Origin of the sequence: Kribbella sp. NPDC004536 (assembly GCF_042873835.1) — a bacterium.
In the GTDB taxonomy this organism is placed as follows: Bacteria; Actinomycetota; Actinomycetes; order Propionibacteriales; family Kribbellaceae; genus Kribbella.
In genome coordinates this window covers 2,512,143-2,566,079 of sequence record NZ_JBIALY010000001.1, presented here as the reverse complement: position 1 = coordinate 2,566,079, position 53,937 = coordinate 2,512,143, and the positions used below count along the sequence as shown (strand labels likewise).

At 69.0% G+C, this 53,937-nt stretch carries 59 protein-coding genes, 1 tRNA gene and 1 riboswitch (2 of these 61 running past the window's edge); of the genes, 20 read left to right on the top strand and 40 right to left on the bottom strand.

The features are described from left to right. Window positions 1-2,469, top strand: the 3' portion of a protein-coding gene (locus tag ACFYRU_RS12855; protein WP_387656927.1) for a Tex family protein. The gene continues 42 nt to the left of window position 1, outside the view; 2,469 of the gene's 2,511 nt are visible here — the last part of the coding sequence; the start codon falls outside the window, past its left edge; its stop codon occupies window positions 2,467-2,469. Between the two features lie 148 nt (window positions 2,470-2,617). Here the strand turns inward: ACFYRU_RS12855 and ACFYRU_RS12850 are convergent, their stop codons facing one another. Next, window positions 2,618-2,998: a nuclear transport factor 2 family protein gene (locus ACFYRU_RS12850; protein ID WP_387656925.1), complete on the bottom strand. Its 381-nt coding sequence runs from the start codon at window positions 2,996-2,998 to the stop codon at window positions 2,618-2,620. A 37-nt stretch (window positions 2,999-3,035) separates the two neighbouring features. Between ACFYRU_RS12850 and ACFYRU_RS12845 the strand changes: the two genes are divergently transcribed. After that, the gene (locus ACFYRU_RS12845; protein ID WP_387656923.1) at window positions 3,036-3,605 is read left to right on the top strand and encodes a TetR/AcrR family transcriptional regulator; all 570 of its coding nucleotides are present in this window, start codon (window positions 3,036-3,038) and stop codon (window positions 3,603-3,605) included. A 102-nt stretch (window positions 3,606-3,707) separates the two neighbouring features. Here the strand turns inward: ACFYRU_RS12845 and ACFYRU_RS12840 are convergent, their stop codons facing one another. Further along, a complete protein-coding gene (locus tag ACFYRU_RS12840) occupies window positions 3,708-4,484 on the bottom strand; it encodes a GNAT family N-acetyltransferase (protein ID WP_387656922.1) in 777 nt (258 codons plus the stop codon). A gap of 33 nt (window positions 4,485-4,517) precedes the next feature. Then, entirely contained in the window at window positions 4,518-4,922 is a 405-nt protein-coding gene (locus ACFYRU_RS12835; RefSeq protein WP_387656920.1) for a helix-turn-helix domain-containing protein, read from the bottom strand. A 62-nt stretch (window positions 4,923-4,984) separates the two neighbouring features. Between ACFYRU_RS12835 and ACFYRU_RS12830 the strand changes: the two genes are divergently transcribed. After that, window positions 4,985-6,223: an MFS transporter gene (locus ACFYRU_RS12830; protein ID WP_387656917.1), complete on the top strand. Its 1,239-nt coding sequence runs from the start codon at window positions 4,985-4,987 to the stop codon at window positions 6,221-6,223. Here ACFYRU_RS12830 and ACFYRU_RS12825 read toward each other — a convergent pair. Continuing rightward, window positions 6,177-6,596 carry a winged helix-turn-helix transcriptional regulator gene (locus tag ACFYRU_RS12825; RefSeq protein ID WP_387656914.1) on the bottom strand — a complete coding sequence of 140 codons (420 nt, stop codon included), beginning with the start codon at window positions 6,594-6,596 and terminating at the stop codon, window positions 6,177-6,179. The two genes, ACFYRU_RS12830 and ACFYRU_RS12825, sit on opposite strands and share 47 nt — an antisense overlap. A 64-nt stretch (window positions 6,597-6,660) precedes the next feature. On the opposite strand from ACFYRU_RS12825, the gene ACFYRU_RS12820 reads away from it, so the two are divergent. From ACFYRU_RS12820 to ACFYRU_RS12810, 3 genes are all read left to right on the top strand, one after another. Continuing rightward, window positions 6,661-8,031 (top strand): MFS transporter, encoded by a 1,371-nt coding sequence (locus ACFYRU_RS12820; protein ID WP_387656911.1) that lies wholly within the window; start codon window positions 6,661-6,663, stop codon window positions 8,029-8,031. Window positions 8,032-8,309: 278 nt separating this feature from the next. Then, entirely contained in the window at window positions 8,310-8,492 is a 183-nt protein-coding gene (locus ACFYRU_RS12815; RefSeq protein WP_387656908.1) for a hypothetical protein, read from the top strand. Beyond that, a complete protein-coding gene (locus tag ACFYRU_RS12810) occupies window positions 8,489-8,821 on the top strand; it encodes a hypothetical protein (RefSeq protein ID WP_387656905.1) in 333 nt (110 codons plus the stop codon). The genes ACFYRU_RS12815 and ACFYRU_RS12810 overlap by 4 nt, the downstream gene beginning before the upstream one ends. Before the next feature lie 236 nt (window positions 8,822-9,057). Here ACFYRU_RS12810 and ACFYRU_RS12805 read toward each other — a convergent pair whose 3' ends face one another. Together ACFYRU_RS12805 and ACFYRU_RS12800 are read right to left on the bottom strand one after the other, a co-directional pair. After that, on the bottom strand, window positions 9,058-9,810 hold the full coding sequence (locus ACFYRU_RS12805; protein ID WP_387656903.1) for a hypothetical protein: 753 nt from the start codon (window positions 9,808-9,810) through the stop codon (window positions 9,058-9,060). 411 nt (window positions 9,811-10,221) lie between these two features. Beyond that, entirely contained in the window at window positions 10,222-11,022 is an 801-nt protein-coding gene (locus ACFYRU_RS12800; RefSeq protein ID WP_387656900.1) for a class I SAM-dependent methyltransferase, read from the bottom strand. 88 nt (window positions 11,023-11,110) lie between these two features. Here ACFYRU_RS12800 and ACFYRU_RS12795 point away from each other — a divergent pair, with 88 nt between their 5' ends. Further along, the gene (locus tag ACFYRU_RS12795) at window positions 11,111-11,968 is read left to right on the top strand and encodes an aminoglycoside phosphotransferase family protein (protein ID WP_387656898.1); all 858 of its coding nucleotides are present in this window, start codon (window positions 11,111-11,113) and stop codon (window positions 11,966-11,968) included. On the opposite strand, the gene ACFYRU_RS12790 is transcribed toward ACFYRU_RS12795, so the two are convergent. From ACFYRU_RS12790 to ACFYRU_RS12780, 3 genes are all read right to left on the bottom strand, one after another. Beyond that, window positions 11,949-12,686: a phytanoyl-CoA dioxygenase family protein gene (locus ACFYRU_RS12790; protein WP_387656895.1), complete on the bottom strand. Its 738-nt coding sequence runs from the start codon at window positions 12,684-12,686 to the stop codon at window positions 11,949-11,951. The two genes, ACFYRU_RS12795 and ACFYRU_RS12790, sit on opposite strands and share 20 nt — an antisense overlap. Before the next feature lie 41 nt (window positions 12,687-12,727). Continuing rightward, complete coding sequence (locus ACFYRU_RS12785; RefSeq protein ID WP_387656892.1) at window positions 12,728-14,146, bottom strand: alpha/beta hydrolase; 1,419 nt, start codon at window positions 14,144-14,146, stop codon at window positions 12,728-12,730. Between the two features lie 83 nt (window positions 14,147-14,229). Further along, complete coding sequence (locus tag ACFYRU_RS12780) at window positions 14,230-14,592, bottom strand: nuclear transport factor 2 family protein (RefSeq protein ID WP_387656890.1); 363 nt, start codon at window positions 14,590-14,592, stop codon at window positions 14,230-14,232. A gap of 124 nt (window positions 14,593-14,716) precedes the next feature. Between ACFYRU_RS12780 and ACFYRU_RS12775 the strand changes: the two genes are divergently transcribed. After that, complete coding sequence (locus tag ACFYRU_RS12775; protein ID WP_387656887.1) at window positions 14,717-15,511, top strand: helix-turn-helix domain-containing protein; 795 nt, start codon at window positions 14,717-14,719, stop codon at window positions 15,509-15,511. Next, window positions 15,508-16,011, top strand: coding sequence for a DinB family protein (locus ACFYRU_RS12770; RefSeq protein ID WP_387656884.1), 504 nt, complete (start codon window positions 15,508-15,510; stop codon window positions 16,009-16,011). Before ACFYRU_RS12775 ends, ACFYRU_RS12770 begins: the two co-directional genes overlap by 4 nt. A gap of 38 nt (window positions 16,012-16,049) precedes the next feature. On the opposite strand, the gene ACFYRU_RS12765 is transcribed toward ACFYRU_RS12770, so the two are convergent. Beyond that, entirely contained in the window at window positions 16,050-17,132 is a 1,083-nt protein-coding gene (locus tag ACFYRU_RS12765) for a hypothetical protein (protein ID WP_387656881.1), read from the bottom strand. Beyond that, entirely contained in the window at window positions 17,132-17,647 is a 516-nt protein-coding gene (locus ACFYRU_RS12760) for a SigE family RNA polymerase sigma factor (protein WP_387656878.1), read from the bottom strand. The genes ACFYRU_RS12765 and ACFYRU_RS12760 overlap by 1 nt, the downstream gene beginning before the upstream one ends. 173 nt (window positions 17,648-17,820) lie before the next feature. Between ACFYRU_RS12760 and ACFYRU_RS12755 the strand changes: the two genes are divergently transcribed. Next, complete coding sequence (locus ACFYRU_RS12755) at window positions 17,821-19,029, top strand: hypothetical protein (RefSeq protein ID WP_387656876.1); 1,209 nt, start codon at window positions 17,821-17,823, stop codon at window positions 19,027-19,029. Between the two features lie 229 nt (window positions 19,030-19,258). Here the strand turns inward: ACFYRU_RS12755 and ACFYRU_RS12750 are convergent, their stop codons facing one another. Next, window positions 19,259-19,513, bottom strand: a complete 255-nt coding sequence (locus tag ACFYRU_RS12750; protein ID WP_387656873.1) for a hypothetical protein — start codon at window positions 19,511-19,513, stop codon at window positions 19,259-19,261. Window positions 19,514-19,901: 388 nt separating this feature from the next. Between ACFYRU_RS12750 and ACFYRU_RS12745 the strand changes: the two genes are divergently transcribed. Next, on the top strand, window positions 19,902-20,255 hold the full coding sequence (locus ACFYRU_RS12745; RefSeq protein ID WP_387656870.1) for a hypothetical protein: 354 nt from the start codon (window positions 19,902-19,904) through the stop codon (window positions 20,253-20,255). Here the strand turns inward: ACFYRU_RS12745 and ACFYRU_RS12740 are convergent. The 5 genes from ACFYRU_RS12740 to ACFYRU_RS12720 form a co-directional block, all read right to left on the bottom strand. Beyond that, entirely contained in the window at window positions 20,252-20,734 is a 483-nt protein-coding gene (locus tag ACFYRU_RS12740) for a hypothetical protein (RefSeq protein WP_387656868.1), read from the bottom strand. The two genes, ACFYRU_RS12745 and ACFYRU_RS12740, sit on opposite strands and share 4 nt — an antisense overlap. Continuing rightward, on the bottom strand, window positions 20,734-21,267 hold the full coding sequence (locus tag ACFYRU_RS12735; RefSeq protein WP_387656865.1) for a SigE family RNA polymerase sigma factor: 534 nt from the start codon (window positions 21,265-21,267) through the stop codon (window positions 20,734-20,736). The genes ACFYRU_RS12740 and ACFYRU_RS12735 overlap by 1 nt, the downstream gene beginning before the upstream one ends. Before the next feature lie 21 nt (window positions 21,268-21,288). Further along, window positions 21,289-22,629, bottom strand: a complete 1,341-nt coding sequence (locus ACFYRU_RS12730) for a diguanylate cyclase (protein ID WP_387656862.1) — start codon at window positions 22,627-22,629, stop codon at window positions 21,289-21,291. A gap of 114 nt (window positions 22,630-22,743) precedes the next feature. Then, window positions 22,744-24,276 (bottom strand): helicase HerA-like domain-containing protein, encoded by a 1,533-nt coding sequence (locus ACFYRU_RS12725; protein WP_387656860.1) that lies wholly within the window; start codon window positions 24,274-24,276, stop codon window positions 22,744-22,746. A 58-nt stretch (window positions 24,277-24,334) separates the two neighbouring features. Further along, complete coding sequence (locus tag ACFYRU_RS12720) at window positions 24,335-25,039, bottom strand: peptidoglycan-binding protein (RefSeq protein WP_387656858.1); 705 nt, start codon at window positions 25,037-25,039, stop codon at window positions 24,335-24,337. Window positions 25,040-25,197: 158 nt separating this feature from the next. Here ACFYRU_RS12720 and ACFYRU_RS12715 point away from each other — a divergent pair, with 158 nt between their 5' ends. Together ACFYRU_RS12715 and ACFYRU_RS12710 are read left to right on the top strand one after the other, a co-directional pair. Next, window positions 25,198-25,491 carry a type II toxin-antitoxin system VapB family antitoxin gene (locus ACFYRU_RS12715; protein WP_141857271.1) on the top strand — a complete coding sequence of 98 codons (294 nt, stop codon included), beginning with the start codon at window positions 25,198-25,200 and terminating at the stop codon, window positions 25,489-25,491. Between the two features lie 32 nt (window positions 25,492-25,523). Next, window positions 25,524-26,087, top strand: coding sequence for a LytR C-terminal domain-containing protein (locus ACFYRU_RS12710; RefSeq protein ID WP_387656854.1), 564 nt, complete (start codon window positions 25,524-25,526; stop codon window positions 26,085-26,087). On the opposite strand, the gene ACFYRU_RS12705 is transcribed toward ACFYRU_RS12710, so the two are convergent. From ACFYRU_RS12705 to ACFYRU_RS12685, 5 genes are all read right to left on the bottom strand, one after another. Continuing rightward, window positions 26,084-27,595 (bottom strand): potassium/proton antiporter, encoded by a 1,512-nt coding sequence (locus ACFYRU_RS12705; RefSeq protein ID WP_387656851.1) that lies wholly within the window; start codon window positions 27,593-27,595, stop codon window positions 26,084-26,086. The two genes, ACFYRU_RS12710 and ACFYRU_RS12705, sit on opposite strands and share 4 nt — an antisense overlap. A 111-nt stretch (window positions 27,596-27,706) precedes the next feature. Further along, a tRNA-Ser gene (locus ACFYRU_RS12700) sits at window positions 27,707-27,797 on the bottom strand. Window positions 27,798-27,810: 13 nt separating this feature from the next. After that, a complete protein-coding gene (locus ACFYRU_RS12695; protein WP_387658101.1) occupies window positions 27,811-28,239 on the bottom strand; it encodes a nucleoside deaminase in 429 nt (142 codons plus the stop codon). A 31-nt stretch (window positions 28,240-28,270) separates the two neighbouring features. Beyond that, complete coding sequence (locus ACFYRU_RS12690) at window positions 28,271-28,753, bottom strand: tRNA adenosine deaminase-associated protein (RefSeq protein WP_387656849.1); 483 nt, start codon at window positions 28,751-28,753, stop codon at window positions 28,271-28,273. A 133-nt stretch (window positions 28,754-28,886) separates the two neighbouring features. After that, window positions 28,887-29,048: a hypothetical protein gene (locus ACFYRU_RS12685; protein ID WP_387656846.1), complete on the bottom strand. Its 162-nt coding sequence runs from the start codon at window positions 29,046-29,048 to the stop codon at window positions 28,887-28,889. Window positions 29,049-29,144: 96 nt separating this feature from the next. Here ACFYRU_RS12685 and upp point away from each other — a divergent pair, with 96 nt between their 5' ends. Continuing rightward, entirely contained in the window at window positions 29,145-29,786 is a 642-nt protein-coding gene (gene upp, locus ACFYRU_RS12680) for a uracil phosphoribosyltransferase (protein ID WP_387656843.1), read from the top strand. Between the two features lie 16 nt (window positions 29,787-29,802). On the opposite strand, the gene ACFYRU_RS12675 is transcribed toward upp, so the two are convergent. Both ACFYRU_RS12675 and ACFYRU_RS12670 read right to left on the bottom strand, forming a co-directional pair. After that, window positions 29,803-30,705: a 1,4-dihydroxy-2-naphthoyl-CoA synthase gene (locus ACFYRU_RS12675; RefSeq protein WP_387656840.1), complete on the bottom strand. Its 903-nt coding sequence runs from the start codon at window positions 30,703-30,705 to the stop codon at window positions 29,803-29,805. After that, on the bottom strand, window positions 30,702-31,721 hold the full coding sequence (locus tag ACFYRU_RS12670; protein ID WP_387656837.1) for a LacI family DNA-binding transcriptional regulator: 1,020 nt from the start codon (window positions 31,719-31,721) through the stop codon (window positions 30,702-30,704). Before ACFYRU_RS12670 ends, ACFYRU_RS12675 begins: the two co-directional genes overlap by 4 nt. A gap of 145 nt (window positions 31,722-31,866) precedes the next feature. Here ACFYRU_RS12670 and ACFYRU_RS12665 point away from each other — a divergent pair, with 145 nt between their 5' ends. After that, window positions 31,867-33,798, top strand: a complete 1,932-nt coding sequence (locus ACFYRU_RS12665; protein ID WP_387656834.1) for a Xaa-Pro dipeptidyl-peptidase — start codon at window positions 31,867-31,869, stop codon at window positions 33,796-33,798. Here the strand turns inward: ACFYRU_RS12665 and ACFYRU_RS12660 are convergent. Then, window positions 33,795-34,721: a helix-turn-helix domain-containing protein gene (locus ACFYRU_RS12660; RefSeq protein WP_387656831.1), complete on the bottom strand. Its 927-nt coding sequence runs from the start codon at window positions 34,719-34,721 to the stop codon at window positions 33,795-33,797. The two genes, ACFYRU_RS12665 and ACFYRU_RS12660, sit on opposite strands and share 4 nt — an antisense overlap. A gap of 94 nt (window positions 34,722-34,815) precedes the next feature. On the opposite strand from ACFYRU_RS12660, the gene ACFYRU_RS12655 reads away from it, so the two are divergent. Beyond that, a complete protein-coding gene (locus ACFYRU_RS12655) occupies window positions 34,816-35,145 on the top strand; it encodes a PadR family transcriptional regulator (RefSeq protein ID WP_387656828.1) in 330 nt (109 codons plus the stop codon). Beyond that, window positions 35,142-36,329, top strand: coding sequence for an HAAS signaling domain-containing protein (locus tag ACFYRU_RS12650; protein WP_387656825.1), 1,188 nt, complete (start codon window positions 35,142-35,144; stop codon window positions 36,327-36,329). The genes ACFYRU_RS12655 and ACFYRU_RS12650 overlap by 4 nt, the downstream gene beginning before the upstream one ends. Here the strand turns inward: ACFYRU_RS12650 and ACFYRU_RS12645 are convergent. From ACFYRU_RS12645 to ACFYRU_RS12610, 8 genes are all read right to left on the bottom strand, one after another. Further along, on the bottom strand, window positions 36,313-37,035 hold the full coding sequence (locus ACFYRU_RS12645) for a GNAT family N-acetyltransferase (protein WP_387656822.1): 723 nt from the start codon (window positions 37,033-37,035) through the stop codon (window positions 36,313-36,315). The two genes, ACFYRU_RS12650 and ACFYRU_RS12645, sit on opposite strands and share 17 nt — an antisense overlap. A 3-nt stretch (window positions 37,036-37,038) precedes the next feature. After that, window positions 37,039-38,013, bottom strand: coding sequence for an adenylate/guanylate cyclase domain-containing protein (locus tag ACFYRU_RS12640; RefSeq protein WP_387656820.1), 975 nt, complete (start codon window positions 38,011-38,013; stop codon window positions 37,039-37,041). Then, on the bottom strand, window positions 38,003-38,401 hold the full coding sequence (locus ACFYRU_RS12635; RefSeq protein WP_387656817.1) for a cyclic nucleotide-binding domain-containing protein: 399 nt from the start codon (window positions 38,399-38,401) through the stop codon (window positions 38,003-38,005). The genes ACFYRU_RS12640 and ACFYRU_RS12635 overlap by 11 nt, the downstream gene beginning before the upstream one ends. A 130-nt stretch (window positions 38,402-38,531) precedes the next feature. Next, window positions 38,532-39,182, bottom strand: a complete 651-nt coding sequence (locus tag ACFYRU_RS12630; protein ID WP_387656814.1) for a VC0807 family protein — start codon at window positions 39,180-39,182, stop codon at window positions 38,532-38,534. Between the two features lie 65 nt (window positions 39,183-39,247). Next, the gene (locus ACFYRU_RS12625; protein ID WP_387656811.1) at window positions 39,248-39,835 is read right to left on the bottom strand and encodes a TetR/AcrR family transcriptional regulator; all 588 of its coding nucleotides are present in this window, start codon (window positions 39,833-39,835) and stop codon (window positions 39,248-39,250) included. A 61-nt stretch (window positions 39,836-39,896) separates the two neighbouring features. Further along, window positions 39,897-41,240, bottom strand: coding sequence for a threonine/serine exporter ThrE family protein (locus ACFYRU_RS12620; RefSeq protein ID WP_387656809.1), 1,344 nt, complete (start codon window positions 41,238-41,240; stop codon window positions 39,897-39,899). Continuing rightward, window positions 41,230-42,201, bottom strand: coding sequence for a sugar-binding transcriptional regulator (locus ACFYRU_RS12615; RefSeq protein ID WP_387656806.1), 972 nt, complete (start codon window positions 42,199-42,201; stop codon window positions 41,230-41,232). Before ACFYRU_RS12615 ends, ACFYRU_RS12620 begins: the two co-directional genes overlap by 11 nt. A gap of 29 nt (window positions 42,202-42,230) precedes the next feature. Continuing rightward, entirely contained in the window at window positions 42,231-43,694 is a 1,464-nt protein-coding gene (locus ACFYRU_RS12610; protein ID WP_387656803.1) for a DUF4038 domain-containing protein, read from the bottom strand. Between the two features lie 47 nt (window positions 43,695-43,741). Beyond that, a riboswitch (FMN riboswitch) is annotated at window positions 43,742-43,875 on the top strand. A 90-nt stretch (window positions 43,876-43,965) separates the two neighbouring features. On the opposite strand from ACFYRU_RS12610, the gene ribB reads away from it, so the two are divergent. After that, complete coding sequence (gene ribB, locus ACFYRU_RS12605) at window positions 43,966-44,580, top strand: 3,4-dihydroxy-2-butanone-4-phosphate synthase (RefSeq protein WP_387656801.1); 615 nt, start codon at window positions 43,966-43,968, stop codon at window positions 44,578-44,580. Here the strand turns inward: ribB and ACFYRU_RS12600 are convergent. From ACFYRU_RS12600 to ACFYRU_RS12570, 7 genes are all read right to left on the bottom strand, one after another. Next, on the bottom strand, window positions 44,564-45,532 hold the full coding sequence (locus ACFYRU_RS12600; protein WP_387656798.1) for a transketolase family protein: 969 nt from the start codon (window positions 45,530-45,532) through the stop codon (window positions 44,564-44,566). The genes ribB and ACFYRU_RS12600 overlap by 17 nt on opposite strands. Further along, window positions 45,529-46,407 (bottom strand): transketolase, encoded by an 879-nt coding sequence (locus ACFYRU_RS12595; RefSeq protein ID WP_387656795.1) that lies wholly within the window; start codon window positions 46,405-46,407, stop codon window positions 45,529-45,531. The genes ACFYRU_RS12600 and ACFYRU_RS12595 overlap by 4 nt, the downstream gene beginning before the upstream one ends. Beyond that, the gene (locus tag ACFYRU_RS12590; protein ID WP_387656792.1) at window positions 46,404-47,399 is read right to left on the bottom strand and encodes a sugar phosphate isomerase/epimerase family protein; all 996 of its coding nucleotides are present in this window, start codon (window positions 47,397-47,399) and stop codon (window positions 46,404-46,406) included. Before ACFYRU_RS12590 ends, ACFYRU_RS12595 begins: the two co-directional genes overlap by 4 nt. An 8-nt stretch (window positions 47,400-47,407) precedes the next feature. Beyond that, on the bottom strand, window positions 47,408-48,211 hold the full coding sequence (locus tag ACFYRU_RS12585) for a carbohydrate ABC transporter permease (RefSeq protein ID WP_387656790.1): 804 nt from the start codon (window positions 48,209-48,211) through the stop codon (window positions 47,408-47,410). Between the two features lie 83 nt (window positions 48,212-48,294). Then, window positions 48,295-49,194: a carbohydrate ABC transporter permease gene (locus ACFYRU_RS12580; RefSeq protein WP_387656787.1), complete on the bottom strand. Its 900-nt coding sequence runs from the start codon at window positions 49,192-49,194 to the stop codon at window positions 48,295-48,297. Between the two features lie 3 nt (window positions 49,195-49,197). Next, window positions 49,198-50,493 (bottom strand): ABC transporter substrate-binding protein, encoded by a 1,296-nt coding sequence (locus ACFYRU_RS12575; protein WP_387656785.1) that lies wholly within the window; start codon window positions 50,491-50,493, stop codon window positions 49,198-49,200. After that, a complete protein-coding gene (locus ACFYRU_RS12570; RefSeq protein WP_387656782.1) occupies window positions 50,490-51,383 on the bottom strand; it encodes a nucleoside hydrolase in 894 nt (297 codons plus the stop codon). Before ACFYRU_RS12570 ends, ACFYRU_RS12575 begins: the two co-directional genes overlap by 4 nt. A gap of 103 nt (window positions 51,384-51,486) precedes the next feature. Between ACFYRU_RS12570 and ACFYRU_RS12565 the strand changes: the two genes are divergently transcribed. Further along, window positions 51,487-52,890, top strand: coding sequence for an FGGY family carbohydrate kinase (locus ACFYRU_RS12565; RefSeq protein WP_387656779.1), 1,404 nt, complete (start codon window positions 51,487-51,489; stop codon window positions 52,888-52,890). Window positions 52,891-53,111: 221 nt separating this feature from the next. Beyond that, window positions 53,112-53,937, top strand: partial view of a Gfo/Idh/MocA family protein gene (locus ACFYRU_RS12560; protein WP_387656776.1) — the 5' portion only. The gene runs 335 nt beyond the window's last position; only the first 826 of its 1,161 coding nucleotides appear in the window; its start codon is at window positions 53,112-53,114; its stop codon lies off the right edge, out of view.

Here is a 53,937-nt window from a genome sequence, read left to right as displayed (position 1 = left end):
GGGGAGAACCAGGTGCGGGCAGCGGTGGCGCTGCTGGACGAGGGCTCGACGGTCCCGTTCATCGCGCGGTACCGCAAAGAGGTCACCGGGATGCTGGACGATGCCCAGCTGCGGACTCTTGAGGAACGCTTGCGGTACCTCCGCGAGCTGGAGGAACGCCGGCAGACCGTCCTGGAGTCGATCGACGGCCAGGGCAAGCTGGACGACGCGCTGAAGGAGCAGATCCTCGCCGCGGACACCAAGTCCCGGCTGGAGGACATCTACCTCCCGTTCAAGCCGAAGCGCCGGACCAAGGCGATGATCGCCCGGGAGAACGGCCTCGAGCCGCTCGCCGACGGGCTGATGTCGGACCCGGACGTCGAGCCGATCGCGGCCGCGGCGGTCTTCGTGAACGCCGAGGTCCCCGACCCGCAGGCCGCCCTCGACGGCGCCCGCGCGATCCTCGTCGAGCGGTTCGCGGAGGACGCGGACCTGATCGGTGCGCTCCGCGAGCGGCTCTGGGAGCAGGGCCGGCTGGCGTCGGCCGTACGCGAAGGCAAGGAGACCGACGGCGCGAAGTTCTCCGACTACTTCGAGTTCGACGAGCCGTTCACGAAGATGCCGTCGCACCGGATCCTGGCGCTGTTCCGGGGCGAGAAGGAGGACGTACTGACGATCTCGGTCGAGCCGCTGCCGGCCGGCGTCGAGGCCGACGGGCCGACGGAGTACGAGACCACCATCGCCCGCAAGGTCGGTATCGAGAACCAGGGCCGCCCGGCCGACAAGTGGCTGGTCGAGACGGTCCGCTGGGCGTGGCGGACGAAGATCCTGGTGCACCTCGGGATCGACCTGCGGATGCGGTTGCGGCAGGTCGCCGAGGACGAGGCGATCCGGGTGTTCGCGGCCAACCTGCGCGACCTGCTGCTGGCCGCCCCGGCCGGCACCCGCGCGACGATGGGCCTGGACCCGGGCTTCCGGACCGGCGTGAAGGTCGCGGTCGTGGACGCCACCGGCAAGGTCGTGAACACCGGCGTGATCTACCCGCACGTCCCGCAGAACCAGTGGGACAAGTCGATCGCCACCCTGGCCGCGCTGGCCGCCGCGCACAACGTCGAGCTGATTGCCATCGGCAACGGTACGGCGTCACGCGAGACCGACAAGCTGGCCGCCGAGCTGATCGCGAAGCACCCCGAGCTCAAGCTCACCAAGGCGGTCGTGTCCGAGGCGGGCGCGTCGGTGTACTCGGCGTCCGCGTTCGCGTCCCAGGAACTGCCCGGGATGGACGTCTCGCTGCGTGGCGCGGTCTCGATCGCGCGCCGGCTGCAGGACCCGCTGGCCGAGCTGGTGAAGATCGACCCGAAGTCGATCGGCGTCGGTCAGTACCAGCACGACCTCCCGGAGAACTCGCTGTCTCGTTCGCTCGACGCGGTCGTCGAGGACTGTGTGAACGCGGTCGGCGTCGACCTGAACACCGCGTCCGCGCCGCTGCTCACCCGGGTCTCCGGTATCACTCCCGGCCTGGCCGACAACATCGTCCAGCACCGCGACGTCAACGGCCCGTTCACGTCGCGTACGGCGCTGCGCGAGGTGGCCCGGCTCGGCCCGAAGGCGTTCGAGCAGGCGGCCGGCTTCCTCCGGATTCCCGACGGTGACGACCCGCTCGACGCGTCCAGCGTGCACCCGGAGTCGTACCCGGTGGTCCGCCGGATCCTCGACGCGACCGGGTCGGACGTGAAGTCGCTGATCGGCTCGGCCGAGCTGAAGCGGCTGAAGGCTGCGGACTTCGTCGACGAGATGTTCGGTCTGCCGACGGTGACCGACATCCTGGCCGAGCTGGAGAAGCCCGGGCGGGACCCACGGCCGGCGTTCAAGACCGCGGTGTTCGCGGAAGGCGTGGACAAGATCGCCGACCTGAAGCCGGGGATGCGGCTGGAGGGTCAGGTCACGAACGTGGCGGCGTTCGGCGCGTTCATCGACATCGGCGTCCACCAGGACGGACTCGCGCACGTGTCGGCGCTGTCGAAGAACTTCGTGAAGGACCCGAGCGAGGTCGTCAAGGTCGGGGACATCGTCACGGTCAAGGTGCTGGAGGTCGACATCCCACGGCAGCGGATCTCGCTGACGCTCCGGCTGGACGACGAGGTCGGTTCCGGTGGGCAGGGCGGTCGCGGCGGCCAGAATCGCGGCGCCCAAGGCGGCGGTGGCGGTCAGGGCCGGGGTGGTCAAGGACGCGGTGGCCAGAGCGGTCCCGGCGGCCAGGGCGGTCCCGGCGGCCAGGGCGGTCGCGGATCAGGCGGTCAGGGCCGTGGCCCAGGTGGCGGCGGCCGTGGCCCAGGTGGCGGCGGTCAAGGCCGCGGCCCAGGCGGTGGTGGTCAGGGGCGCGGCGGCTCCGGCGGCCAGGGCAACCGTGGCGGCAAGCAGCCCGAGACCTCGATGGACGAGACCTCGCTCGCCGACGCCTTCCGCAAGGCCGGCTTCACGGTCCGCTGACCTGAGCTCGTCGAGTCGTGGGAATAGGCTGCGAAATTCAGCCCTGATCCACGATTCGGCGAACGGCCGCGGGACCAAACGCCACGACTCGGCTGAGCCAGGAGCCGGTGCGGGTGGGATCGGGCGTCGGGGAACGGGTGGGTGCTGGTCAGGACGCGCTCACGTCGCGGGTGGACTGGGTTGTGCGGCGGATGCGGCCGTCAGGGGCCAGTTCGCCGAAGAGGTAGATCTCGGTCGAGATCGTCCGCCCGCGGCGCATTTCGGCGTGGATGGTGAAGCGGGCGGCGAGGCGGTCGGCGGTACGGATCGCCTCGTGCACGTCGTACGTACAGGAGATGACGTTCTTGCGGATCGGCCGGAGATGCGCGATCAGGCGATCCCGGTCGAGCGTGACGCCGTCGGCCACCTGCTCGACGTCGGGCGTGTAGTACCGATCGACGACGCCGACGGCGTCTTCTTCCCCGAGCGCGTCCCGGGTGAACGATTCGTAGAAGTCCGCCACGAACTCGCGTGCGCTTAAGTCTGACATACCGTCAAACATAGGCACGTCCGCTAACCTTGACAAGGTGTCAGAGAAAAAACCGGTACGCCGACGCCGCGCGGACGCCGACCGCAGCCGCGCCGCGATCCTGGCCGCGGCTGTCGAACTGCTCGACGAGCACCCGGACGCGAGCCTGGAACGGATCGCCGAGGCGGCGAATGTCACCCGGCAGACGGTGTACGCGCACTTCGCGTCCCGTGACGCGCTGCTGAACGCCGTACTCGCCGAACTCACCGCGGAAACCATGAAGGCGATCGACGACCTGGACCTCGACCACGGTTCGGCGCTGGGCAACGCGCTCGGGCTGATCGACCTGGCCTGGCGGACGTTCGAGCAGCATCCGATCCTGTTGCACGCGGGCCAGACCGGTACGGCCGACGCCCGCCACGATCCCCTGACCGAACGTCTCGAGCCGTTGATCCGCCGAGGTCAGCGCAGCGGCGAGATCACCCGCGACCTCTCGGCACCCTGGCTCGTCACCACGCTGATCTCGCTCGGTCACGCCGCCGGGGAGTCGGTCGCCGCCGGTCGCCTCAACCCGCGCACCGCCTACAAGTCCCTGCACACCACCCTGACCCGCATCCTCCAGCCGTAACCGATTAGCCCTCGGCTCAGTGGGTACGACGGAACGACTGCCCGCGGCGCCGGACTCCACCCGGCGCCGCGGGCGGCTCAAGTAAGGGCTCCAACCCAGACGTCAGCGGAGGTCTGCGAGGTGGCCGCCCGGGTCACCGAGGTGGACCGCGGTGGCTTTGGGGCTGTAGCCGAGGCGGCGGTAGACGCGGTCGGCTCCGTCGTCGCCCGGGGTCAGCCAGGCCAGCGTCGCGCCGGCCAACTCGAAGGCCGTCGACGTTGCGTACGCGGTGGCGATCGCGCCGTACCCGCGGCGACGATGCGCATGGAGTGTTCCGACGCCCGCGACCTCGGTGACCGCGTCAGCCACGGCGGTCCAGGCGGCGGTTGCCACTGGCACGTCGTCCGCGTACACGAGGACCGCCCCGCCGTCGGCCGGGTCGGGCTTGAAGGCGAAGCCGGCACCGGGCATCTCGTACGCCTCGGAGGACACCGCGTCCGCGACCTTCTGCTCGTCCTCGGACTCGACGACCTCGACCGTGACGCCTGCCGGGAGCGCAGGTAGGACCAGGCCGGCCGGCTCGACGACCAGCAGCGGCAGGCGGGAGACGATCGTCATCCCGTTCGACTCGAGCACTTCGGCGAGGCCCGGGTCGGCTTCTTCGACGAGTTCGGCGCTGAGCCAGCGCCCTTCGGCGCGGAACGCCTGGCGGATGATCGCGAGCGATCCGGCGACTTCCTCGACGTCGAACGGTTCACCGGGCTCGGCAGCGACCATCCCGGACAGGTACCAGTCGTCGCGGTCGTGCAGCATGCCCGACAACGCTCCCGCGACGATCTGCCGCCGCGACCTCGACAGCCCGTCCACCTGCGCCCGCGCGATCCGCGTCCCGATCTCCATGCCGCGGACCCTACGCGACCGGGTCCTGCCGGGTCAGGCGAGTTGCAGGAGGTCGAGGAGGCGGCTCAGGTCGGCCGGTGTCGGTGGGCGGCCGAGCAGGTCGCCGAGGGAGTCCAGGGTCGCCACCAACTGGCGCCTGGTGGCAGCGCGGGAGCGGCCGCCGGCGAGCGTACGTACCACGCCATCGGCCCGATCCGAGCCGGCCAGCAGTGCCGCCCCGACGGACGGGGAGACGGGTGGCTCCTCGTCGCCGACGCGTACTTCGAGGCGCGCGCCGAGCGCGGTGGCGAGCCGGTCGAGCGCGGACAGCGTCGGGTTGCCGCGGCCGTTCTCCAGGTTGGCTATGTACGGGACCGACAGGCCGGCGTCCACGGCGACCGACGCGATCGTGCGCCCGGCCGCCTTGCGGCGGTCGCGCAGTACCTCACCCAACTCCATGACACCTATTCTCACAGAACAGCCTTGCCGATGTCTATCTTGCCGGGATAGATTCACCGGCCGTGAGGAACCGTGACTTCCGTATACTCTGGCTCAGCGGCGCTGTGTCGGGGCTCGGATCCTGGCTGCTGGTGGTGGCGATCCCGGTCTACGTCTTCACGTTGACTGGTTCGACCGTGGCCACCGGCCTGACACTCGCGCTCGAGGCGCTGCCGGCGCTGCTCATCGGCCCGTGGGCCGGCGTACTGCTGGACCGCTGGGATCTCGCCCGCGCCATGTGGATCGCCGATCTCGCCGGCGCGGCCGCCGTCGGGGTGATCCTGTTCGCGGATCGCGACCACGTCTGGCTGATCTACGTGGCGATCCTGCTCGAGAACACCGCGACGACGGTGTTCCGCCCGGCCTCGCGCGCACTGCTGCCCGCAGTCGTCGGTACGGGCGACGAACTCGCCACCGCCAACGCCCTGAACGCAGCCACCGGCAGCGTCCTGCGACTGGCCACGCCGCCGCTCGGCGCCCTCCTGCTCGCCGGACCCGGGATCGAGTTCGTACTCGCGGTCGACATCGCGAGCTACTTGTTGTCGGCAGCAACGATCGCCACGGTCCACACCCGTCGGCACGCGACCACCGCCGAACCACCGCACGCTCTCGAAGGACTCCGCGCGACCGTCGAACACCGGGCGCTCCGCGGTGTACTCATCGGCCAGACCGTCTTTCTCACGGCGAACGCCGGCCTCACCGCGCTCCTGGTCCCGTTCACCGTCGATCGCCTGCACGCCCCCGGGTACGTCGTGGGCTACCTGATCTCCGGCCTCGGCGCCGGGTATCTCGTCGGCGCCGCAGTGAGCACGTACGCCGCCCGCCGCCTGGGCATCCGCGAACTCCTCACGATCACCCAACTCGCCAGCGCCGGGGCGTACTTCGCCCTGTTCAACTCGCCGAACGTCCCACTGGCAGTCGGCGCCGCGGTCCTGATCGGCTTCCCGGGCAGCATCCTGCTGATCACGGCCGGAACCACGATCCAGCGGGCGGCACCACGGGAGGTGCTGGCGAGTGTCGGCGCGATCTTCTTCGCCGCCGACTCGCTCGCGCTGCTGCTCGGCGGCCTCGCGGCACCGGCGATCACCCTCGCGATCGGCCTGCCCGCCACGCTCAACCTGCTGGCGACGCTAGCTGTCGGCGCGGCAGGGCTCACGCTGGTCGTCGTACCAGGTCATCCAGCGAACTTCACCAGGCCGCGAGCCGCGAAGGCCTTCACCCAAGGCCAGAACCAACCGCGTCGTACCTCGCGCGAGCCGTAGCGATCTCGACCTGATGGGTCTCGGTCCAGGTGACGAGTGACTGGATCGTCGCGTGCAGCGTCACGCCGAGCGGCGTGAGCTCGTAGTCGACCCGTGGCGGCACGACCGGATGGACCGTCCGGCTGACCAGTCCGTCGCGCTCCAACTGCCGGAGCGTGACCGTCAGCATCCGCTGACTGATCCCGTCGATCGTCTTCTTCAGCTCCGTGAACCGCATGCACCGGTTGTCCAGCAACGCGATCACCAGCAGCGACCACTTGTCGCCGATCCGGTCCAGGATCTGCCGGACGTCACAGTCCTCCCGGGTGTCCCACTGGAACGCTTCCTCGGTGCAGCAGGAGTGACTCGGTTCCTTTGAAGTGCCTTCTTCCACAATTCCTGATGGTTCCTGATGATGGGGTCAGTTACAAGAGGTAACCATGAAAGGAAGCACTCCTGTGTCGTCAACCATCACCCCGGAGCGCCTGACCGGCCGCGCCTGGGCCGTGCTCTTCGTGCTCTGCGGCGCGATCTTCTTGGAAGGCATCGACGTCTCGATGATGGGCGTCGCGATGCCTTCGATCCGGGCCGAGCTCGGCCTGGCCGTCGGCGAGCTGCAGTGGGTCGTCAGCGCGTACGCGCTCAGCTACGGCGGCTTCGTGCTGCTCGGTGGCCGCGCCGCGGACCTGCTCGGCCGGCGTCGGATGTTCATCGGCTGGCTGGTCGTCTTCTTGCTGTTCAGCGGCCTCGGCGGTTTTGCCACCGAAGGCTGGATGCTGATCCTCGCCCGCTTCGTCACCGGCGTTGCGGCCGCGTTCCTGACCCCGGCCGGCCTGTCCATCATCACCACGACGTATCCCGAGGGACCGCAACGCAACAAGGCCTTACTGGTGTACGCCGGCACCGCTGCCGGTGGGTTCTCGCTCGGCATGGTCACCGGCGGGCTGCTGTCGGCCATCGACTGGCGCTGGGTGTTCTTCGCGCCGGTGATCGTCGCGGCAGCGCTCCTGGCCGGAGCGATCGCACTGATCCCCCACGACACTCCGGTACGGAGCCGCGGAGGCTTCGACCTCGGCGGCGCACTTACCCTGACCGGCGCAATGTTGTTGCTGGTGGCAACCGTCGTACGGGCGCCCGACGTACCGGTGACGCTGACGGCAGCGACCGCCGCGGCCGGTGTGGTGCTGCTGGCCGCGTTCGCAGTCATCGAGAACCGGGTGTCCGCGCCGCTGATCAGGCTCGGGCTGCTGCGGAACACCGCCCTCGTACAAGCGAACCTCGGCGCGATTCTCCTGGTCGGCTCGTTCGTAGGGTTCCAGTTCATCGCGGTGCTGTACCTGCAGGAGTCGCGCGGCTGGTCCGAGCTGCAAACCGGGCTCGCGCTGATGGTGATCGGCATCGACGCGGTACTCGCCCCGACGCTCACACCGTGGCTGGTGAACCGGTTCGGCAACCGGCGGGTGGTACTGGGCGGATTCGTTCTCGCTGCCGCTGCGTATGCGGCGTTCCTGCCGCTCGGGCGGAGCTTCACCGCGATGCTCCCGGCGTTCCTGCTCCTCGGACTCGCCTTCGCGCTGTCGTACGGACCGTTGACGATCGCCGCGACCGAACGGGTGGCCGAGGACGAGCAGGGGCTGGCGAGTGGCGTACTGACGACGTCGTTCCAGTTCGGGTCCGCGCTCGGACTGGCGGTGGTGGCGGCAGTGCTGGCCGGCGAGTTGACCGTCGACCGGTTCCGCACCGGCCTGACGGTGCCGTTGGCGGCCGCCGTACTCGGAGTTCTGGTCGCGGCCGTACCGGTGCGTGAGCGGATCGGCGCAAAGGGTTAGCAGGACGTCATAGATTTCTGCCCAGATCGAATAGCCCCGGCGTCTCCGAATCGTTATTTGCAAATAACTGCAAACATTCTTGACACCGATTCCCGAGGGCCCCGTGACGCTGCGGAGGCGGGTCTGACCTGCAGATTCGAAGGTTTCCCTACTCTGCGTCAAGGCTCTGTAAAGGTCCCTACCAAACTGTTCCGGAGGGGCCTGGGCGTTTGGTGTTCTTTATCTCAACGCCGGACAAAGCCGTCCGGGGCTATCCCGACACTGCTGAAGGAACCGCGATGACCGAGACGCTCGAAGCCCCCGCAACGCACCGTCGGGTGCGGGTCTGGTTCGGAGCGTGCCCGATCGCGGACCACACCGCTGACGCGGAGCAGGCAGTGCAGTACGAGGAAGCCATGCGGCGCCGCTTCGCCTCCCTCCGGGTGACGAGCGAGCCGGTGGCGGTGGACGCACAGCGATGACCACCCGGCCGACGCTGCTCGGGTACGTACGGGCCGACGCGCTGAGTTGCGCGGAGGAACTGGCCGCGGCGACGGATTCCCTCGCCGCCTTCGCCAGCGCGGAGGGATTCACCCTCGGCACCGTGTACACCGAGCGCGACTCGGCCGAGTCCGCAGCCTTCCACGCACTGCTCGACGAGGTGAAACGCTCGGATGTCCGGGCGGTCGTCGTACCGACGATGAACCATCTCGGGTTCGGGAACCCCGGCGGCTCTCCGGCCGCACTGCAGCAGCACCTCGAGTTCCACCACGCGCATGTGTGGGCGGTGGAACGAGGCAACACCGGATAACTCCACAGACAAGCGGAGCTGACGTCTTGACCCCTGCATCGGCGTCGGTTCCGCTCTCCACCTCCACAGCTGCACCGGGGATGCCCGGGCGGTAGTGGACCACCAAGGCCCCACCGGCTGCTACCGGTGGGGCCTTGTCGTTGGTCCGGTTGAAGGAAAGAAGAAAAGAAGAGAGATGAGCGAGCCCCACCGGCTGCTACCGGTGGGGCCTTGTCGTTTGCTCGACCCACAAGTGGTCAGGCGACGATCGTGTATCCGTAGCGCTTCATCTCGCCGGCGACTGCGGAGTTGAAGATGCCGGTGACCTCCAGCCTGAAGTGTGTCTGGATCTCCCGGATCACACGCTGGAAGTGCAGATGCCACGGCACCCCGGCCGCCGGTACCGTCTCCGCCTTCGTGATCGCACCGACCCGCGGATGCGCCGCCCACGCGATCACCCGGGCCCGGTCCGCACCCCACACCCCGGTCATCGCGTCGTGCGTCCGCGCGTACGCCATCGCCGCCAGCGAGATCGTCGAGTCCGGCACCGGCACCTTCGGCGGGTGCGCCTTCAGGTACAGCTCCCAGGTCATCCCGTAGTACCCGGCCGGCCCGTCGTCCTGGCCCCGGTTCGCCAGCCCGTTCAACTTCCGGTGGTACTCCGCGACCTGCACGGCCGCGCCGCGGGACAACTCCTTGTCGCCGACCGCGATCGCGTGCACGTGGTACGGCCAGTTGCCCTGCGCCGGCGTCCGCAACCAGGCGGCGAACCCGACCTCGCGGAGCGCTTTCACGACGGCGACCCGCTGCGCGGCGCTCTTCGTCCGTACGTCGACGTCGACCGCGCCGCCGCCGTCATGGGTACCGGCGGACGCCTCGACGCCGCCGGCGTTGTACGACCCCTGCAGGATCGCGAACTTCGAGTGGTACAGCTGCTCCGCGGCCTCGACCATCGCCACGGTGCGCTTGTTCATCGTGACGCCGCGCCAGGAAATCCTTGCCTCAGGCATCTTTCCTCCCGAGGATCAGCTCGGCGTCGTCGGCCGCGCCGAGCGCCTCCAACTGGTCCAGTTCGGCCTCGGTCAACTCGTCGTCGAACACTTCCGGCATAGCTAGTCCTCCCCCTTGGTGTCCGCACACCGACCCCTGGTGCACGAAAATCGCGAACCAGCCTAGGCCGCTGTCAGGTCAGCTACTACCGGTGAAGGTTTGAGGAACGTGAAGTTTTCCGACGACTTCGCGTGCCAGGGTGTGTGCCGGGCCCCGATCTGGGGTACCTGTAGGTGGTCCCGCGGTTCGGTCAGTGCCATTCGGGCATGGGTGGTGTTCACCGAGCCGCGAGTTCTCCCACTGAGGGGCGGGAGAACGACCGGCCCGGCGGGTGTGTCACTCCCAGGACGCACCCGCCGAGACCGGAAATCTCACAGCGCTGATGCGACGAACAGGTACCTGTTCAAGCTGAAGAAGTAGCTGTCGCCGAGACTGCGCAGATCGTCCGCCCACGCGCGCGCCTCGTCCGCCGTCAGGTCGCCGCGGCCGGGCACGAAGGCGGACACGATGTCGATCAGCCCGGCGCTGAACGTCCGCGGGTCGTACCCGGTGTTCAGGATCGGTACCACCTGTTCGTGCGTCGGCGTGAATCCGGTCTTCGCCAGTACGTCGGCCAGCCTCCGGGGCAGATGCGGATCCGCCAGGTGTTCTTCGAACGCGGTCAGTACCCGCGCCATCCGGTTGTCGTCGCTCGACCGCCACACGAGCGAACCCCAGTCGGTGTCGAGCAGTACGACGCGACCCGCGGGCCGGAGCACCCGCCGTACCTCCTGCAGTGCGCCGGCCACGTCCTCGACGTACTCGAAGACCTGGGTCGAGACGACCACGTCGAAGCTTTCCGCCGGGTACGGGAGCCGGTCGGCCGACGCCTGCTCGAGCTCGATCGGCGGCCCACCTGGTACCTCTGCCCGGGTCTGCGCGATCGCGAGCATGCTGTCGCTGATGTCGACACCACAGATCCGCCCCTCCGGCCCGACCTCCGCCGCCATCTCCGCGGCCAGCAGGCCCGGCCCGACGCCGACGTCCAGTACTCGATCCCGCGGCCGCAGCGCGAGCGCGGCCCGCACCGCCCGCCGCTGCTCGATCACGTCCGGCGTGGTGTACACCGCCTCGATCTGCCCCGACACCTGCGCGTCGAACTGCAACCCGTCCACATCCACCTCTCCGCCCATCCCCACATCATGATCCTCGATCCCGCCCCTGGGGAGGCCAGATCGAAACCGAATGAAATGCCCCGAGCTGCCCCGATAAGTTGACGTGATGATCACTTTGCCGGAGTCGTTCCTGGCGATGCCGCGGTGGTGGACGGAGGGTGCTGAGTGGTTGGAGGGGCTGCCGGCGGCGGTTGAGCGGCAGTGTGAGGTGTGGCGGCTGAGCGTGGTGGGAGCGGTTGCACACGGGTCCAACGCGATTGTCGTACCGGTCGCGCGGGACGGTGCGGAGTTCGTACTACGGATGTCGCCGCCGGGTGCCGAGGTTGCGGAGCAGGTGTGGGCGCTCCGGTGGTGGGCAGGTCGGGGCATGGCCCAGCTGTACGACGCGGACGTCGAGGCCGGCGCGATGCTGCTGGAGCGGTTGTCCACACCGTTGACGAGTAGGCCGATCGACGAAGCGGTCGCCGTACTCGGGCAGTTGATGCAACGGCTCGCCGTACCCGCGCCGGACGGCGCACGCTCGACCGCCGACATCGTCACGACCCGAACCGCTGAACTGGAGCCCCAGTGGGAACGGCTCGGCCGGCCGTTCGACGTCGCGATCCTGCGCGAGGCGCTCGACGTCGCGCCGGCCGAGACCACCTCGACGCTTGCGGTCAACGGCGACTTCCACTCGGGTCAGGTGCTCGCCGGGCAACGCGAGGAGTGGCTGACCGTCGACCCGGTGCTGTTCCGCGGGGACATCGAGTACGACCTGGGCCGGGTCCTGTGGTGGGACCTCGACAAGATGGACGACATCGTCCGGTACTTCGACATCGCGGTCCAGGAAGCGGGTCTCGATCGCGACCGGGCGCGTGACTGGGTGCTGTGGCGGACCGTCGACTACTGGTTGTGGGGGCTCTCGGCGGGCCTCACGACCGACCCGGTCCGCTGCGCACGGTTGGTCAGCGCGCTTTCCAGATGAACCGGCTGCGCATCATCCGCGGTACGTCGGCCGCATTCGGTGCGATCGAGTGCAGGATCCACGGATGGGTCAGGTACACGTCGCCCGGCTCCCCGGTCAGCTCCACGACTCGTACCGGCAGCCCGTCGACCTCCGCGGGCTCCATCGGGTCGACGGTCCGTTCCTCCGAGGTCAGATTGCGGAACCACGGATCGGACCGCAGCAGCTGATCGCGGACCGCCTTGAACTCCCGCTCGTCGGTCGTGGTCAGGAACCGCTCGAACACCCGATGCGAACCGGCGACCTGCGGCGTACCACCGCCGCCCGGTCCGACCGAGTCGTAGAACGCCCAGATCTTCACCGCACCGACCGGCTCCTCGAAACCCGCATCGGTGTGCCACTGGCGATGCGGCACCGCCCACGGAACGCCTTCGGGCATGGTCACGAGCACCTGCCCCTGATGCTTCGGCTCGATCCATTCGCCCAGCAGACCGTCCAGCGCCGAACGCACCCGTGGTCCGAGGATCGCGTGCGCCCGCCGATCCGACTTGGTCGTCTTCAGCCCGGTCGGCCGCAACACCGTCCACGTCGTACGGTCGTCGCGATCCATTCCGTGCCGCTCGGACAGCTCGCGCCACAGCACGTCACGCATCCCGGCAGCCTCGTCGGCGGAGAACGCGGACGGGAGCTTCACGATCCCGTCCCGCTCGAAGATATCCAGCTCCTCGGCAGTGAGCATGCGCTCCATCCTGCGCTCACTGCCGAGAGCGTGCGACCGAATTAACAGCTGTCGGTAGGCATCTGCCCCTTCAGGAGGTAGGCGCTGATCGCGTCGCGGGCGCACTGGGAGTTGAAGTACGCCGTGTGCCCGAAGGTGTCTGCGGTGAGCAGCCGGCTGTGGTCGATCTGGCGCGCCAGGCTGCGCGCGTTCTCCACCGGGGTCGACGGGTCGTGCAGCGTCGACGTGATCAGGATCGGCGCAGCGCCGTGCACCGGCGTCGGGTGCCACGGGTTGCTCGGCGGGATCGGCCAGCCCGCACACGCGGCCGTGATCGCCCAACCCTCGACCGCCGCGCCGACCCGCGGCGCGACCGCCTTGGCCAGTGCGAGCCGTGCCCGCGCATCGACGTACCCGTGCAGCTCACCGGGGAGGTCCATGCAGGACACCGCCGCGTACGCCGTCTCGGGATCGCCGACGTAGCTGAGGTTCGCGAAGTCGGTGCCGTCGCCCTTCGCCGCCTTGGCCAACGCGGTCGCGAGCGCCGGCCAGTTGTCCGACACCATCGACGTCAGTGGCAACAGACTCGGCAGCGCCATCCGCATCACGTCGCCGTTCACCGGGCCGTTCGGGCCGGGCAGCGGGGTCTTGTCGGCCTTCGCGACCGTCCGGTCCCAGACCGCGCCGACGTTCTGACCGTGCAGGGCGCAGGACGTCTCCTCCGAGCACCACGCGGCGAAGCGGTTGAAGCCGTCCTCCATCACCTTCGCCTCGTCGAGCATGAACTTCGTCGGGTTCTGTTTGTGGTCGACGATCCCGTCGAGCACCATCCGCCCGACCCGTTGCGGGAACTGCTGCGCGTACAACGTGCCGAGATACGACCCGTACGACAGCCCGATGTAGTTGAACTTCCGCTCGCCGAGCGCCGCGCGGATCGCGTCCATGTCGCGCGCGACCGTCGCGGTGTCCAGATTGCGCATCAGGTCGCCGTGTTGCTTCAGGCACTGCTCACCCGTCGCTCGGCTCGACGCGACCAGAGCGTCGTACGCCGCCTTGGACTTCGGGAACACAGGTACGCCGCGGCGCAGCACCGGGCCGCAGTCGAGCTGACTGCTGCTGCCGGTCCCCCGCGGATCGAAGCTGACCAGGTCGTACCTGTCCCGGAACTGCGGGAACACCGCATCCGCCAGCCCCGCGGCGAAGATCGACCCGCCGGCGCCACCGGGCCCGCCAGGATTGAAGAACAGTGCACCAAGTTTGTGTTTCTGGTTCTTCGCCGGCACCTTCGCGACGAAGACGTGCGTGGTCGGCCCGGTGGGTTTCGACCAGTCCAGCGGCACGGTCAGCGTCGCGCACTGCTCGACCGCGCCGGGCTTACATTCCTTCCAGTGCAGGGATTCCGCGGCGGCCGCCGTACCGGTTGGTACGGCGGCGAACACCACGGCTCCCGCTATCGATGCCGCCGTCAACGATCTCCACATGCCAGCCAACCTATGTGGCGGGTCGCGCGGCTCACATCAACCGTTCGGCTACTCCTGGCTCATCCCTCGGTATCAGCGCCGGATCAGTGTGCGGGCGCGAAGTCGTGGAACCCGATCAGCTTCTGGATCTTGCCGTCGGCGTCCAGTACGACGATGTCGGTACCGCCTGCCACCGGCTCCTGTCCCTCGGCCTTCAGGTGCCAGGTCCAGCGCAGGTAGTTGTGGTGCTCGTCGATGTCGCCGATCCGGACGAACGACAGCCCCGGGAACATGTGCTGCGCGGCGCCGACCAGCTTGTTCAGCTCGTCCTGGCCGTTGGTCTCGAAGCTCGGGTCCTGGAAGGTCGCGTCGGCCGTCCAGGTAGCGGCGATCAGCTCGGCCCGGCGGTCCGCGTCGGCGGCGTTCCACATCGCGAAGTACTGGTCGGCGAGAGCGTTGGCGTTCATGGTGTTTCCTCCTGGTTCGGTGTTGCTCGGTTGCGATGACCAGAACCTTGCCGCCACACCCGGCGTACGGTCGATGACGTCAGAGGTAATGGTCTTGTCTACGCAACCCGATACCGTCGGCTGCATGGCAGCGACGATCGAGGAGACCTTCCAGCGTCCGGTGGGCGAACTGCTGCGCGGCTGGCGGGAGCGCCGGCGGCTCAGCCAGCTCGAGCTCGCGAACCGGGTCGAGGTGTCCACCCGGCACGTGAGTTTCGTTGAGACCGGGCGGTCCAAGCCGAGCCGCGAGATGGTGCTGCGCCTGGCCGAGCACCTGGACGTACCGCTGCGCGACCGGAACCAGTTGCTGCTGGCCGGTGGCTTCGCGCCGATCTACAGCGAGGCGTCGCTGCATTCGCCCGCGATGCTCGCGATCCGTACGACGCTGCGCCGGCTGCTGAAGGCCCACGAACCGTACCCGGCGCTCGTCGTCGACCGCTGGTGGAACATCGTCGAGGCGAACGCCGGGATCGCCCTGTTCACCGAGGGCGTGGACGAGAAGTTGCTGCAGGCACCGATCAACGCGCTCCGGCTGACCCTGCACCCGGACGGCCTGGCCCGGCGGATCGGCAACATCGCCGAGGTTCGCGCCGCGGCGCTGGCCGGACTGCAACGCCAGGTCACCAGTACGGCCGACCCCGAGCTCCAGGACCTGTACGACGAACTCCGCGGGTACGCCGTACGCGACAAGCCGGCCGCGCCCGGGCCGACGGATGTCGTCGTACCGTTCAACCTCACCCACGACGGGCGGGAACTGTCGCTGCTGACGACAATCGCGACGTTCGGGACACCGCTCGACGTGACTGTCTCGGAGCTGATGATCGAGTCGTTCTACCCGGCCGACGACGCGACGGCCGACTATCTGCGGAGCCGCGGATGAAGCCGCCCAGGGAACTGGCCGACACGATCGAATCGCATCTGCAGAACCTCGAACGCTTCCGCGGCATCGTCGAGGACAAGCTGACCGGGCTGAGCGACGCCGACCTGCGGAGCAGCCGCCTGCCGTCGGGCTGGACACCGCTGGAACTGCTCAAACACCTGGTGTTCATGGAGCGGCGGTGGATCCGCTGGGGCTTCATGGCTGAACCGGTCGAGCATCCGTGGGGCGACTCGGCGGACGACCCGGACGGGCGCTGGACGCTCGGGCCGGACGACACACTCGAAGGTTTGCTGGCTCAGCTGCACGTCGGCGGAGAGTTCACGCGCCAGGTGGTGAGCGGGCGGGATCCGGCGGAGAGTGCGCCGACCGGGGGCCGTTTCGGGACCGACGACCGGCCGACGCTGAACTGGATCCTGTTCCACGTGCTACAGGAGTACGCGCGGCACGCGGGCCACCTGGACGTGGCCCGCGAGCTCGCGGATGGTGCCACCGGCGAGTAGGCCTGCAGGGTTGGTCTACTCGCCGGTGGCCGGGGGACCTACCGGCTGGAGGAGGGGTGGCCGGTAGGGAACGCCGTCGGGACGCTCGGGGTCGGGAAGCTGGGCTTCCCGGTCGGCGTCGGGAAGGTCGGCTTGCTCGGCAGCGTCGGCTTGCCCGCGGGCAGCGTCGGCTTGGCGGTCGGGATCGTCACCTTGCCCGGGTCGACCGTCACCTTGACCTTGCCGGTCACCGTGACCGTCGGCACGGCCGGGGCCGGTACGGACGGCTTACCGGTCGGCTTGCCCGGAACTGTCGGCAGGGTCGGCTTCGCGGTCGGTACGCCGGTCACGCAGTCCGGCAGCGCCGGCAGGCTCGGCTTGGTCGACGGCACGGTCGGCACAGTCGGCAGGGTCGGCTTGGCCGGCAGCGACGGCTTGGCGGTCGGCAGCGTGGGCTTCGCCGGCAGCGACGGCTTGCCCGACGGCAGCGACGGCTTGCCCGACGGCAGCGTCGGCAGGGTCGGCTTGCTCGGCAGCGTCGGCTTCGTCGAAGGCAGTGTCGGCTTGCCCGGGAACGTCGGCTTCGCAGTCGGGAAGGTCGGCTTGCCCGTCGGGAAGGTCGGCTTCGCGGTCGGGAGCGTCGGCTTGCTCGGCAGCGACGGCTTCGACGTCGGCAGGGTGGGCTTGGCCGGCAACGACGGCTTGCCCGACGGCAGCGTCGGCTTGCCCGACGGAAGGGTCGGGAGCGTCGGCTTGCCCGGCAGCGACGGGTGCACCGACGGCGGGGTGTTCGGGTCGATCGTCTTGTTCACCGACACGGTCACCTTCGGCAGCTGCGGCTTCCCCGGCTGCTGCGGAAGGCAGGTCGGGTCGACCGACGGCACCTTCGAGGCATCGGTCGGAATGACCGCCGGCACCGGCGGCTTGCCGCCACCCGCCAGCAGGTTCTTCACCGGTGCGGGTCCGCCGACCGCGGCGGACACCGTCGCAACGGTTCCGGCCAGCGCGGTCACACCGGCCGCGGCCAGGCCCCGGCGCAGCCAGGTCAGCCGCTTGCCACGGCGCATCAGGTCGCCGGCGTCCGGCTGGTACGGCTCCATCTCGTACGCGAGAGCGTCTCGTACGCGCTGCTCGTCACTCATCAGTTTCCTCCAACTCCGCTGTCGATCAGGTCGGGTGCCAGACGCAACTTGGCCAGCCCGCGGGAAGCCGTGCTCTTCACGGTCCCGGGCGCCATGCCGAGCAGTTCGGCGGTCTCGGCCTCGGAGAGATCCTGCGAGTAGCGCAGCGCGACCACGGCTCTCTCCCGGACGGTCAGACCGTTCAAGGCCGAGAGCACGGCCTCCCTGGTCTGCACGTCCGCGGCGAAGTCCGCCACCGCTCGCTGATCCCAATCGTTGAGCACCGGGTCGCTGGGTACCTCGTTGTTCCAGCGCCGGCGGGTCTGGGTGAGGAACCGGTTGACGAGCACCCGCCGGACGTACCGCAACGGGTCGCCGTCCAGCCGGTGCCATTTCGGGTAGGACCGCATCAACGCTTGCTGCACCAGGTCCTCGGCAGCATGCCGATCACCGCACAGCATCTCCGCGAAACGGAGCAAGGGGGTCGACTGCGCTTGCACGAAGCGCTCGAAGTCTGCGTCCGCGGACCGGGTCATCGATTCTCCTCAGCCTCAGCCTCTGTCACACCGGTCCAAACCCGGTGAGCAACCGATCGGGTTCTGTTCCGTCACCAACTCCTTGGAAGAAATTTATTGACGGTCTGGTCAGAGTCGATGTTCATGAGTCACATTGGAGGAACACACCTTCACCGCCCCGGAGGTTTCCGCCCATGCGTATCACTGGTAGAAGTACGTCCGCAGCCTGTCTCGCGGCTGCCGCGGCCATCCTTGCCGCGACCTTTACGCTCGCCCCGACGAGCACCGCCGCCCCGACCTCACCGGTCGCCGTCTCCGCCCAGCCGGCCAACTCGAGCAACGTGCAGCTCGACGGCAACCGGATCGTCCTCGGTGACGCCGCGGCCTCGATCGGAGCGGCCGAGCTCAGACAGCGCTCGGGTCTCGCCGAGCTGAAACCCGTTCGGTTCGGTACGCCGACGTCGGCCGTTGTGGTCGGGTACACCACCGGTACGCCGGACGGCTCGACGGCCGAGGTCGACGTACGCGCATGGTTGAACGACAGGTGGTCCGAATGGACTGCGGTCAGATCCGGTACGCCGACCGCGCTGCCGGGCGCTAGCGACCAGGTGCAGGTACGGGTCATCCTGCTCGCTCCGCCGACGGGCGCGAAGCCGTGGGTCGGCGATGTCACGGTGCAGCCGACCGACAAGGCCGTCGCGCCGCGGATGTCGTTGCAGGCTGCGCCGGTGACGTCGCATGTGTTCGCGACGCGCGAGGGTCTCGTCGGTGGTACGACGGCCAACGGGCACGTGATCGTCAGCCGCGACCACTTCGTCGCGCTGCCGTCACGGCGCGGGCTGTCGGGCAACGGCTCCGGTACGTACTCGGTGAAGGTCTGCACCGCGTCGCGTTGCGCGTTCGAGCCGGTGTGGGACGTCGGGCCGTGGAACACCAAGGACGACTACTGGAACCCGAGCTCGACGCGGGAGATGTGGCAGGACCTCCCGCAGGGCAAGCCGGAGGCGCAGGCCGCGTACCAGAACGGGTACAACGGCGGGAAGGACCAGTTCGGTCGTACGGTCGCCAATCCGGCCGGGATCGACTTGGCGGACGGCGTGTTCTGGGACGCGTTGAAGCTGGCGGACAACGGCTGGGTGGACGTCACGTACCTGTGGACCGGTGATGGTGGCCGCGGCACGGTTTCCATCTCGTCCGGGTATCTCAACGTGCGCAACGCACCCAACTCGTCCGGCGCCGTGGTCGGTATGGCCGGCAAGTCGGCGCAGGTGACCGTCGAATGCCAGACGACGGGTGAGTCCGTGACCGGCTCCCAGGGCACGAGCAACGTATGGCTCCGCGTCAACGCCGGCATGTACGTCGCCAAGGCGTGGGTCAACGCCGCCTCCTTCGGCGCCTGTTAGAGCTCGGGCGGCGGACGCCCAGGCCATCACAACTGTCTGAGACGTCCGCCACTCCCGCGTGCTCGCCCACCGCACCGCCGATTGCAATGGCCTGGCGGACCGCCACCACTCACTACCCCCGGCACCCAGCGCGTCCGCACGCTCGTCGATGGCTCGGCGAACGCGCGGGCGGTTGCTTGGTCAGTGGTGGCGGTCCGGGACTGCTTGGAGAGCGCTGGCCAGCCGGTGACTACTTGCCGCGTGGCGAGACCGTCGGCGGCTCGCTCGGCGTGGGGCGCCGGCCCGGGGTCCGGTTCGGGTCGACGGTCGGGGTTTGGCGCGGGCCGGGGGTGCGGGTGGGGGCGACGGTCGGGGTTGTGCGCGGGCCGGGGGTGCGGGTCGGCGGGGCCGACGGGGAGGCGGTGGGCGTCGCGCTTGCGTCGCAGGTCGGGGCGACGGTCGGCGGCAGGCTCGGGGTGGCGACCGGGCGGCGGCTCGACGGCACCGTTGGCGAAACCGTTGCTGTGGGCACCGTTCGCTGGGTTGGGCTGACGCTCGGTGGGAGCGTGGGCGTGGGGACTGCTCGCCGAGTCGGGCTCACCGTGGGCGGGAGGATCGGCGTGGGGACCGCACCGCGGGTCGGGCGGATACTCGGTGGGAGAGTCGGCGTACGAACCGCTCGCGCGGTCGGGGGGACGCTCGGTGGGAGGGTCGGGGTGGGGACTGCGCGGCGGGTCGGGCGGGTGCTCGGGGGGAGGGTTGGGGTGGGGACTGCGCGGCGGGTCGGGCGGGTGCTCGGGGGGAGGGTTGGCGTGCGGTCGGCTCGTGGGGATCGGGTTGGGGTGGTGCTTGGGATCGGGGTTGCGGGACGGGTTGGGGTGTCGGCTGTTGGGGTGGGTGCCGGGCGGCGGGTCGGTGGGTTGGTGGGTGCGGCGGTCGGTGTCCAGCAGGTGGGGGACGGGACCGGGCGGGTGGACGGGGTGTTCACCTCGATCGGGGTCACGGTCGGCCGCGCCGATGTGGCGGCCGGTCCGCCCTGGACCACCGCGCGCGTGTCGGCGTTGTTGCTGCGCGCCATCGCCGTACCGGCCACCGCGACCCCGACGACCGCCGCGGCCGCGAGTCCGCCCAGCAGAATCCGGGTAGTCCGTCGCTTCCGTCCTACCTCGTTCATTGTTGCCCTCCGCACCTATGTGATGTTCGGTCAGGCCGAAGGACGCCACCGACCGGCCAAATGGTTCTGCTAGCGCGGTGAACCGATGGTCGGAGTCGGATAGCGGCCGGGAGTACGAGGGAGGACAGGTGTGGTCGGCGTCGCGGTCGGCGGCGACTCGATTCGGGTCGCGCTCGGACGGACCGACGGCGGTTCCGTCGGCGTCGTACTCGGGGCCGAGGTCGGCGTCGGCGTCCTCGGCGGGTACGTCGGCGTTCCCGTGCTCGGCGGGTACGTCGGTGCCGGCATGCTCGGTGGGTCCGTCGGCGTCGGCGTGACTCGTCGTACGGGCGTGCTCGACGGCGGATCGGCCGGCTGCGGTACGTCGCCCCGCAGCGAGCCGCCCCCGAAAACACCTCCCGCCGCGATCACCCCGGCAACAGCAACCGAAGCCGCCACCACCGTCACCCGGCCACGGGTCCGCCGACGCCGCGCCCCCGCGATCACCCGTGCCGGGTCGAGCGGCGCGACCGAGTGGTCCGGCGCCAACGCCTCCCGAAGCTCTTCCTCCATCACATCCCCACCCCCAAACCACCTACGCCGCTCAGTTCCGGGGCAGTTCGGAGTTTGTCCAGGGCTCGGGCGTTGGCGCTCTTCACCGTTCCTACTGCCACCCCGAGAACCGCGGCCGTCTCTCGTTCGGTCAGGTCTTCCACGTAGCGGAGTACGACCACCGCTCGCTCGCGACGGCTCAGCGCGGCCAGGGCGGAACGGACGGCGACCCGCCGTTGGACCCCCGTACTCGGGTCGCCGACCGCTTCCAGGAACAGATCCAGCTCGGCGGCATCACCGGTCGGACGCTCCCGCCACGGGCGTCGGCGTACCCACGACAAGTGCTGGTTGACCACCGCCTGGCGGACGTACGCGAACGGGTCCGCCATCTCGATCCGGTCCCAGCGCAGGTACGCCTTCTCCAGCGCCGTTTGGACCAGGTCCTCGGCGAGGCCCGCGTCGCCGCAGAGCATCCGGGCGAAGTGGACCAAGCGCGCGGATCTGGCCAGCACGAAGGCCGTGAAGTCGTCGTCACGACTCCCCGCTGCCGCCATGCGTGCTCCGTCCTGCCGTTCTCACCTCACAGGACGCTGGGCAGGAGCCAAAGGTTCTGTCTGTTCGGAGAATTTCGTGGCCGGCAGCAATCGGGGCAACTCGATCACGTCCGCGGCCAGCCGGACCCGGTTGCGGCCGGCGGCCTTCGCGGCGTACATCGCCCGGTCCGCGCGGAGCAGCAGGTCGTCGACCGAGGCGCCGTCGTTCGGATAGACCGCGACCCCGATACTCACGGTGAGGTGGAACATGTCCGGGTCCAGGTCCGGGTCGTCGAGGACGCCGGCACACATCGCCGCCAGCGGGCTGTTCGCGACCGCGTTCCGGAGCCGGTCCGCGGTGACGGTCGCCTCGTCGATCCCGGTGTCCGGCAGCGCGATCACGAACTCCTCGCCGCCGAACCGCCCGATCACGTCCTTGGCCCGGATCGCGCTGCGCAGGATCGTCGCGACCGCGCGCAGCGCCTCGTCGCCGACCAGGTGGCCGTGCCGGTCGTTCACCAGCTTGAAGTGGTCGATGTCGATCAGCAGGACGGCCATCGGTTCGTGCTGGTTGCGCGCGGTGCGGAGCATCTGCTCGGTCCGGCGGCGCCACCAGTCGACCCGGGTCAGGCTGGTCTTGGGGTCGGTCTGCGCCTCGGTCTCGAACTGCGACAGCAGCAGCGCGCGTTGGGCGGTCAGCGTGATCGGGATCGCCACGAACGCGAACCACGGCGTCACCAGGCAGGCCGCCGCGAGCAGACAGCCGAGCGTGGCCGCGGTCGCGTCGGTGCACAGGTCGTCGAGGCCGCCGACCGTCTCGCGGCGGTTGCTGCCAGGGATGATCAGGGAGATCGCGAGGCCGCACAGCAAGGTGTCGGTGAGGACGTACGCGAAGGCGCCGCCGGCCATCGAGACGACCAGGCCGAGGCCGCTGTCGCCGGTCAGGTCCCGCGCAGACACGTACACGGCGTGCGCCGCGCCGACCGCGAGGACGTGGACCGCGGTGGAGAAGGCCCAGCGGTACGGGATGCACTTGCCGGCGCGGATCCGCCACCAGATGCGTAGCAGTACGGCGACGAGGATCGCCAGGGCGGGATGCAGTACGACGGCCGCGGCGATCATCCACGCCGGGGCGAGGTCCTTGTGCAGCGCGCCACCGCGGCGCCGGCGGCTCTCGACCCGGCGCGCGCCCTCGACCGAGATCAGCGCGGAGACGGTGAGCGCGAACACGACGTCGAGGCCGCGCCAGCTGGGGCGCTCGGTGAAGGCGTGTACGCCGTACGCGATGGCGGCCAGGTCTACGAGCACGACGACGAGGAACGCCGGGACCGTCAGGGTCCAGAGCGCCCAGGACCGGACCGCCTGCCTACTCTGTGCAACCATCACCTCACACGGTACGACGAGTAGGCGTCACGTCTCAATCGGTGACGGCGCGCTGCCGGATGACGGTATGAGAACGATCGAGAGCCGTCAGCAGGTCAGTCGTTTGATCAACAATCAGCGGCGGCGGGCGGCGCCGAAGAGGCCTCTTACTATTTCTCGGCCGGCGGAGCGGGCGAACTGTTTGAAGGCGGAGGAGCCGATGACCTGTTCGACCATCGACTTCTCCGGCTTCTGGGCGCGTGGGCGTGGCGCCTCCTGCTCCTGCTGCTGCTTCTCGGCCTCGGCCTGCTCGGCCCCGGCCTGTACCTTCGCCGCGAGGATCTCGTACGCCGACTCGCGGTCCACCATCTGCGAGTACTTGGCGTTGTTCGGCGACGCCTGCACCGCGGCCGTCATCTGCTCCGCCGAAGCCGGCGCCATCAGCGACTGCGGCGCCCGCAGCCGCGTCCACGCGACCGGGGTCGGCGCGCCGGACTCGTTCATCACCGTCACGATCGCCTCGCCGATCCCGAGCTGGGTCAGCACCTCACCGAGGTCGTACGACGAACTCGGGAACGTCGACACCGTCGCCTTCAGCGCCTTCGCGTCGTTCGGCGTATGCGCCCGCAACTGGTGCTGCACCCGTGACCCGAGCTGCGCGAGCACCGCGTCCGGTACGTCCTTCGGCGTCTGGGTCACGAAGAACACACCGACGCCCTTGGAACGGATCAGCCGTACGGTCTGCGCGATCGAGTCCAGGAACGCCTTCGACGCGTCGTTGAACAGCAGGTGCGCCTCGTCGAAGAAGAACACCAGCTTCGGCTTGTCCACGTCGCCGACCTCGGGCAGGTCGTGGAACAGGTCGGCGAGCAGCCACATCAGGAAGGTGGAGAACAGCGCCGGCCGGTCCTGCAGGTTCGGCAGCTCGAGCAGCGAGATGAGGCCCTTGCCGTCGCGCTGCTGGAGCAGGTCCCCGGTCTCGAACTCCGGCTCACCGAAGAACGCCTCGGCACCCTGGTCGGCGAACCCGATCAGCGCCCGCAGGATCACCCCCGCCGTCGCCGCGGACAGTCCGCCCAGGTCCTTCAGGTCCTCCTTGCCCTCGTCCGAGGTGAGGTGCTGGATGACCGAGCGCAGGTCCTTCAGGTCGAGCAGCGTCAGCCCGGCCTTGTCGGCGTAGTGGAAGATCAGCCCGAGCGAGGACTCCTGGACGTCGTTCAGCCCGAGCACCTTGGACAGCAGTACCGGCCCGAACGACGTGATCGTCGCCCGGATCGGGATCCCGGTGCCCTGGCCGCCGAGCGCGTAGAACTCGGTCGGGAACCCGGTCGCGGTCCAGTCCTGGCCGATCGCCTTGGTCCGGGCGAGCAGCTTGTCGCCGCCCGCGCCCGGCTGCGAGATCCCGGACAGGTCGCCCTTCACGTCGGCCGCGAACACGGCCACGCCGGCCGCCGACAGCTGCTCGGCCATCAACTGCAGGGTCTTGGTCTTACCGGTACCGGTGGCACCCGCGACCAGGCCGTGCCGGTTCATCATCCCCAGCGGGATCCGGACCGCCGCCTCCGGTTTCGGCTCACCGTCGACCAGCAGTGCGCCGAGCTCGAGCGCGGCCCCCTCGAACGCGTACCCCTGCTTGACGGTCTCGACGACGTCGGCTTTCTCGGCCATCTGAGCGTGCCTTTCCCCGGTTGACGGAAATACCCGCTCAGATGCTAGTCCTCCGATGTCAGCGCATCACGACCACACGCGTTGCGCCGGCGGCGAACGACCAGATCGTCACCGACATCGACGCCGAGACCCGGATGCAGCCGTGCGAGGCGCGGTAGTTCGTACCGAGCAGCCAGTCCGGATGGATCTGCGCGCCGTTCGACTGGTACGTCGGGATCTGGTGGAACCCCACCCCACACGGCGCGAACCGGACGAAGTGGTTCAGGTAGAGCCGACCGCCGTCGGTGTTCCGCAGTACGCGCGCAGGCCGGCCGCACTTCGAGCCGCTCGTGTACGTCCCGGGCTTCAGGTACGTAGGGTTGTCGATGATCCCGCCCTGCCGGACGACCTTGCCCCGGGCATCGATCAGCCACAGCCAGTTCTGGGTCTGGCTGATCACGATCCGGCGCCCGCTCCCCGAACCCCGGGGTACCGCGCGGACGTCGCAGCGTTTCGCGGTCGAGGCCATCAGCCGGGAGTACGTCGTACCGCTCAGGAGACCGGTCTGCCCGAGCGCGTTCGCGGACTGGAAGCGGGCCGTGGCGGCCTGGGTCATCGCTCCGGCCTGACCGTCGACCGGGCCGGAGCCGCAGCCGAGCGCGTTCAGCCGGGCCTGGGCGCCCTTCACCTGGGTCACCGTGACAGCGTCCGCCGGGACCGTCGCGCCGAGGCCGACGGCGGCCACCGCAACGGCCGCCATGCCGAGTTTCGGAAGAATTCTCATGACGTTCACCCCCCTCGCGGTGCCTGCCGGGTGACGTGCACCGGTGTTCGTCCGGTCTGACGCCCAGCTCCTCCAAAAGGTTGAAATCCGGCAGCGGACTATTCCGGTGACATTCCTGACCTCCTCGCGAGACCTCGGACCCGGCTAGACTCCGGGGGGTGATCTTCAAGCGCGTCGGGGACGATCGGCCGTACCCGGACCACGGGTTGCGGCCCAAGGACTGGTCGGCCCTGCCACCACGGCAGGTGCGGCTGGACGAACTCGTCACGACCAAGGGCACCCTTGACCTGAACGCGCTGCTGGACGAGGACTCGACCTTCTACGGCGACCTGTTCGCGCATGTCGTGGAGTGGAAGGGCGACATGTACCTCGAGGACGGCCTGCACCGCGCGCTCCGTGCCGCGCTGCAGCAGCGCCAGGTGTTGCATGCACGGGTACTGGTAGTGGACTGACCAATGGCTGCCGCTCACGGGGGGTGGAGCAGATGACAGCGATCCATCCGCAACCGAGACCGCACTCGCGGATCCGGTGGCGTACACCGATCACGATGGTGATCCTGCTGGGGATCCTGGCCGGGGGCGGCTGGTGGGGCTGGAAGTCGCTGATCAGCTCCAGTGCCGAGCCGACCTGCACCGAGCAGAAGCTGACCAACAACCGCCTGCTGCCCAAGCAGGTCGTGCTGAACGTCTACAACGGCGGTGCCCGCGCGGGCTCGGCCGGCCGGGTCGCGGACGCGTTGAAGAAGCGCGGGTTCAACATCGACAAGGTCGCGAACGAGCCGAAGGGCGACAAGACCGACATCGTGGCGCTGCGCGGTGCCACCGCGACGGCGCCGGAGATGCTGCTGGTCGCCGGTCAGCTGAACCAGAAGGCACAGATGATCGCCGACGGCCGCACCGACCACACGGTCGACCTGGTGATCGGCGCCGGTTTCGGCTCGGTCAGGCTCAAGGGCATCCCGTCGGTCACCGTTGCCCCCAATACGACGGTCTGCCTCCCGATCGTCGGTACCCCGCAACCCGTTCCGTCCGGGCAGAATCCCAACTAGGTCTGTTCGCGGCCGCGTTCGCCGAACCAGCCGGCCAGGCGGCCGGCTCGGGACACGGCACGGAGTCGCCGTACCGTCTGCTCGCGGACCGGGCTGGGCGCGACCACGAGCAGCGAGTCGTCGGCCCGGAGCACGGTACGGCGGTCCGGTACGAAGACCTGATCGCCGCGGATGACCAACGAGACCGAAACGCCCGGTGGCAGCCGCAGCTCGCCGATCTCCACCCCGGCCAGCCGGGACTGGCTCGGTACGCGTACCTGCAGCATGTCGGCGCCGAGCGACTCGAGCGGCGCGACGTCGATGTCCACCTCGTGGGCGGCGTTCTCGTCGAGTACGTTCAGCCGCTTCGCCAGCCACGGCAGCGACGGTCCCTGCAGCAGCGTGAAGACGAGGACGAGTACGAACACCACGTCGAAGATCCGCTCCGCCTGCGGTACGCCCTCGGCCAGCGGGATCGTCGCCAGCACGATCGGTACGGCGCCGCGCAGACCGGCCCACGAGATGAACGTCCGCTCCGCCCACGGCAACCGGAACGGCGCCGCCGAGATCGCCACCGACGCGAACCGCCCCACGACGGTCACTGCGATCCCGATCACCAGCGCGACGAGTACGTCGTTCCACCCGAAAGCCCCCGGTGACGCCAGCAGCCCGAGCATCACGAACAGCCCGATCTGCGCCAGCCAGGCGATCCCGTCGACGAACGACCGGGTCGCCATCCGGTGCGGGAGCTCCGCCCGCCCGAGCACCAGCGACGTCACGTACACGGCGGCGAATCCGGACACGTGCAGCAGTACGGAGCCGCCGGCGTACGAGATGAACGCCACGGAGAGCACCGCGAGCGGGTAGAGGCCCGCGGACCCGAGCGCCATCCGCCGGATCAGGCCGACGCTCACCCAGCCGATCAGCAGCCCGAACAGCGCGCCGACGACCAGTTCGTACAGTACGAGGCCCGCGAACGACAGCAGGCCCTTCTCGCCGATCTCACCGGCGCTCACCAGCGTGACCAGCAACACCGTCGGGGCGTCGTTCAGCCCGGACTCGGCCTCCAGCGCTCCCCGTAGTCGTGGCCGGATCGGCACCTTTCTCAGCACCGAGAACACAGCTGCGGCGTCTGTGGGGGACGTCACGGCTCCGAGCAGCACGGACAGCTGCCAGTTGAGACCGAGGATGTAGTGCGCCACGCAGGCGACCACGGCGACGCTGACGGCGACACCGACCGTCGCGAGCACCAGCCCGAGCGGCATCACCGGGCGTACTTCGTTCCACCGGGTGGTCAGGCCGCCCTCGGTCAGGATCACGACCAGCGCCGCGAACCCGAGCGCGTGCGCCAGCTGGGCGTCCTCGAAGTGGATGTGCCCCGGTCCGGACTCGCCGAGCACCAGGCCCATGCCGAGGTAGATCAGCAGCGACGGGAGCCCGATCCGCGCGGACAGCCGAACCGCGACCACGGCCACCAGCAGGACAGCCGCGCCCCCGAGAAGGATCCGGTCGAGCTCAGCTACGTCCATTGGGGGCCTCTCGTCGAGAGTCGGGTCCCGAGTCAGGTCCAGAGAGACGAAAACCCTGACGCATCACACAGCATCAGGGTCTCCGGCCTATCTGCCACCCCGGAGGGCGGTTGGCGGTGGCGGAGGGATTTGAACCCTCGGACGGGGGTTGCCCGTCACGCGCTTTCGAGGCGCGCTCCTTCGGCCGCTCGGACACGCCACCGCCGAGGACAATATCAAGGTCGGTGCCCGATGAAGAAATCGCGCAGCCGCGCACCGGCCACATCGGCCAGCACGCCGCCCACCACCTCGGGCCGATGGTTCAGCCGCCGGTCCCGTACGACGTCCCACAACGACCCCACCGCGCCGGCCTTCTCGTCGTACGCCGCGAAGACCAGCCGCTCCAGCCGGGACAGCACGATCGCCCCGGCGCACATCGTGCACGGCTCCAGCGTGACCACCAGCGTGCAGCCGGTCAGCCGCCACTCGCCGACGTGCTCGGCCGCCGCGCGGATCGCGAGTACCTCGGCGTGCGCGGTCGGGTCGCCGGTCGCCTCGCGTTCGTTGTGCCCGCGGCCGATGATCTCGCCGTCCTCGGCCACCACCAGCGCGCCGATCGGTACGTCGGGCAGCGCCCGCTCGCCCTCCTCGAGCGCGAGCGTCATCAACCGCGACCACTCCTGGCGCAGCAGCGGACTAGCCAACGGCTTCGATCGCGTCGTGGAACTGGTCGCCGAAGCCGAGCGTGTCGGCGATCTCCTCGAGCATGTCGTCCGGGTAGAGATCGACGTCGTCACAGAGCGCGCCGAGGTCCATCGCGGTCATCCCGAGGTCGGCGATGATCGCGAGATCGCCGGCCGGTACCTGCTCGTCGTCGTCATCGGCCAGCGGGATGTCGAGCTCGTCGACGATCTGCCGGGCCAGCGGCCACTCGGTCGCCGCGGTGACGTCGGAGATCAGCAGCCGCGCGCGTCCGCCCTGGACCCGGACCAGGACGAAGAAGTCCTCGTCGACGGAGACCATCCCGAGTACCCCGGCCTCGCCCGGGAACCGGCGGAGCGCGGAGACCAGCGTGGACAGGTCCGGCTCACCGCGCAGGACCAGCGGAGTGACGGTCCAGTGGCCGTCCTCGGTGTAGGCAGCGACCGCGAAATCCAGGTCCGTAGCCGTATCTGACACGGCATCCATGGTCGCAGAGTTCCGCCGGGCGTGGGAGGTTGCGGACCCCCAGGCCATCACAATTGCGTCTCTTCCGCCCGGCGCCGCCTGCGCCGGCGCGATCGGCGCGATTGGGATGGCCTGGCGGTCCGGGTCAGTGGTGGTAGGTGGCTCGGCGCATCGCCTCGCGGAGCTGGCGGACGCGGGCCCGGCGGGGTGCGATCCGGTCGCGGAGCGCCTTCGCCTCCTCACGCTCCCGCAGGAACGCCGCACGGCGTCGTAACCGGTCCAGCTGCTCGGGCGTCTTCTCGGTCATCGGCTCACTCCCCGATGGGCGGCAGGGGCAGCACTTTCCAGTTTGACAGCGAGCGCGCTTTCCCGCGCCGAATCGCCGACGGTACCGTTCGGCCTTATGCAGATCCTCGTCGTGGACCACCCGCTCGTCGCCCACAAGCTCACCGCGCTGCGCGACGAGCAGACGGACTCACCCACGTTCCGCCGGCTGACCGAGGAGCTCGTCACGCTGCTCGCCTACGAGGCGACCCGGGACGTGCGCACCGGTCCGGTCACGGTTCAGACCCCGGTCGCGGAGGCGGAAGGCGTGAAGCTCGCCGCGCCGAAGCCGCTGGTCGTCCCGATCCTGCGCGCCGGTCTCGGCATGCTCGAAGGCATGACCCGGCTGCTCCCGACCGCCGAGGTCGGTTTCCTCGGCATGGTCCGCAACGAGGAGACCCTGACCGCGTCGACGTACGCGGAACGCCTCCCGGAGGACCTGTCCGGGCGCCAGTGCTACGTCCTCGACCCGATGCTCGCCACCGGCGGCACGCTCGCGGCGGCGATCCAGTTCCTGGTCGACCGCGGCGCCGACCACATCACCGCAATCTGCTTGCTCGCGGCCCCTGAAGGCGTAGCCCGCGTCGAACGCGAACTCACCGACCTCGACGTCCCGTGCAACCTGGTCATCGCCGGCATGGACTCCCACCTCAACGACAAGGGCTACATCGTCCCCGGCCTGGGCGACGCCGGCGACCGCCTCTACGGCGTCGCCCAGTAATTGCCTACGACAACTATCAGAAAGCGTACGGGTACGGCGACCAGTCGGCGGGACGCTTCTCGAGGAACGAGTCGCGGCCTTCGGCGGCCTCGTCGGTGCCATAGGCGAGCCGGGTCGCCTCGCCGGCGAACAGCTGCTGCCCGACCAGACCGTCGTCGATCTGGTTGAACGCGTACTTCAGCATCCGCTGCGCGGTCGGCGACTTCGCGCAGATCTTCTTGCCCCACTCCAAAGCAGTTGCCTCGAGCTCCGCGTGCGGTACGGCCTGGTTCACCATGCCCATCCGGTACGCGTCCGCGGCCGAGTACTCGTCGCCGAGGAAGAAGATCTCCCGCGCGAACTTCTGCCCGACCTGCCGGGCCAGGTACGCCGAACCGAACCCGCCGTCGAACGACGCCACGTCCGCGTCGGTCTGCTTGAACCGCGCGTGCTCGGCGGACGCCAGCGTGAGGTCCGCTACCACGTGCAGGCTGTGCCCGCCGCCCGCGGCCCAGCCCGGTACGACGCAGATCACGACCTTCGGCATGAAGCGGATCAGCCGTTGTACTTCGAGGATGTGCAGCCGGCCGGCCCGCGCCGGGTCGATCGACTCCGCGGTCGTGCCCTCGGCGTACTTGTACCCGTCCTTGCCGCGGATCCGCTGGTCGCCGCCGGAGCAGAACGCCCAGCCGCCGTCCTTCGGCGACGGACCGTTGCCGGTCAGCAGCACGCAGCCGACGTCGGTGGACATCCGCGCGTGGTCGAGTACGCGGTAGAGCTCGTCGACGGTCTGCGGCCGGAACGCGTTCCGTACCTCGGGCCGGTCGAAAGCGATCCGCACCACCCCGGCGTCGACCGCACGGTGGTAGGTGATGTCGGTCAGGTCGAAACCGTCGACCTGCTTCCAGGCAGACGGGTCGAAGATCTCGGAGACGGTCACCCCCGGAGAATAGCCGTGCTCTCCCGAAGGACGACTTCGGCCTTGAAGGTCTCGGTGGTCGCCTCGCCGCCCTCGATCGCCAGTTCGAGCGCCCGGCGGCCCATCTGCTCCAGTGGCAGCCGTACGGTCGTGAGGCCCGGCCAGACGTCCCGCAGCGTGGCGATGTCGTCGAACCCGGCGACGCCGAGCTTGCCCGGTACGTCGACGCCCCGCGCGCGCAACGCCGACATCGCGCCGACCGCCATCACGTCGTTCACCGCGAACAGGCAGTCGACGTCGGCGTTCCGGTCGAGCAGTTGTCCCGCGGCGGCGTACCCACCGTCCCGGGTGAAGTCACCGGTCTCGACCGCAATCGGTTCCAGGCCCGACTCGGCCAGTCCGGTGACGAAGCCGTCGCGCCGATCGCGTGCGGTGGCAAGGGTTTCCGGCCCACCGAGCACAGCGAACTTCCGGTAGCCGAGCCGTACCAGCGCTCGGGCCAGATCCGCCGAACCAGAACGGTTGTCGGGTTCAACGGTGTGCGCGGGCATGCCGGACTGGCTGACGAGCGCGAGGCCCGCGCCGGAGCTGAGGAAACTCTCCACCTCGGTCGCGGTCCGCGCCAGGCTCTCGGCGTCGGTACGGCGGCTGCCGATCATCACCGCGGCCCGGGCTCGTTGCGCGCGCAACGACGACAGGTAGGCGATCTCGCGGTCGGAGTCGCGGAACGTACTGGCCATCATCACCAGCAGGTTGCGCTCGTCCGCGGCCCGCATCACGCCGTTCGCGATCGCGGCGAAGTACGGGTCCTCGATGTCGTGCACGAGGATGCCGACCACGTTCGTCGACGACTTGGCCAGCGCCTGGGCCTGGGCGTTCGGCGTGTACCCGAGTTCGTCGGCGGCTGCCTTGACCCGCTCCTGCAGCTCCGGACGGGGAACGCGGTCCCCGCCGTTCAGCACACGGGACGCGGTCGCGACCGACACGCCCGCACGCTGTGCCACGTCCAGCAGTGTCACCGGTGCTCGCAGATTCATGGGCCTACCCTTCTTTCATCCCCCCGGTGGGCGGTGGCGGTCACCATACCGAACCCGTCTGTTCTTACGCTGAGTATCGGGCAGGTCGCTGCCAATCTCGGCAGAACCTGGCATTGCGGCCCCGGAGTGACTAGCCTTCCCAGCCATGAGGACCGTCCGCGCCAGGGTGACGATCCTGGTCTCGTCCGCTGTGCTCAGCCTGTCGACCCTCGCCGGTCCCGCGATGGCTGCCCCGCTCCCGGACGGGCCAAGTACGCCGGCCCCGGCAGCTCCCAGTGTGCCGCAGCACGTCGACGCGCGCACCCAGAGCACGCAGCCGGTCTACGACTACTCCGCGGCGATCCGCGAGTCGGTGTACGTCGACACCACGATGGACACCGACTCCGACGGCAAGGACGACGTGATCGCGGTCGACATCGTCCGGCCCAGCGAGACCGCCCTGGCCGGCGTGAAGATCCCGGTGATCATGGACGCCTCGCCGTACTACACCTGTTGCGGACGCGGCAACGAGAACGAGAAGAAGACCTACGACGGCGACGGCGTGATCCGGAAGATGCCGTTGTTCTACGACAACTACTTCGTCCCGCGCGGGTACGCGATGGTCGGCGTCGACATCCTCGGCACCGGCCGCTCCACCGGCTGCGGCGACGTCGGCGGCCGGGACGAGATCCAGTCCGTCGTCGACGTGATCGACTGGCTGAACGGCCGCAACACCGCGCACACCGCCGACGGGCAAGCGGTGCAGGCGACCTGGACCACCGGCGCGGTCGGCATGATCGGCAAGTCGTACGACGGCACGCTGGCCAACGGCGTCGCCGCCACCGGGGTCAAGGGCCTGAAGACGATCGTGCCGATCTCGGCGATCTCCTCGTGGTACGACTACACCCGGTCCGGCGGCGTGCCGTACTCGGACGACTACATGCCCTGGCTGGGCGGGTACGTCGGCAACGACAACCCGGCGTGCGACGAGGTACGCGGCGAGCTCGGCGACAGCGACGACGACGACACCGGCGACTACACGGCGTTCTGGGCCGAACGCGACTACACCAAGAACGCGTCCAAGGTGAAGGCGTCGGTGTTCATGACGCACGGGCTGAGCGACTACAACGTACAGACGAACCACTTCTCGCAGTGGTGGTCGGCGCTGTCCCGCAACAACGTTCCACGCAAGCTGTGGCTCGGGCTCGAGGACCACGTGGACCCGTTCGAGTTCCGCCGCGACGAGTGGGTGGCCGAGCTGCACAAGTGGTTCGACTACTGGCTGCAGGGTCTGCACAACAACGTGATGAAGGAACCGATGGTCTCGGTCGAGACCACGCCGGACGTGTGGCGCAACTACCAGACCTGGCCGGCCGTGAACCGGCCGATGTCGGTGCCGCTGGCAACGGGCAAACTAGGTGCCACGGGCAAGGGTACGGTCACGATCACCGACGACACGGACCTGACTGAGGACGACATCGTCGCGGATCCGACCGAGGTGATCGCCGGCCGGCAGATGTTCGTGTCCGCACCGCTCGCCGCCCCGCTGCGGGTCAGCGGTACGCCGTCGGTCACGCTGCGGCTGAAGTCCGACTCGACGACCACGCCGATCACGGCCCGGCTGATCGAGTACGGCGACGCCCAGCGCTACTCGGGCATTCGCCGTACCGACAACAGCACCTGCGAGGGCTCCAGTACGGACTACGACGACAGCTGCTACTTCACGGTCCAGAAGCTCACGACCGAGAGCGATCACGGCATCGTCAGCCGCGGCTGGATCGACGCCGCGCACAGCAAGTCGGTGTCGAGTCCTACCCCGCTGACGCCCGGCCAGTGGACGACCGTGAACGTCCCGCTGCGCGCCCAGGACGAGATCATCCCCAAGGGCCGCGTACTCGGCCTCGCGATCACGCTGTCCGACACCGAGTGGACCACCCCGAACGACACCGGCGCCACCATCGACATCGACGTAGCCGCCAGCAAACTGAACATCCCCGTAACCGGCGGCAAAATCACCGCCCCCACCAAACTCCAGCCGATCGACGTCGAAATCACCACCCCCACCCAACGCCCCAACCTCCACGACCCGAAGAACTAGTTGCCTTCGGCTACGAAGTGCATGGGGTCGCCGAAGGCTAGGTCCGTGATGCCGGCGGTGTGGAAGGCGCCGATCAGGAGGGATCTGCGGTGGGCGGCGAAGGTCAGGACGTGGGCGACCATGCCGCCGTAGGTGAAGACCCGTGGTGGTTCGCAGGTGGTGTCGACGAAGCTTTCGTCGAAGCGGCCGTCCTCGTTCAACTGGTTGACCAGGGCAACGAAGCGGGCGCCGGCCTCGGCGTGCCGGGTGCGTAGTTCGGGGATCGGGGTACGGACCTCGCGGCCGCATTCGGGGACCTGGAACGGGCGGTCCTCGACCGAGGCCAGCCACATCTCCTCCTGCCAGACCAGCCGGTCCAGCAGGTAGCGGATCGAGATGTCGTCGTCGATGCCCTCGACGGACAACTCGATCGGCCGGTCCAGGGTGGCGGCGTCCAGCCGGGCGCCGCGTTCGATCATTTCTCCGGTCAGCCACACGTGGTGCTCGACCATCCTGACAAGTACGTCCATGCCCCTCACCTTTCTGCGGGCCGGCAGCCGGAGTCCGGCCGGCGGCTGGAAATGCACTCCACTGGGCGCCGCGAGGAAGAACACCCGCGACGCTTCCCGCCGCCACTCCCGCGGCGGCATCCCGTACGCGTGGGCGAACGCGCGCGTGAACGCCTCGTTCGACCCGTACCCGGCCTCGACGGCGACATCGAGCACCGAGCTCTGCTCGGTCAGGAGCCGGTACGCGGCCCGTTCCAGCAGCACGCGCCGCCGGAACGCGAACGGCGACTCGCCCGCGACCGCGCCGATCACCCGGTCGAAGTGGAACCGCGACAGGTGCACCCGCCCCGCCAACCCGGCTCCGTCGACCTGGTCGCACGGACCGCTCAGACCGGCCGCGACCACCGCCACGAACTCCTCGAACACATCCGCCATGTGCACCACTGTGCCCCCACCCGGCCGCCGCCGACTTGATCGAAATTGCGCTGGTTGGCGGAGTACTCCGCAATGTGGAGTAGTCTGTTCTGCCGTGGACACGACCCAGTTGCTGAAAGGCGTACTCGATCTCGCCGTGCTGGCGGTCCTGCGGGACGCGGACGGCTACGGGTACGACGTACTCCGCCGGCTGCGCGCCGCGGGCCTCGAGGACGTGGCGGACGCGTCCGTGTACGGGACGCTGCGGCGGCTGTTCCAGGCCGGCGCGCTGACGTCGTACGTGCAACCGAGCGAGGAAGGCCCGCACCGCAAGTACTACGGGCTGAACAAGACCGGCCGTGAACTGCTGGCCCGCTCCACCGAGACCTGGACCCACTTCGCCGGCGCCATGTCAGGCCTGCTGGTGCAAAAGGAGGCCGCGTGAACACCGGGGCGCCGGCGATCTACCTCGCGCAACTGCGCGCCGAGCTCAGCGACCTGCCGCCGGGCGAACTGGAGGACGTACTGCAGGACGCCGGCGGCCACCTGAGCGAGGTCGCGTCCGAGTTCGGCGCCGAACCGACGATCAGCGACCTGCAGGACCGCCTGGGTACGCCGCGGCAGTACGCCGACCAGTTGCGCACCGCGGCTGGATACCCGCCGCGCACCGGGCCGGCCGGACAGACGCATCAGGATCGGCTGACCGCCGGATGGGGCGCGTTGCGCTGGGGCCTGATCGCGGCCACGGTCGGTCCGTTCTTCATCGCGGTCGGGATCTTCGCGTGGTCGTGGCGGGAGACGTCGTTCTTCGGCGTCCTCGGGTTCGGCATCTTGTTCGTCGCCGCGTTCCTCGGCATCCAGGCGCTCCGCGGCAACGATCCGCGGATCGTCCTCGAGACCCGCAACGGCGCGCGGTCCGCGGCCGCGCTGCGCGGGTGGATCGACCAGATCCCGCCGAACATCCGGCACGAACTGGTGACGATCGGCCAGCCGATCTGGTGGGTGGCGCGCGGGATGATCGGCGCAGGCGGGTTCTTCGCGCTGTTCGGGGCGCCGGCGGTCACCGTCGTCGGGGCGTTCGCGGGTGCCGCGGTGTCGATCTGGATCGGCCGCCGGACCCAGCAGGACGCCCGCTGGCTGTGGTACGTCGTACCGCTGAACGTGGTCGCCACCGTCGCGGTGCCGGCGTTCCTCGCGGCCGCGTACATGGGCGCGTCGTTCGGGTTCCTGAACCACTACCAGAACCGGTACGGCGGCAGCTCGGCGTACAACCCGCCGCGGAACGGGTTGCAGCTGAACGGTTCGACGGTGACGAACATCTACCCGTTCGATGCCCAGGGCAAGCAGGTCGACGTCCGACTGTTCGACCAGGACGGAAACCCCATCGACCTGGACCGGCTGGACTGCGCGGAGGCGTTCAAGCCGGGGCAACACGGAAGTACGACCAACCTGTTCCCGCTGCCGACGATCAAGCCGGACGAGAACGGCGTCGTCACCGACTCGAGGAACTGCAAGGACACCACCGAGGCGCCGTTCGCCGCACCGTCGGCGATCGCGACGACGCCCAGCCCGACTCCTACACCGACGCCCAAGCCGACTCCCAAGCCGACGGTCAAGCCGACGCGCTAGCCGCCGCCACCTCGCGGTAGGTGTACCCGAGCCGCCGGTAGACCGCGATCGCCGCCGGGTTGTTCCCGTCGACCATCAACGCGGCCCGCCCGTAGCTCTTCACCAGTTCCGCCGTCACGAACCCGGACACCCGCCGCGACAACCCCTTGCCTCGGGCAACGGGATGCGTGGCGACACCGGCGAGGAAGCCGATCGTCGGCGCGCTCCAGGCGTCGGCCGCGACGCTCAGCAGCTCATCGCGATCGCCCGTCAGCGCGGCCCACCGACGTACGCCGGGACGCCCGGGCCACGCGTACGACGACGGCGACGCCTCGGCCAGCAACTCCTCCACGCCGCCGTCCCCGTCGAGCCAGGCCGCGCTCGCGGTCACGTCCGGTACCTGGTCCGCGTCCATCCACCCGAACGCCGCCGAGAACCGCAACCCCGGCACACGTTCCGCCAGCGCGCGGATCAACCCCTCGTCCCCGAACGGCCGGTACGACGGACCGACCTCGGGCAGTACGCCGGTCACCAGGCGTACGGCGTCCTCGATCGAGCCGGCAACCGCGAGCCGGTCGTGCTTCGACACGTCCGGTGAGGCGACCGCCACCGCAGCCCCGTCACGCCAGGCGCGCGCCCCCGTGGTGAACCCCTGCGCCGCCCATTCGATGATCGAGTCGCCCTCACTCACCAGCGCCAACTCGGCCGGCATCCTGATCTCCCGCACGGATCAAACGCTATGTCCTCGTTGGATCGCGTACGGCACGAGGTGGCGGTAGCCGCGGACCGCGACCCGGCGGAGACGGTGGATGACGAACTCCGGGTTGCCGTCCAGGGCGGCGGCGAGTTCGCGGTCGGCGAGGACGCGGCCGGGTTTGCACTCGGTGGTGAGCCGGGCGGCCAGGTTGACGACCTCGCCGTACACGTCGCCGAGCCGGATCAGGATCGTCCCGTACGCGAGCCCGATCCGCAGCTCGGGCAGGTCCTCGTCGGCGCTCACCGCGTCCTGCAGCGCCAGCGCGACCGCGGCGGCCTGCGCGGGGGTGTCGGTGACGAACAGCACCTCGTCGCCGATCGACTTGATCACCCGGCCGCCGTTCAGCGCGACCACGTCGGCGGCCATTCCCTCGAACCGCTCGATCAGCTCGCCGAGCTCGGCCTCGGTCAGCCGCCGGGTGAGCCGGGTGTAGCTGACGATGTCCGCGAAGCCGACGGCCCGGACACCGCGCGCCAGCTCGTCGGAGCCCGCCACCGCGCGACCGGCGGCCGCGGCCAGGTGACGGCGCCAGACGTACGTCTGCAGGCGTTCCATCGCCGGCAGCAGCAGGCCCGCCACCTCGATCGCCTCGTCCGCGGACAGCTTCGAGCTGCCGAGGAACTCCAGGAACATCGCGGACTGCCAGGACGCCAGCCGGGACTGCGTCTGACCGAGCTTGCGGGCCAGCGAGGACTCCATCTCGGGCTCGATGAACCCGTCGTCCTCGAGCGCCGCGACCAGCCGCAACGCCTCGACGTCGTCGTCGGTGAACGCCACCTCGTCGTCCGGCACGGTCGCGAACCCGAGTGCGTGCCACATCCGCTCGGCGCGCTGGATCGAGATCCCGGCCCGCTCGGACACCTGGACCCGGGTGAACTTCCGCTCGCCGCCGAGCAGGGTCCGCTCGAACTCGCGCTGGACCGCCGCGAGATCAGGTTCAGGAGCCACCGCGGCGCTCGGCAATGGTGGCGTCGATGGCGTCCCGGAACGCGGGCAGCCGCCGGGTCAGGTCGTCGAACTTCTCCCGGGTGAAGTGCAGCAGCTGCAGCCGCGACTTCGCCGTGACGGTTGCCGTCCGCAACGTGTTCTTCCGGACCGCGACCTCGCCGGCGATGTCGCCCGGCCCGAGCTCGGCGATCTCCTGGCCCTTCTCCCGGACCGCGGCGGTACCGCTCAGGATCAGGTATGCCGCGTCCGGCGGTGTCTGCTCCAGGATCAGCGACCAGCCGGCCGGTACCGAAACCTCCTCGCCGGCCTTGAAGATGTCTCTGATGTCCCGTCCGGACAGATCCGCGAACAGCGGCAGGTCCCGCGGGGACGTCCTACCCAGTGCCACGTCGATCCTCCTCGTCGGCCCCCACTTCGGACCGCGCCGGCCCAGGCGGGCCGAGCGATGTTTCCAGTCGGTAACTCTAACGGCTGGAACCGGCCGGGGTCATCCGGTGGCCGAAAATCGACGAGGACGGTCATGCGAGCAGGTCGTTCTTGCGGGAGTAGATCATCATGAAGCTGTAGAGGAGTACGAACAACACGATCCACTGCACCGTCGTGGCGCCGGGCACCGCATCGAGCGGAAGGGCGCACGCGATCACCACGCGGACCACCGCGTCGAACACCAGGCCGACGCCCCAGACGATCGTGATCAGCCGGATCCCATGCCGGAACCGCGGCTCCCGCTCCCACCGGCCGGCCCACACCTCGCCGCCACCCTTGCCCCGCTTGGCCTCCGCGATCCGGCGCCCCATTGCCAACAGCAACGGTTTGCCCAGAGCAACTGTGCCGAGCATCCACAGGCCGCACAGTGCGGTGATCACCCCGTCCTTCGCGAGCAACATCCGCGGACTGTGCATCGCCAACGACGCGATCGTCCCGACCGCCAGCGCAACGATCACGAACACGGCCATCCAGTCGACCTTCCGCCCGCGGACAATCGAGTACACCGTCCGCACCACCGGAATCACCGACCCCGCCAGCGTCGCCCCCACCACACCGACTCCGGCCCGCCGTAACCCGTAAAAGATCACCAACGGCACCACCAGATCCACCAGCACCGGCGCCAGCACAGCCGCCCACCGAGCCTTCGGCTTCCCGCCGACCGGGTCAGGTCGGTCGGCCATCGCACCCTTCCCCGCAGCTCGGCGCGCAACGCCGGCTGCGTGAGCGGGGGTCCGCTCGCTGCGGCTCATCGGTCGCTCCGCGTCGCCCGGTGGAACATCTCCGTGAGTTCGTCGGCGTAGTGGGTGGGATCGGCGCCGGCGATCAAGCGGTCGGCCGCGGCGTCGATCGCCGCTCGTAGCGTGTACGCCATCAGCGTCGGGTCGAACGTACGGAAGGTTCCCGCGCGTTGACCTTCCTCGAACAGCACAGCCAGACGGGCGACGGCCGCGTCCGCCTCTTCGGTGGGGACGGCGGCGAAGACGATCTGCTGGACCGCGCGGACGTGTTCCGGGTGGTCCGCGATGAACTGGAGGTTGGAGCGGATGTACGCCGCCAACTTCCCGTCCGGCCGCGGTTCCGCGTCGATCGCCGGGCGCATCCGCTCCGCCGCGTCGGTGGTGACGCGGCGGAGGACCTCGGCGAGCAGCTCGTCCTTGGTCGAGAAGTGGTACGAGATCAGCCGCTTGCTGCTCAGCGCGGCCTCTTCGCAGATCGCCTCGTACGACGTCGCGCCGTACCCGCGCCGGGCGAGCACGGTGATCGTCGCCGCGACGATCTGGTCGCGGCGCGCCGCGGTACTCCGCGCGCGATCACCGTCCTGTTTTATCCGCATGAGTAAAAGTTACCCAGACGGATAACTCAGGTCAAGCCAGAGCCCGTCGTCGGGCGATCGGCTAGGCCGCCCGGCGTCGCCGCCGGGTGCGGCCGGTACGGCGGCGTACCGGGCGTCGCGGACCGACCAGGCGGGGTCCGGCCAGGCGGTCCTCGAGGCGGCGGGCCTCGCGACGGATCGGCTGCGCGACGTACTCACCGAGAATCAGCCCGGACGCGAGCGCGACACCGATCGCGACCGCGGTGGTGAGGCTGACGATGCCGATCAGTTGACCGCCCGCGGTCAGTTCGTAGAGCCCCTTGTAGATCGTCAGTCCCGGCAGCAGCGGGATCGAGCCGGCGACCACCACGACCAGCGGCGGTACGCCGGTCCGCCGGCCACCCGAGTACCCGCCGAGACCGACGACGAACGCGGCGGCTGCGGTGGACCAGGCCGGACCGAACGACGCCCGCGTCATCAACGTGAAGATCAACGAGGCCAGCGCACCCATCACCGCGACCGGCAACAGCGCGCGTAGCGGCGCGTACGACGCGTACGCGAACGCGACCGCCATCACCGCGCCGGAGATCACCATCACCGGGAGGTTCGCCAGCTGGATCGTCTGCGGCTCGATGCCGACCTTCAGACCGAGTCGCAGCCCCAGCGCGAGGCCGAGCGAGACGCCCGCGATGATCCCGCCGGTGAGCAGCATCGCTTCGAGGCTGCGGGCCGCGGCGGTCACGTAGTACCCGGTGATCGCGTCCTGGACCGCACCGGTGAGGGCGATCCCGGCCAGCAACATGATGATGCCGGCGGCAACTACCAGGGACGGTTTCACCGGCGCGTGCACGGCGTACAGCACCAGCGCGACCGCGGTCGCGACGAACGCGCCGGCGACCTGCTGGTAGAACGCGGGCAGCCGCTGCCGGTTGAACCACCGGTTGTTCAGGTCGATCACGACCGCGGTCAGCACCGCGACGAGCGTGATCAGCCAGCCACCGCCGAGCAGCAACGTCGCGCCACCGGCCATCACGCCCCACGCCAGTACCGCACTCCACCGCGGGTACGGCGGACCCGCCGACGTCAGCCGGGCCAGCTCGCGCGACGCCTCCTCGCGGGTCAGCTCGCCGCGGGCGAAGCGCCGTACGAGCCGATCGACGTCGGTCAGCCGGGAGAAGTCCTGCGAGCGGTACCGGACCAGGCGGATGTGCGTCTCGGGCGCGACGTCGGGCGCGGCCTGGTACGAGACGGCCATCGACGTGAACGTGATGTCGACCTCGCACCCGCGCAACCCGCCGGCCGCGGTCACACCGAGGATCGTCGCGGTCGCGTCCGCCGTACCCGCGCCACTCGACAGCAGCACCTCACCGACCCGCAACGCCAGGTCGATGGTCGAGTAGACCTCCCGTTGTTCCTCAGGCTGCATCGAGAAGCCGGTGGGCCATTGCGAGGTCGGTGATCAGGATGTTCACCCAGCCGCCGAGGAGGGCGGCGCGGATCGCGGAGTACTTCCGCTCGCCGCCGGCCACGCCGATCCGGCGCGGCACCGCCAGCAGCTCCTTCGCGGTCACCCCGATGACCCGTTGGTCGAACGTCGAACGCACGAGCTTTCCCTCTTCGTCGAAGAACCGGAAACACACGTCCCCGACAGCCCCGAGCCGGCGTAGCTCGTCCTGATCCGCCTCCGCGACCGCGTTGCCGCTGCGCTGCAGCAGCGGCGACGGCTCCAGGCTGCCGATCCCGACCAGGGCGTCGGTGAGTTGTCCCCACGTGCCCAGAACGTCCCGAACCGACACGTCGCTCATCATCGCCCGGCGGACCGCGGGGGTGCCGACCAGACCGGGCGCGGGCAGGTAGACCGGCATCCCACCGGTCAGCTCCGCGAACCGCGCGGTCAACCGGGTGGCCTGCATCTGCACCGCGGCGTCGCCCAGACCGCCGACGATCTGCACCACCTTGTCCACCACCGGGACGCTCTTGCGCGGCATCCGGTCGACGGCCGAGATCAGCGTCTCGCTCCAGGACGAGATGCCGACCACGTGCCCGCCGGTGAGCGTCATGTCCAGGTACGCCGCCGCGCCCGAGCCGAGCGCGGGCAGTACCTCGTCGCCGGCGCTGTCCACGACGACCGCGTCGCGCAGCCCGTACCGGCCCTGCAACTCGTCCTCGAGGTCGCTGTGTACGCCGCTCGGCATCGTCACCACGGTGTGCACGATGCCGACCTCGACGGCCTGCTTGAGCATCCGCGAGACCCGCGCCTGGGACAGGTTCAGCTCGGCGGCGATCTGCGGCTGGCGGATGCCCTTCTCGTGGTACATCCGCGCCACCTTCGCGAGCAGCCGCAGCTCGTCCAGCCCAGGCCGGCGCACCGCGCGGTTGCTGTTCACGACACCCCTCTCAAGACGATCAAACTGGACTATAGGCAGATGTAGACCCTCGGTGCGCCACCTGCGTCCGGCAATGGACTGTCCGGTGTGTCCCGCTTCCCGGTCGCCACCACCGAGCCGTCCCGCGGATCGACGATCGTGTACGCCAGCGGCACCGTGTCGTCGAAGACCATCACCGGGCCGCCGTTCTCGCGGTACACGATCAGGCCGCCGTCCTTCGTACTCAGCGCGCGGCCGGAGATCACCCGCGTCCAGTCCGGCTCCATGTCGGTGGTGGGCAGGCCGGCCAGGATCTTGCCGAGCATGCCGACGTACGAGGAACCCTCGAAGGCGACGGCCTCGCGCCAGCCCGCGCCGGGCGCCAGGAAGAAGTCCGAATGGCCCGGCTCCTCGGGATGCAGGCGCCACTGCCAGAGGCTGCCGGCGCCGTAGACGACGCCCATCGTGCCGCCCGCGCACAGATTGCTCCACGCCTCGTGGCCCTGCCACCAGCCCTCCGCGACGCCGGTGCGGCCGGTGTGCTCGTACGTCGGTTCGCCGTTGGCCACTGCCTTTACCGGGTGGTTGCGCCACATGTCGGCGACGCGCTCGGGGACATGTTCACCGGTGTGGCCGGTCTGGCACCACTGGAAGTCGAGCCAGTCCGCGTCCTGGTGGGCGGCGGCGCGGATGTGCGGGCGGTAGTGGATACCTGTCGGTTGGTTGTAGCAGTCGGTTTCGTGTACTTCGACGCCACCGGCTGCGACCTGCGGCTCGGTGCCGGCGCCGTCGCCTCCGACCAGGTAGATCGCCGGCTGGGCTCCGTACCGGGCGACGAGGTAGCGGCAGTAGGCGGCGTACTCCTCCGGCGGTACGACGGTGCCCGCGACGTCGAGGCCCTTCCAGCCGAAGCCGTGGAAGACGGGCTGCAGTACCGGGACAATGCCGTGCTCCACCAGGGTCCGGAGCAGGTCGTCGAGGTACTGGAAGTACTCGAAGTTCATCTGGTTGAGGTGACCGTCGGACAGGTCTTCGAACGCGACCGCGAACCCCTCGTCTTCCGTGCGGTCACGCGGACCGACAGCTCGCATGTCCGGTTGCACCGTCATCAGCAGGACTGCGTTGAAGCCCTTGGACTGTCGGTCGGCGGCGTACTCACGTACTTGGTCGGGGGTGGCACGCCACGGGAGCGCCCAGGCCGTGTCGGCCACCATCACCGCTGGCGTACCGTCCGCATGCACGAGACTCCGCCCACCGGCCGACATCTTCCAGAATCCGTGTGCGTAGAACGGATTGCTCTCCCCCGCGGCGGCAGCCTGCACCTCGAACTCACCCGCCGCGTCCCCGTCCACCCACCGCCACCGTCCAGCAAGCGGTCCCGCAAACCGCACCTTTCTCCCGGCGCCGTCCCGGAAGGTGGGCCGCCGGAGCGCCAGGCCGGACTCGTGTTCGAAGTGGACCCAGTCGGACGTTGCCGGGAGTTCGATCTGGTGCCAGACGGATGAGATGGACATGACACTCCTGGGGTGCTGGTTGCCGTTAAGCTGAGCAAGAGAAGAACACACGTGCTCTGGGGTCGGTGAAATTCCGAGCCGGCGGTGACAGTCCGCGACCCGTGACTTCGCAAGAAGGAGCGGTTGACCTGGTGGAACTCCGGGACCGACGGTGAAAGTCCGGATGGGAAGACGCACGTGGCAACCGCACGTCCCTTTGAAGCGAGGGGCGTGAGGTTTGTCGTTGCCCCCGGAGTGCCAATCGGTTGCACTGCCCGAGAGGACAACGATCGTGAGCACCCTTACCAGCCTGGACACCATCGAACACGCCGTCGCCGAGCTCGCCGCCGGCCGACCCGTCGTGGTCGTCGACGACGAGGACCGTGAGAACGAAGGCGACCTGACCTTCGCCGCGTCCCTCGCGACCCCCGAACTGATGGCCCTGCTCGTCCGCCACACCAGCGGCTACGTCTGCGCACCGGCGGCGGCCGAGGTCCTGGACCGGCTCGAGCTGCCGCTGATGGTGCCGGACAACCAGGACAGCCTGCGTACGGCGTACACCGTCTCGGTGGACGCGGCGACCGGCGTCGGTACCGGCATCTCCGCCGCGGACCGGGCCCGGACGGTTCGCGTACTGGCCGATCCCTCGGCGCAGCGCGCGGACCTGATCCGGCCCGGCCACATCCTCCCGCTGCGGGCGGTCGACGGCGGCGTCCGGCAGCGCCCCGGCCACACCGAGGCCACTGTCGAACTCGTCCGGCTGGCGGGCCTGCCGCCGGTCGGCGTGATCGGCGAACTGATGAACGACGACGGCACGCTGATGACCGGGCCGGACCTGCGCGCCTTCGCCGACGCTCACGGCTTCGCCATGGTCTCGATCGCCGATCTGGTCAGCTACCTGTCGTGACGAGCTTGCGGGCGGCGTCGGCGATGCCGTCCGCGGACAGCCCGTACCGGTCCAGCAGGTAGCCGGCCGACCCGGTCGGCGCGAACTCGGGAAACCCGAGGATCGTCACCCGGGCCGGATGCTGCTGTACGACGGTCTCGGCCACCGCGCCGCCGAGACCGCCGGCCGCCACCGCTTCCTCCGCGGTCACGATGCCGGCCGTCTCCCGCGCGGCCGCAACCACTGCCTCGGTGTCCAAGGGCTTCACCGTCGGCATCGACAGCACCCGCGCGGAAATCCCTTCCGCGGAGAGCTGTTCGGCCGCGGCCAGCGCCCGCCACAGCACGGTCCCGTTGCTGATCAGCGTCACGTCGTTGCCGTCGCGGACCGTGATCGCCTTGCCGAGCTCGAACGAGTAGTCCTCGGCGTACACCTTCGGCACGCTCATCCGGCTGACCCGGATGAACACCGGTCCGTCCACGTCGGCCGCCCAGCGCAGCGCAGCCGCGGTCTCGATCGGGTCGGCCGGCACGATCACGGTCATGTTCGCGATCGCCCGCAGCCAGGCGATGTCCTCGATCGAGTGGTGCGTCGGCCCGAGTTCGCCGTACGCGACGCCGGGGCTCATCCCGCAGAGCTTCACGTTCGTGTTCGAGTACGCGACGTCGGCCTTGATCTGCTCGAGCGCGCGGGCGGTGAGGAAGCAGGACGCCGCCGACACGAACGGGATCCGGCCGCCGTTGGCGAGTCCGGACGCGACGCCGACCATGTCCTGCTCGGCGATCCCGACGTTGATCAGCCGGTCCGGGAAGGCCTTGCGGAAGCTGTTCAGCTTGCTCGATCCGACCGAGTCGTTGACCACGCCAACGATCCGGTGATCGGCCTCGGCCAGCTCGGCGAGCGTCTCGACGTACGCGTCCCGGCAGTCGTACCGCGGCTGGTCCGCGATCGAGGGTCTGTCGGTGACGGTCATGCCAACTCCTTCAGGGCTTGGGCGAACTCAGCGGCATCGGGTACCCGGTGGTGCCAGGCGACGTTGTTGCTCATGAACGAGATCGGGTGCCCCTTGTGGGTGTGCGCGATCACGAACGTCGGCTTGCCCGGCCGGAACGGGACCGCGGACAGTACGTCGAGCAGCTCCCCGTGGTCGTGACCGTTCACCTCGACCACCGCGAACCCGAAAGCGGCCGCCTTCTCCGGCAGCGGATCGAGGTCGTTGGTCTCCTTGGTGGTCGCGCCCTGCTGCAGCCGGTTCCGGTCGACGATCACGGTCAGCCGGTCCAGCTGGTACTGCGAGGCCGCCATCATCGCCTCCCAGTTCGAGCCCTCCTGCAGCTCGCCGTCGCCGACCAGGACGTACGTACGCCGCAACGAGACATCGAGCTTCGCCGACAGCGCGTGCCCGACCGCGACCGGGAGACCGTGACCGAGTGGGCCGGTGTTCGCCTCGACACCGGCGACCTTGTTCCGGTTCGGGTGCCCGTTCAGCGCGGACAGCGGCTTCAGGAACGTCGCGAGCTCGTCGACCGGCAGGAAGCCGAAGGCCGCCAGCGTGGTGTAGAGAGCCCCGGCGACGTGGCCTTTGCTCAGGATGAAGCGGTCCCGCTCGGGGTCGTGCACCGTCTCCGGCGAGATGTCGAGCACCGCGCCGTACAGCGTGGCCAGGATGTCGATCGCGGAGAAGTCGCCGCCGATGTGGCCGGCGCCGGCGTGGTGGACCAGTTTGAGGTCCTGGATCCGGATCTGCTTCGCGGCCTCGGCGATGTGCGCGATCTGCTCGGTGCGACTGCTGTGGGCCGGCAGTCGCCCGAGCACCGGCATCGTCGTGTGCTCGACTGTCAGCGTCATACGATCTCCGCCATCGAACTCAGCAGGACCTTCTGCACCAGCTTCTGGGCCGCCAACGCGTCGTGCGACGCCTGCGCCGCGGCGAGTGCCTCGTCGTCCAGTACGTCGAGGGCGTGGTGGACCGCCTTCAGGAACGTGATCGCTTGCTTGGCGGCCTGCACGCTGTCCTCGCGGAACGGGAACTGGTCGAGCTGCCAGACGCCCTCCCAGTTGTTCCGGCGCAGCGTGTGGAAGAACTCGAACGTCTCGACCAGGTGCACCGAGCCGACGACCATGTCGTCGTCCCAGCCCTTCATGTTGTCGTTGACGTCGATCGCGAACAGCCGGTTGTAGTCGATCGCCAGCTGCGCCGCGTCGGCCGGCGTCTCCTGGCCGTACAGCGAGTGCCCGAAGTCGAGCAGGATGCCCAGGTTCGGCAGGCCGATCTTCTCGATCCCGAGCAGGGTCCGCGCGACGTTCGGGAAGATGATCTTCACCCGCGGCTCGCGCGGCTTGTACTCGATCACGAAGTTGATGTCCGGGTGCGCCGACACCAACTCCTTGAGCCCGTCCAGCGCCAGGTTCCAGATGTCGTGGTAGTTCACCTGGAACGGGTAGTCCCAGCCGTCCTGGCCGGGCCACAGCTTGACGTACGAGCAGCCCAGGTCCTTCGCCAGCTCGGTTGCCTGGTGCAACAGTTCCAGCGCCTGCTTGCGGACGCCGGGGTCCGGGTTGGTGAACGAGCCCTTGACGAAGTCCTTGGTGTAGATCTCCGGCGTGATCGCGATCGCCTTCAGGTTGTTCCGCTGCAGCGCGGCCTTGACGTCGTCGAGCGTCCCGTCGTACCCCGCGAACGGCCAGTTCAGGTCGACCACCGACAGGTCGCCGACGGCTCCCGCCCGGTCGATCTGCTCGAGCAGCCCGACGGGTTCGCCGTACCCGTCGGTGGCGTAGCGGTCCTTGTACGTCGCGAAGTGCCAGATACCCGCACCGAAGACCGGCATGTCAGTCATATCGTTTCCTAACCTTTGAGCGAGCCGGCGGTGAGGCCGCCGACGATCCAGCGCTGCAGGAGTGTGTAGGCGATCAGGATCGGCACCACTGCGATCAGGATGCCTGCCGCGAGCCCGGTGTTGTTGTTGGCGAACTGCCCCTGGAAGTTCAGCAGGCCGACCGGGATGGTCTTGTGCGCGTCCGAGTTCAGCAGGATCAGCGCGAACAGGAACTCGTTCCAGGTCGCGACCGCGTCCAGGATCGCCACCGTCACCAGCGCCGGTACGGACAGCGGCAGGATCATCGTGAAGAACACCCGCCAGTCGCCGGCGCCGTCCACCTTCGCGGCCTCGATGATCTCGTCCGGGATCTGCCGGAAGAACGACTGCAGTACGAGCACCTCGAACGGGATGCCGAACGCCAGGTACGGCCCGATCAGCCCGAAGATGCTGTCGGTCAGCCCGGCCTGACGCATCATGATGAAGACCGGGACGATCGTGATGTAGATCGGGATGGTCAGCCCGAGGAACACCGAGAACATCACCGTCCGGCGGAACTTCATCCGGAGCTTGGCCAGTGCGAAGCCGAGCATCGCGGAGACCAGGACGCCGACCGGGACCTTGATCGCGGCGAGGATCGCGCTGTTGCGGTAGGTCGTGGCGAAGTTGCCGATGTCCCAGGCGTCTTTGAAGTTGCTCCACGTCAACTGAGCAGGCCAGGAGAGTGGGCCGTTGCCGATGAAGTCCGCGAGCGGGCGTACGGCGGTGATCACCAGTAGTGCGAGCGGTGAGATCCAGAAGAGTGCGACCACTGCCAGGACGAAAGTCGTCACCAGACCGCGACGTCCCTTGGGCCCAGAACTGCCGGATTTGGTTGCATCGACAGGTAGTTCTACCGGGGCTTGGGCTGTGAGGGTCATGAGGCCTCCCTTGTTTGGGAGCGGACGTAGGGGATGCCTACGGCGATCGCGACCAGGGTGATGACGACGGCGATCGCGGTGCCGTAGCCGGCCTGGTAGTACTGGAAGACGTTGAAGTACATCCACGTACCCATCACCTGCGTCGACGTACCGGGGCCGCCGTACGTCATCGCGTAGATCATGTCGAAGACCTTGAACGAGTCGATCAGCGACAGCGCGAGCACGATGTAGTGCGCCGGCCGCAGGCTCGGCATCGTCACGTGCCAGAACTGCTGCCACTTCGACGCACCGTCGACGGTCGCCGCCTCGTACAACTCGTTCGGAATCCCTTGCAGCGCGGCCAAGTAGAGCAACATCGGGAAGCCGGTACGCAACCAGATCGCCGGGATCATCACGGCCCACAGCGCGGTCGAGTCCTGCCCGAGCCACGGCTGCGCCAGCCCGTCCAGTCCGATCGCCCGCAAGAGCGAGTTGATGGCGCCGTACTGCGGGTTGTACAACCAGCCCCAGATGCTCGCGATCGACACCAGCGGGAGCACAGCCGGCGTGTAGAACACCAGCCGGAGGATCGGCTTGCCGTGCACCTTGCCGTTCAGCGCGATCGCCAGCAGCAGGCCGATCACGGTCGGGACCGCGATCGTGACCACGGTCCAGATCAGGTTGTTCTTGACCGCGGTCACCACCACCGGGTCGTGCGGCAGCTTGAAGTAGTTGCTCAGGCCAACGAACTTGTAGGTTGCGCTCAGGCCGTCCCAGTTGGTCAGGCTGAAGAACAGTGACGACAACGCCGGGTACACCAGGAACGCGACGTACACCGCCAGAGCGGGGATGGCGAACAACCACGGCGACCACCGGCCACCACGCTTCACCTGTTTTACTGCGACTGTTCCCGCCACAGGTCAGCTCTTCGCCCAGGCGGAGACGATCTCCTGCATCTTCTTCGCCGCCGCGTCCGGCTTGACCGAGCCCTGCAGCAGGTCGCTCTGCACGCTGAAGTACTGGTCGGCCTGCTTCTTCGGGAACGCCTGGTCCTGGATCGTGTAGAACGGGTTGCCTGAGTACTTCTGCGCCCACTCCGCGGCCAGCGGCAGCGCCTTCGGGTCCGGCTCGGCACCCTTGACCGTCGAGGCGGTGATGTTCATCGCCTTCTGGCTGGCCGGCTGCACGATGAAGTCGATCAGCGCGGCGGCCTTGTCGGCGTTCCCGCTGCGGGCGTTGATCATGTAGCCCTCGACGAAGCCCGAGTGCCGGGCAGGGGTCTTGTCGGTCGGCAGCTCGAAGTTGCCGAACGCGGACGAGCTCTTCTTCGCCGCCAGGATCGCGGCGGCCTCGGTCCACGGACCGGTGATCGTGTACGCGGTCTTGCCCTGCACGTACCACGGCTCGACATCGGACGGGTCCAGCGCGAGCGCGCCCTGCGGCAGCCACTTCTTGTCCTGCCACTTCTTGAACAGCGTGAACGCCTCGACCACCTCGGGCCGGTCCCAGCTCTCGGCGCCGGTCAGCAGCTTGTCGTGCAGGTCCGGTCCGGCGGTGTGCTCGAGCAGGTACTCGAACAGGCGCATGATGTCCCACCCGTACTTGCCGCCCAGCCCGCACGGCGTCACGCCGACCGCGACCAGCTTGTCGTTCGCGGCCTCGAGCTCGGCGTACGTCTTCGGCGCCGCGGCGATCCCGGCCTTCGCGAACAGCGACTTGTTGTACCAGGCACCGATCCCGAGCGAGATGAACGGTACGCCGGACTTCACGCCGTCGAACGTCATCCCGCCGATCGCCTTGGTGTTGATCTTCGAGTCCCAGCCGTACTTGTCGTAGTACTTGCTCAGGTCGAGTGCCTGCTTCGCCTTCGCGAACGGCGCACCGATCTGACCGCCCCAGATCCGCCAGACGTCCGGACCCTTGCCGCCGAGCAGCTCGGTCCGCAGCTTGTCCGGGTATACCGCCGCGCCCGAACCGGGCAGGCTGTCCACGGTGGTCGTGGTCCCGTTCTGCTCGTCGAACTTCTTGATCTGCGCCTTCAGCAGGCCGATCGTCGAGTCGTCCTCGTAGGTGAACAGCCGCAGGTTGTTCGAGGCCGCCTCGGTGGCTCCGCCGCCGGTCGACGTACCACCGCCGGTACAGGCGGACAGACCGGCGCCGAGCGCGGCGGCGGACGTGAGGCCGAGGAAACCACGGCGGGTGTACGACGTGCTCATGAGTTGCTCCTTTGGCGGGCGAAACGGCGGATCTTGGCGAACATGTCCTCCAGCAGGAAGCGCACGTCGACCTGCTCGCAGACCTGGATGGGGTTGTCGGTGCCGGGCAGGTACCAGCCGTCGACACCGAAGCGCGGCGCCGGACGAGTCCGGAAGTTGCCGCTGTGCGGGTAGAGCATCAGGGAGATCGCAGGCGAGTCGCCGAGGGAGCGGGACTCGATCGGCTCGCCGTGGTACTTCGCGTTCCACTCGATCAACTGCTCGATCAGGTACTTGCCGAGCGGGCCGGCGTCGCCGATCTTCTCCTCGAGCTCTGCGTAGCTGACCGAAACCTTGGTGTAGACGTCGCTCGGGACCTGCCAGACGGTGATCCCGGACCCGAACACCACGTTCGCGGCGTGGACGTCGTTCGACAGGTTGAACTCCATCCGGTGATCGGCCGCGTAGCCGTTGTAACCGCGACCGCCGATCCAGACCACGATCACGTTGCGTTTCGGGAGTTCCGGGTCGAGGAGGATCGCCGACGCCATGTCGGTGAGCGGGCCGAGGAACGACACGAACAGCGGGTCGTCCTCGCCGGCCAGCTTCGACTCCTCGATGATCAGCCGGGCGCCGTCGGAATCTCTGGGCGTGTGCTCGTCGGGGATGCCGGTCGGTGCGCCGTTCGCGACCGTGACCTTGCCGGTCAGGTCGAGCAGGTCCAGCAGCAGGTCGATCTCCTCGCGGGACTCCTCCATGCTCCGGTCCGACCGGTGGGTGCCGAAGTGCGCGGGAATCAGACCGCGGACGTCGAAGGTCGGCGACAACAGCCCGTGCACGATCGCGAACTGGTCATCGGCCTCGTTCTTGGCATCGGTGTCGATGATCACCCGGCGTCTACTCGGCTTCACACATTCTCCTCGAATAGATATTCACTAGTGCATAGCCTGTCGCCATGAGTGTCACCACGGCGCTAGAGTCCCGTCAAGACCTCAGTTGAAACTTGGAGGGCCGATGCCCGAAGCGGTGCTGTCCGTGGACCAGGGCACAACGAACTCAAAAGCCGCCCTGATCACCGCCGACGGAGCGGTACTCGCCACGGGGTCATCCCCCGTCGGCCTCTCCACTCCGCAGCCGGGCTGGGTGGAACAAGACGCCGAAGACATCTGGCAGAGCGTGCTGAAGGCAATCGCAACCTGCCTGAGCGCGGGTGCAGTGGGGGCCGCCGGGGTCGAAATCGTGGGGATAGCGCTGTCCACGCAGCGCGAGTCCGTTGTGGGCTGGGATCGTTCCGGCCGTCCCGTCGGGCCGGTTCTGGGCTGGCAGGATGTTCGTACCAGTAGTTGGTGCGCCCAACTACCGTCGGCGGTCGACGAACTCGTACGCCGGCGTACGGGACTTCGGGTCGACGCGATGTTCTCGGCACCGAAGATGCGCTGGTTGCTGAATCGGGCGGACGCGTACGTCGGCACCGTCGACAGTTGGTTGATCCACCGGCTGACTGGTTGCCGGGAGCATCTGACTGATGCGGGCAACGCCGCTCGTACCTTGCTGTACGACCTGCTGGCCTTGGACTGGTCCGCCGAGCTGCTGGAGGCGTTCGGGGTTCCGCGGGCTGCGTTGGGCGAGGTGCGGCCGTCCGATGCGGGGTTCGGGGTCACGAAGGGCGTGCCGGGACTGCCGGACGGGATTCCGATTGTCGCGGTGCTGGCCGATTCGCATGCTGCGATGTACGGCCAGGGGTGTACGCGGACCGGGATGGTGAAGGCGACGTACGGGACAGGGTCGTCCGTGATGACCCCGGTGGACGAGTTCGTGCCGAGTGGGTGCACGCTCGCCTGGCTGACCGACCGTCCCGTCTACGCGCTGGAGGGGAACATCGTCTCCTCCGGCGCCGCCCTCGCCTGGACCGCGGACCTCCTGGGCCTACCGGACGTCGGCGCGCTGATGGCGCTGGCGGCAACGGTCGCGTCGGCCGAGGGCGTCGTACTCGTACCCGCCTTCGCCGGCCTCGGCGCGCCGCATTGGGACCGCGAGGCCCGCGCCGCACTGACCGGGATGAGCAGCTCGACCACCCGCGCACACATCGCCCGCGCCGCCGTCGACGCCGTCGCCCACCAGATCTGCGACATCACCGACACGATCCCGGGCGTACTCACCAGCCTCCGCGCCGACGGCGGCGCGACCGTCTCGGACCTCCTCATGCAGACCCAGGCAGACCTCCTGGGCGCCCCGGTCGAAGCGGCCGACGTACCGGAAATCTCCGCCCTGGGCACCGCCGAACTCGCGTGGACCACCCTCGGCGCCACCACCAACTGGTCGGAACACCGCACCTACCGCCACTTCACCCCAGCCGCGACGGACCGTACCAACCGCCGCGCCGAATGGGCTGCCGCCGTGCGCGCCACCCTGACCTGAGGACCTAACGACAGGACGTATACGTCCCGTACCGGCCGGCGCCGACCCGCGCCAGGCTCAACCCGTACGCCAACCGCTCGACACCTCCTGTCGATCGGCACCCGTGGCCGCGGGGGGAGACCGTTTTCCGCAACAGGTTGACTGGATTGTGGCGCCCACCTAAGGTTGCGCTCACAGCCTTGGAAAGCCCTTTCCCAGGCGTGAGCGTGAGAGGTAGGACTGTGAACGAGCGACGCATCGGCATCGTGATGAACGGCGTCACCGGCCGGATGGGCCTGCGCCAGCACCTCGAGCGTTCCATCGTGGCGATCCGGGAGCAGGGCGGGATCCCGGCTGCCGACGGCACGATGATCATCCCGGAGCCGATCCTGGTCGGCCGGAACGAGCTGAAGCTGCGCCGGATCGCCGAGCAGTACGGCCTGGAGCGGTGGACCACCGACCTCGCCGAGGCGCTCGCCGAACCGGGCGTCGAGATCTACTTCGACTCCCAGCTCACCCAGCTCCGGGAGAAGGGCGTCCGGGCCGCGGTCGAGGCCGGCAAGGCGATCTACTGCGAGAAGCCGATCGCGGAGAGCCTGGACGCGGCGGTCGACCTGGCCAAGCTGGTCGTCGACTCCGGCCTGAAGAACGGCGTGGTGATGGACAAGCTGTCGCTGCCCGGCCTGCGGAAGCTGAAGCGGCTGGTCGACGGCGGGTTCTTCGGCCGGATCCTGTCGGTCCGCGGCGAGTTCGGGTACTGGGTCTTCGAGGGCGACTGGCAGGAGGCGCAGCGCCCGTCCTGGAACTACAAGTCCGAAGAGGGCGGCGGCATCATCCTGGACATGTTCTGCCACTGGCGGTACGTGCTCGACCAGACGTTCGGCTCCGTGCAGTCGGTGTACTGCCAGGGCGCCACGCACATCCCGACCCGGGTCGACGAGAACGGCGAGCCGTACACCGCGACCGCGGACGACGCGGCGTACGGCATCTTCGAGCTCGAGGGCGGCATCGTCGCCCAGCTGAACTCGTCCTGGGCGACCCGGGTGTTCCGCGACGAACTGGTCGAGT

Excerpts from the sequence above, each read along its gene's own strand:
- ACFYRU_RS12595 (WP_387656795.1), bottom strand. The coding sequence starts at position 46,407 with ATGACGCTGACAGTCGAGCACACGACGATGCCGGTGCTCGGGCGACTG.
- ACFYRU_RS12710 (WP_387656854.1), top strand. The coding sequence starts at position 25,524 with ATGACAGCGATCCATCCGCAACCGAGACCGCACTCGCGGATCCGGTGG.
- ACFYRU_RS12795 (WP_387656898.1), top strand. The coding sequence starts at position 11,111 with ATGATCACTTTGCCGGAGTCGTTCCTGGCGATGCCGCGGTGGTGGACG.
- ACFYRU_RS12590 (WP_387656792.1), bottom strand. The coding sequence starts at position 47,399 with ATGACTGACATGCCGGTCTTCGGTGCGGGTATCTGGCACTTCGCGACG.
- ACFYRU_RS12840 (WP_387656922.1), bottom strand. The coding sequence starts at position 4,484 with ATGGAGATCGGGACGCGGATCGCGCGGGCGCAGGTGGACGGGCTGTCG.
- ACFYRU_RS12670 (WP_387656837.1), bottom strand. The coding sequence starts at position 31,721 with ATGAATCTGCGAGCACCGGTGACACTGCTGGACGTGGCACAGCGTGCG.
- ACFYRU_RS12575 (WP_387656785.1), bottom strand. The coding sequence starts at position 50,493 with ATGAGCACGTCGTACACCCGCCGTGGTTTCCTCGGCCTCACGTCCGCC.
- ACFYRU_RS12720 (WP_387656858.1), bottom strand. The coding sequence starts at position 25,039 with ATGAGAATTCTTCCGAAACTCGGCATGGCGGCCGTTGCGGTGGCCGCC.
- upp (WP_387656843.1), top strand. The coding sequence starts at position 29,145 with ATGCAGATCCTCGTCGTGGACCACCCGCTCGTCGCCCACAAGCTCACC.
- ACFYRU_RS12730 (WP_387656862.1), bottom strand. The coding sequence starts at position 22,629 with ATGGTTGCACAGAGTAGGCAGGCGGTCCGGTCCTGGGCGCTCTGGACC.
- ACFYRU_RS12765 (WP_387656881.1), bottom strand. The coding sequence starts at position 17,132 with ATGAGTGACGAGCAGCGCGTACGAGACGCTCTCGCGTACGAGATGGAG.
- ACFYRU_RS12755 (WP_387656876.1), top strand. The coding sequence starts at position 17,821 with ATGCGTATCACTGGTAGAAGTACGTCCGCAGCCTGTCTCGCGGCTGCC.
- ACFYRU_RS12740 (WP_387656868.1), bottom strand. The coding sequence starts at position 20,734 with ATGGAGGAAGAGCTTCGGGAGGCGTTGGCGCCGGACCACTCGGTCGCG.
- ACFYRU_RS12685 (WP_387656846.1), bottom strand. The coding sequence starts at position 29,048 with ATGACCGAGAAGACGCCCGAGCAGCTGGACCGGTTACGACGCCGTGCG.
- ACFYRU_RS12800 (WP_387656900.1), bottom strand. The coding sequence starts at position 11,022 with ATGGGCGGAGAGGTGGATGTGGACGGGTTGCAGTTCGACGCGCAGGTG.
- ACFYRU_RS12625 (WP_387656811.1), bottom strand. The coding sequence starts at position 39,835 with ATGCGGATAAAACAGGACGGTGATCGCGCGCGGAGTACCGCGGCGCGC.
- ACFYRU_RS12620 (WP_387656809.1), bottom strand. The coding sequence starts at position 41,240 with ATGCAGCCTGAGGAACAACGGGAGGTCTACTCGACCATCGACCTGGCG.
- ACFYRU_RS12665 (WP_387656834.1), top strand. The coding sequence starts at position 31,867 with ATGAGGACCGTCCGCGCCAGGGTGACGATCCTGGTCTCGTCCGCTGTG.
- ACFYRU_RS12630 (WP_387656814.1), bottom strand. The coding sequence starts at position 39,182 with ATGGCCGACCGACCTGACCCGGTCGGCGGGAAGCCGAAGGCTCGGTGG.
- ACFYRU_RS12780 (WP_387656890.1), bottom strand. The coding sequence starts at position 14,592 with ATGAACGCCAACGCTCTCGCCGACCAGTACTTCGCGATGTGGAACGCC.
- ACFYRU_RS12805 (WP_387656903.1), bottom strand. The coding sequence starts at position 9,810 with ATGCCTGAGGCAAGGATTTCCTGGCGCGGCGTCACGATGAACAAGCGC.
- ACFYRU_RS12600 (WP_387656798.1), bottom strand. The coding sequence starts at position 45,532 with ATGACCGTCACCGACAGACCCTCGATCGCGGACCAGCCGCGGTACGAC.
- ACFYRU_RS12815 (WP_387656908.1), top strand. The coding sequence starts at position 8,310 with ATGACCGAGACGCTCGAAGCCCCCGCAACGCACCGTCGGGTGCGGGTC.
- ACFYRU_RS12695 (WP_387658101.1), bottom strand. The coding sequence starts at position 28,239 with ATGACGCTCGCGCTCGAGGAGGGCGAGCGGGCGCTGCCCGACGTACCG.
- ACFYRU_RS12610 (WP_387656803.1), bottom strand. The coding sequence starts at position 43,694 with ATGTCCATCTCATCCGTCTGGCACCAGATCGAACTCCCGGCAACGTCC.
- ACFYRU_RS12735 (WP_387656865.1), bottom strand. The coding sequence starts at position 21,267 with ATGGCGGCAGCGGGGAGTCGTGACGACGACTTCACGGCCTTCGTGCTG.
- ACFYRU_RS12835 (WP_387656920.1), bottom strand. The coding sequence starts at position 4,922 with ATGGAGTTGGGTGAGGTACTGCGCGACCGCCGCAAGGCGGCCGGGCGC.
- ACFYRU_RS12565 (WP_387656779.1), top strand. The coding sequence starts at position 51,487 with ATGCCCGAAGCGGTGCTGTCCGTGGACCAGGGCACAACGAACTCAAAA.
- ACFYRU_RS12705 (WP_387656851.1), bottom strand. The coding sequence starts at position 27,595 with ATGGACGTAGCTGAGCTCGACCGGATCCTTCTCGGGGGCGCGGCTGTC.
- ACFYRU_RS12785 (WP_387656892.1), bottom strand. The coding sequence starts at position 14,146 with ATGTGGAGATCGTTGACGGCGGCATCGATAGCGGGAGCCGTGGTGTTC.
- ACFYRU_RS12850 (WP_387656925.1), bottom strand. The coding sequence starts at position 2,998 with ATGTCAGACTTAAGCGCACGCGAGTTCGTGGCGGACTTCTACGAATCG.
- ACFYRU_RS12760 (WP_387656878.1), bottom strand. The coding sequence starts at position 17,647 with ATGACCCGGTCCGCGGACGCAGACTTCGAGCGCTTCGTGCAAGCGCAG.
- ACFYRU_RS12790 (WP_387656895.1), bottom strand. The coding sequence starts at position 12,686 with ATGCTCACTGCCGAGGAGCTGGATATCTTCGAGCGGGACGGGATCGTG.
- ACFYRU_RS12660 (WP_387656831.1), bottom strand. The coding sequence starts at position 34,721 with ATGGCGGATGTGTTCGAGGAGTTCGTGGCGGTGGTCGCGGCCGGTCTG.
- ACFYRU_RS12770 (WP_387656884.1), top strand. The coding sequence starts at position 15,508 with ATGAAGCCGCCCAGGGAACTGGCCGACACGATCGAATCGCATCTGCAG.
- ACFYRU_RS12725 (WP_387656860.1), bottom strand. The coding sequence starts at position 24,276 with ATGGCCGAGAAAGCCGACGTCGTCGAGACCGTCAAGCAGGGGTACGCG.
- ACFYRU_RS12775 (WP_387656887.1), top strand. The coding sequence starts at position 14,717 with ATGGCAGCGACGATCGAGGAGACCTTCCAGCGTCCGGTGGGCGAACTG.
- ACFYRU_RS12810 (WP_387656905.1), top strand. The coding sequence starts at position 8,489 with ATGACCACCCGGCCGACGCTGCTCGGGTACGTACGGGCCGACGCGCTG.